Origin of the sequence: Shimia sp. R9_2 (assembly GCF_017743735.1) — a bacterium.
Taxonomy (GTDB): Bacteria; Pseudomonadota; Alphaproteobacteria; order Rhodobacterales; family Rhodobacteraceae; genus Shimia.
The window spans coordinates 1-55,922 of the sequence record NZ_JAGHRO010000004.1 but is presented as its reverse complement, the minus strand read 5'-3'; the positions used below and the strand labels follow the sequence as shown (position 1 = coordinate 55,922).

The following is a 55,922-nucleotide window of genomic DNA, read 5'->3' as shown; positions in this document are numbered from 1 at the left end:
GGTCGCGACTGCGGCGAGCTCTGGCGTGCGGTTGACAGAAATGCCGCTTTCAAACATGGCGATGTAGTGGCCGGGATACTTGCGGGCAAAGGCGAGATAGGCCCGTCCGGTGGCCTCAAAAGAGGCGAGGGCGGATGGCTGTCCCTTATCAAAGGCGAATTGCATGAGGTCGGCAAAGATCTCATAGCCTTGGCGGGCGGCCTCTGCGATCAGGTCTTCGCGGCCTTCAAAATGGCGATAGACCGCCGCTGGTGTGACGCCTGCAGTTTTGGCCGCCTCAGACAGGGTGAAGCCTGTGGGGCCTTTTGCCTCGATGAGACTCAGGGCTGCTTCAACCAGCGCCTGGCGCAGGTTGCCGTGGTGGTATCCGCGTTTAGGCATCCCAGATATCCGGTCCGCCGCACACAGATGTATCAACCTTCCCAATAGCTTGCGTGTCTTTCCTTTCGTAAGGTAAGGCGTGCAGAACCGTGCGGATGGCGCTGAGGCGCGCGCGGCGCTTGTCATCAGAGCGGATCACGGTCCACGGCGTGTGCAGGCCGTGGCAGCGGGTGAGCGTCTCCTCAATGGCGCTGGTATAGGCATCCCAGCGTTTGAGGCCTTCAACATCGATCCAGCTGAGTTTCCATTGCTTGAGCGGGTCTTTTTCGCGCTCCAGAAAGCGGCGGAGCTGCTCTGCGCGGCCGACGTTGAGCCAGAACTTGAAAAGATGCACACCGTCATCCACAAGCGCCTGCTCAAAGGCCGGGGTTTGCTGAAAGAACCGTTCACGATCTGCGTCTTCGGTAAAGCCAAAGACCTTCTCGACCACGCCACGGTTGTACCAGCTGCGGTCAAAGAATGTGATCTCGCCGCCGGAGGGTAGGTGATTGATATAGCGCTGAAAATACCACTGGGATTGCTCCGCTTCAGTGGGTTTGGAGAGCGCGACAACCCGCGCGCCGCGTGGGTTCAGGTTTTCGCGAAAGCGTTTGATGGTGCCGCCTTTGCCCGCAGCATCGCGCCCCTCAAAGACCATAGCGATGCGCGCGCCGCTCTCCTTGACCCAATGCTGCATCTTGACCAGTTCGATTTGCAGCGCTTCCAGCTCTGCCTCGTAGATTTTGCGGCTCAGGCGCTCTTTGTGGGGGTAGCTTTCGCTGAGAATGTCATTCTTGTCCGCCCCTTTGATGGCATCGCGTATGGGCTTGGGGGCCTCGTCTTTGAAATACGCGCTGATGGCACCGTCAAATGGCAAGTCCATGAAACATCTCCGTTTTCCCCAATATGGGGTGCATCGCGCCCTAGTGCAATCCGGCGCGGGTGGCGGCGCGGTCGATGGCGGCGACAATCTCGTCGGGGTTGGTGTGATGGGGCATATGCCCGACACCGTCCAGAGTGACAAGATGCGCGCCTGAAATGTCCTCGACCATGCGGGTGGAGTGCACTGTCAGGCCGACGATGGTGTCGGCGTCGCCATGCACGATCTCTACCGGCAGGCTAAGGTTCTTGTACTGTGGTGCCAGTTCGCGCAGCTCCTCGCGCAGGTCGGTGCGCTGCTGGGCATTGGCGATCAGGGAGTGCGGACGGAGGATCAGGGGCACGGCAATGGCCTCTGCATAGCCCTCTGGTGCGGCCTGTGGGGCAAAGATCTCGGCGATGCTTTTCGCAACGTATTCCTCGCTGGCCCATGCTGAGATGAGGCGGGAGATTGTTGGGCCAATCCAAGGGCTTGCGATGCGTTTATAGAGCGGGTTCAGAGGGCCTTGCCACGGGTAGGTTGCCCCCGCGATGGACACAGCGGCAGCGATGTGGTCGGGGTGATGCACGGCCCAGGCCATGGTGACGGCCCCGCCAAAGCTTTGGCCGACAACAATCGGATTGTCCGCCCCAAGCATCTTTGTGGCAGAAGACAGCAGCTTGGCCTGATCAATGAGCGTGACGCCTTTGCGCGCGAGCGGCGGGGTGTGGCCCATGCCGGGGCGATCAAAAACAAGGACGTGATAGCGGTCCGTGAGGCGGTCCACAAAATCAAAGGTGAAGTCATGGGTGTTTCCGGAGGCACCGTGGATCAGCACCACAGTTGGGTTTTCAGGGTTGCCACGCGCGACGTAATGCACGGGGTGACCACTGACCTCCACAAAGGCGCCTTCGGGTGGGAAATTCTCTCGTGCGGCTCTCAAGCGGGACTGGACCTTCCACCAAGTGGTTGCTGTCACGACCAAAATCGTGATCAAACAAAGTATGACAATCCACCGCAGCATGTTTTTCTCTCCCGTCAAAGAGGCTCAGATCGCTCTGAGCACCTGCCCACAGACTAGCCAAAGTTGTGGGCATGAGGGGATTCACAATTGCGCGGGTGACGCAACGGGAGGCTGCGCTGGGGTTAGCCGCGCAGGTCGGTGATCTCCTGGCCGATGCGGCTCATGTCAAACGGCGTGGTGTGATAAATCTCGGAAATCCAGTTGCCATAAAGCAGATGTGCGTGGCTGCGCCAGCGGTTCTGCGGCGGGTTGGCGGGATTGTCGTCCGGGTAGTAATTCATCGGCACGTTGATGGGTGTGCCCTCGGCTACGTCGCGGTCATACTCTTGTTTCAACGTGTCACTGTCGTATTCGAAGTGGTTGAAAATAAAGAGATCTCGGCTTTCAGGAGCTTCCACCAGACAAGGTCCGACATCGGCGCTGTAGAGCAGGGTGTTCAGCTCTGGCCGAGCGTCGATTTCATCCTGACGGATTTCGGTCCAGCGGCTGACCGGGATCACGCAATCGTCTGAAAAACCACGCAGATAGGGTGAAGCTTCGGCCAAATTCTGATGGCGGAAACAGCCAAAGGCCTTGTGGTCCAGCAGGTGTTTTTTGACGCCGTGGAAATAGTTGATCATCGCCATGCCACCCCAGCAGACGCCGAAGGTGGAGTGCACATGGGTGCGGGTCCAGTCAAAGACCTCGCAGAGCTCTTCCCAGTAGGTCACATCATCAAAGGGCATATGCTCGATGGGCGCGCCGGTGATGATTAGCCCGTCAAACTTCTCTCCGCTGGCTTTAACATCCTGAAAAGGCCGGTAAAACTCTGCCATATGCTCGGCGGCGGTGTTGCGGGTCTTGTGCTCGCTCATGCGGATGAGCGAGAGTTCGATCTGCAACGGCGTGGCACCAATCAGGCGGGCGAACTGGTTTTCGGTCTGAATCTTCTTGGGCATCAGGTTCAGAAGCCCGATGCGCATGGGGCGGATGTCCTGACGGGCCGCTTGATCTTCGGCCATGACCATAACGCCTTCGTGCTTGAGCACGTCAAAGGCGGGTAGGTCGGCGGGGATCTTGATAGGCATGTGGGTCTCTTAAACTCTGAATGTCAGGAAGGGCGATACTTAAGCGGCGCGGGCCTGGTCCTCAAGGGCGCTGGCGATCACATGATTGAAATCATCGGCTGTGGCAACGGTTGCAACGCTTTCAGGCGTGATGGTGATGCCCCATTTGGCCATAGCGGCATAGCGCGGCTGGCGATGCGCGAGCGCGCGGGCATAGGTCCAGCGCACGAAGGCGTCAGGATCAACGCTGCTTTCTATCTGGCCGGTTTCGCCGAGATAGTCGCTCCATGCGGACAGAAGGAATTCCGGCTGATAATACATGGGCTTAGGGTCGCGATCAAAGCGCTTCACCAGAGCCTCGGAATGGGCCTCAGAGCCTTTGAGCCAGACCATCAATGTGGTCTCAGAGAGGGCGGTCATCACAGGGTCTATGGGGTCCTCAGGATCAACCACCTCGCAGATCGAGCCGCCGGTGTCGCAGACAAAATGGTTGTAGCCATAGAGGTCGTGCGCGCGGTTGATAAAGAGTTTGGTATCCATCAATGCGGCAATCTCTGCCGTGCGATGTTGCTCCTGCCGCGCCATGTATTCGGCAAACGGCAGACCGCCCTGGTCCGGGTTGCCCGGTTTGCCAAGGTAGGTGGAGAGCGGCGCGAGGTTGTTGAAGGTGATGTTGGAGCCGATGTAGATCGAATCCGTCATCAGGAGCTCGCGCAGAAAGGGCACTTTCATTGCCTCGCGCTTGGCGTTGTCGGCAATGTGCTCGCCCATGTAGCGGGTGCCGATGCGATAATCGACCGAGTAGTGGAACCAGTCGCCGTTGTCCCGCAGGGCGTTGGAAATATGCGTTTTTCCCAAACCTGACATGCCAAAGAGCAGCACTTTTTTCTGTGCCGCATCAAGCCAGTCTTGCGCCGATTTGTAGATCATGGGCGGGTCCCTTTTGTCTTGCGCCCATGGTGGTACTGCGCGCGGGCAAAGGGGTCAAACGCAATCGCGCAACGGGGGGGCGTTAACCATGAAATCCCGTGTCGGTATTGCGTCGGTATCGCGGCTGTATCGCGGAGGTGCGAAAATCGCGCCCGAAAATTGGTTACGGCACCGCGCGTTGCGTGGATTTGCGCGTCGCACCAAAAGAAAAGGGCATGACCTGCGTCATGCCCTTGGTGTTGGTTTTGTCTGATGTTTGATCAGTGATCAGACCAGCCGCGAGTTGTCTTTGGCGGCGCGCACAAAGTCGCGGAAGAGGGGGTGCGGATCAAACGGCTTGGATTTCAGCTCCGGGTGGAACTGCACGCCGATAAACCATGGGTGGTCTTCCCATTCCACGATTTCCGGCAGGCGGCCATCAGGACTCATGCCGGAGAAGCGTAGGCCACAGGCCTCAAGCTGTTCGCGGTATTTGATGTCGACCTCATAGCGGTGACGGTGACGCTCTTCGATCGCGGTGCTGCCGTAGACCTCGGCCACCTTGGAGCCTTCGATGAGAGCCGCGTCATAGGCGCCAAGGCGCATGGTGCCGCCTTTGTTGTCAGAGGCCTTGCGGGTGACCTTGGCGTTGCCCTGCACCCACTCCTTGAGGTGGTAGACCACCGGCTCAAAACGCTTGCCACCGGCTTCGTGGTCGAACTCTTCGGAGCCCGCAGTGTCGATGCCAGCCTTGTTGCGGGCCGCTTCGATCACAGCCATCTGCATGCCGAGGCAGATGCCGAGGTAGGGGATCTTGTGCTCACGCGCATATTGCGCTGCTTTGATCTTACCTTCGGTGCCGCGCTCGCCAAAGCCGCCGGGCACCAGAATGGCATCATAGCCTTCCAGATGCGGGGCTGCGTCACCCTTGTCAAAGACCTCGGCGTCGACCCAGCTGACCTTCACTTTCACACGGTTGGCCATGCCGCCGTGGGTGAGCGCTTCTTTGATCGACTTATAGGCGTCTTCGAGCTGGGTGTATTTGCCAACGATGGCCACATTCACCTGACCGTCGGTGTTGTGCAGACGGTCGTTGACGTCTTCCCAGACAGAGAGGTCAGGGCGTGGGGCCGGAGCGATGCCAAAGGCATCCAGAACCGCCTGATCCAGACCTTCACGGTGATAGGCCAGCGGCGCTTCATAGATCGACTTCAGATCATAGGCTGGTACAACGGCCTCTTTGCGCACGTTACAGAACAGGGCGATTTTGCCGCGCTCTTTTTCCGGGATTGGCTGCTCGGAGCGGCAGACCAGAATGTCAGGCGCGATACCGATGGATTGCAGCTCTTTCACGGAGTGCTGGGTTGGCTTGGTCTTCAGCTCGCCGGAGGCTGCGAGATAGGGCAGCAGGGTGAGGTGCATGAAGATCGCATCGCCACGGGGTTTGTCATGGGCAAACTGGCGGATGGCTTCAAAGAAGGGCAGACCTTCGATGTCGCCCACAGTGCCGCCGATTTCACAGAGCATGAAGTCGACTTCGTCGTCGCCCACATGCAGGAAGTCTTTGATCTCGTTGGTGACGTGCGGCACGACTTGAATGGTTTTGCCCAGATAGTCGCCACGGCGCTCTTTCTCCAGCACGTTGGAGTAGATGCGGCCGGAGGAGACGGAATCGGTCATGCGGGCAGGCACGCCGGTGAAACGCTCGTAGTGGCCGAGGTCGAGATCGGTTTCCGCGCCATCGTCGGTCACAAAGACCTCGCCGTGTTCAAACGGAGACATGGTGCCCGGATCAACGTTCAGATAGGGATCCAGTTTGCGCAGACGCACTGTGTATCCCCGCGCTTGCAGAAGCGCGCCCAATGCGGCTGATGCCAGGCCTTTGCCCAGCGATGAAACAACCCCACCCGTAATGAAAATGTAGCGAGCCATGCCTCTGGCGTCCCCCGTGATTGTCGATTTAGCAGCGCCCAAGCCGAGGCGATTCACACCGCCAAATGACCCAGCATCACGGGACTTAATTTATATAGGATTCGCAGCAAGAAGGCAACCGGACCGCAAGATGCTGTTGCGGTCGGCTTTCGTGCCTCAAGCTATGGTGGTGCCCGCAGGGGGCAAAAATAGTTGTGGCCCCCAGAGGAGGGCCACGTCAGCCAGCCCTTTGGGCCAGAGATCAGTCGGCGCGCGGCACCAGCGGCGCGTTGTCGCCTTCAGACGGTGGCAGCAGCGAGTCGCCAGCGCCCGGCAGTGTTGGCGCGGTTTGCTCTGCCGCAGGGGCTTCGGTGCCCAGACGGTCAAACACAGAGCTGGATGCGGAATTTTTCGCTGCGATCACGGTCAGGGCGATCGAAGTACAGATGAACGCGCCCGCCAGGATCCAGGTCACACGTGTCAGCGCGGTTGCAGCTGCGCGGCCGGATACGGCACCGCCGCCGCCGCCCATGCCAAGGCCACCGCCCTCGGAACGCTGCATCAGAACGACGCCAATCAGCGCCAGAGCAAGAAGAAGGTGGATGATGAGGACAACGTTTTCCATTGGGACCTGTAAAAGCGAGCGTTCGGTTTTGTTAGCGGGGTATGTAGGCAAGTTTGGCGCGGGGGGCAAGGTGGTTTCGCGCGGCTCTTGCGCGAACACAGTGTTGACGGGGTGTTGCCGGGGCGTTGAGGGCTGTTGAAAGGGCAATAATCGCGTCCTGTCAATGAGGTGACTGGACAGGTTTAAGAGCGCGTGGCAGGCTCCGGCCCATGCCACATGATCACGCAGACCACCCGCATTCACATTTGCCTTCTGACCCTGCTTTGCGGGTGAAGGCGCTGGAAACATTGTTGACCGACAAAGGCTTGGTGGATCCGGCCGCTTTGGATGAGATCATTGATCTCTATCAGAACAAGATTGGTCCGCAGAACGGCGCCAAGGTTGTGGCGAAGATGTGGGCGGACCCTGACTTTCATGCGCAGATGATGGCCGATCCGATGCCAGTGCTGCGCGAGATGGGGCTGTATGGGCGGCAAGGCGAGCATATGGTGTTTGTCGAAAACACCGATGAGACCCACAATATGGTCGTTTGCACGCTGTGTAGCTGTTACCCGTGGCCGCTTTTGGGCATTCCGCCGGGGTGGTACAAATCAGATGCCTACCGCGCGCGTTCTGTGCGGCAGCCGCGCAAAGTGCTGGAAGAATTTGGCGTGACTTTGCCAGAGGGTCAGAAAGTGCGTGTCTGGGACAGTACGGCAGAGGTGCGCTATCTGGTGGTGCCGCAGCGGCCCGCAGGTACCGAGGGCATGAGCGAGGCGGCGCTGGCGGAGCTGATCACACGCGACAGCATGATTGGGACGGCGTTGGCGAAGGAGCCAGGCTTGCAGGAGGGGGGCGCATGAGCCGGATACATGACATGGGCGGGCGTCTTGGCACTGGGGCGGTGGACCCGACGGATGGCTATGAGTTTGCAGAGGCCAAAGATTGGCACAAACGGGCGCTGGCTCTGAACGTGGCTTGCGGCTTTCTGGGGCAGTGGAATATTGATGCCTCCCGCCATGCACGCGAGCTGCTGAGCCCTGAGGATTACACGCGGTTTTCTTATTATGAGAAATGGATGGGCGGCCTTGCGGACCTTATGGTGGCGCGCGGGGTTTTGACGGAAACGGAGCTTGCCAGCGGGCAGGCGGAAGGTGTCTCTCCCGTGGCGGAGCGGGCAGCGAAGCCCGGTGCGGTCACCGGCGCGCTGATGAATGGCAGCCCCTACACTCGGGAGGCCGCAGCACCGCAGTTTGCGGTGGGCGCAAAAGTGCAGACACGGCGGCCTGCGCGCAATGTGATGGTGCAGGGCGGGCACACACGTCTGCCAGCCTACGCCAGCGGGGCCAAAGGCGAAGTGGTTTTGCAGCATGGCGCACATGTGTTTCCTGACAGCAATGCGCATTTTCAGGGCGAGGCGGCTGAGCCGCTCTATGCGGTGCGGTTTTCGGCGCGGGAACTCTGGGGCGCGGAGGCTGATCCGCGTGATGAGGTCGTGCTGGACCTGTGGGAGAGCTATCTGGAGCCCGCAGAATGACATGGTGCGGTGGCAAGCCGGAACCTGCGTTTGATGCACCCTGGCATGCGCAGCTTTTCGCGCTGACGGTCGCGCTGAATGAGGCGGGGCACTTTGGCTGGCCGGATTGGGCGGAGCGCTTTGGCGCCACGTTAAAGGCGCATGGATTGGCCAAGGAGCTTGATGGCGGGGAAGATTACTTCAACGCCTGGCTCGAAACGCTGGAAGGGTTCTTGCAGGATCTGGGATTGGCGGAGGCTGCGGTTTTGCGTGATCTGAAAGAGGGCTGGACCCGGGCCTATCTGAACACGCCACATGGGGCGCCAGTCCACTTGGCGGCGGGAGAAGCCGCGGGCTGAGCCCATTTGCGCGTTCTGTCAGAGAAATTGCGGCACTTACGCGCTTTGGCGCAGTTTGCGGTTTCGCACCTGCATCAACATCGCTAAAAGGGCGCGGGTTTGAACTCTCTGCAAAGGACCGGATATGGCCAATGTTGTTGTTGTAGGCGCTCAGTGGGGCGACGAGGGAAAAGGCAAGATCGTCGACTGGCTCAGCGAGCGTGCCGATGTGATCGCACGTTTCCAAGGTGGACATAACGCTGGCCATACGTTGGTGATCGACGGGAAAGTCTACAAGCTGCACGCGCTGCCGTCCGGCGTTGTGCGCGGTGGCAAGCTGTCGGTGATCGGCAATGGTGTGGTGCTGGACCCGTGGCACCTGATCAAAGAGATTGCGACTGTGCGTGAGCAGGGCGTCGAGATTTCCCCTGAGACCCTGATGATTGCGGAAAACACCCCGCTGATCATGCCATTCCACGGTGAGCTGGACCGGGCACGCGAAGAGGCGGCCTCCAAAGGCACCAAGATTGGCACCACCGGTCGCGGCATTGGCCCGGCCTATGAAGACAAAGTGGGTCGCCGTGCGATCCGTGTGGCAGACCTTGCGGATGAGGCCACGCTGGAAGCCCGTGTGGACCGTGCGCTGCAGCACCATGATCCGCTGCGCAAAGGTCTTGGTGTGGAGCCGATTGACCGTGACGCGCTGATTGCACAGCTCAAAGAGATTGCAGCAGAGATCCTGCCTTATGCGGCGCCTGTCTGGAAAGTGCTGAACGAGAAGCGCAAGGCGGGCAAGCGGATCCTGTTTGAAGGGGCGCAGGGCGCGCTTCTGGACATTGATTTTGGCACATATCCCTTTGTGACCTCCTCCAATGTGATTGCAGGCCAAGCGGCCACCGGCGTGGGCATTGGCCCGGGCTCCATCGACTATGTGCTGGGCATTGTGAAAGCCTACACCACCCGCGTGGGCGAAGGCCCGTTCCCAACCGAGCTTCTGAAAGAAGACGGCACACCGGATGCGGATGGCGAGCGCCTTGGCACCCGTGGCCATGAGTTTGGCACCACCACCGGCCGTCAGCGCCGCTGTGGCTGGTTTGACGCCGCGCTGGTGCGTCAGACCTGTGCAACTTCCGGCATCAAAGGTATCTGTCTGACCAAGCTCGATGTTCTGGACGGCTTTGAGACGCTGAAAATCTGCGTAGGCTACGAGCTGAATGGCGAGACGCTGGATTACCTGCCCACAGCAGCAGATCAGCAGGCGCGCTGCAAGCCGATCTATGAAGAGATTGCAGGCTGGAGCGAAAGCACCGAAGGCGCGCGCAGCTGGAATGACCTGCCGGCCAATGCGATCAAATACGTCAAGCGCGTCGAGGAGCTGATCGAATGCCCTGTGGCATTGCTCTCCACCAGCCCGGAGCGCGAAGACACCATTCTGGTGACCGATCCGTTTGCGGATTGATCGCGTAGTTGATTTGAGGATCGCGGAAGGGAGAGAGTGAGATGGCACTGAGCTACAAGGCACGGCGGCGCGTTGCGCTTTTGGTTCTCGTGGTGGGGCTGCCGATCTACATCATCCTGGCGTCCGTTCTGGCCACGACGCTTTCGCCAAACTCCTTCATCGGGACGTTGGCGCTCTATGTCGGGCTGGGAATTGTGTGGATCCTTCCGTTCAAATCGGTTTTCAAGGGCATCGGCCAAGAAGACCCCAATGCCGCGCCGCATCGGTTTGACGATGATCCGCAATAAGCGCGACCTAAATTGATTGAGAGAGCGGCGACACCTTTGTGTCGCCGTTTTCGTTTTTGCTGCGGGGTTGCGGGGCAGGTCAGGGTTTGCGAGGCTGTCGGCAGACAGGAGAGGCAAGAGCCATGGCGCAGCTTCCAGAACGCACCGCGTTTTCATACCGCGACGATCCCGCGATCCCGGGTTTTGACGACAGCGGACCCATTGCCGTGATGGACGGGGACTGTGCGCTGTGCAGCTTTGGGGCGCGGATGATCGCGCGGTTTGATCGCGCCGAGCGGTTTCGAATTTGCCCCGGACAGACCGCGCTGGGCACCGCGCTTTTGGCACATTATGGCTTGCGGCCGGATGATCCGGAAAGCTGGCTTCTGATTGTCGATGGGCGCGCTTACAGCTCGCTTAACGCCATCATCCGGGTCGGGGCCGAGGTGGGTGGCGTGGGCCATCTGATGTGGCCGCTGAGGCTTCTGCCGCGTGCGGTTCAGGATTGGATTTACCGCCGCATTGCGCGCAACCGCTATGCGCTGTTTGGGCGCGGCGATATGTGCGCGATGCCTGATGCGCGGCTTAAGGCGAGGTTGTTGCTGGAGTGAATTCACCGCATTTTGAACGGGCCTTTAGGGAGGTTTGGTTGGAATTGCCTCGGGAAATCAGAGATTTGCACGAAGTTTCTGATGTCCGGAGGTTCGCAGGGATTGCGCGCGTCGAACGTGGGAGGCAATTCATTCCACGCCTGATTGCTTCTCTATTTGGATTTCCACCAGCGGCGGATGCATGTCCGGTTCAGGTGACCAAAACACGTGAAGCGAACGGAGAGCTCTGGGAGCGACAGTTCGATTTGAAGCGATTTCGGTCGCGGTGCGCAGCTGCGCCAGAGGCAGGGCGTTTTCGCGAACGATTTGGCGCGTTTCTATTTGAGGTTGATCTCGACGTCAGAAACGGCGTGGTTTCAATGCCGCTCAGGCGCGGCTGGTTTCTAGGTATTCCGTTGCCGCGTTGGACATTACCAGAAAGCGAAACACGTGAGTTTGTTGCAAACAAACGCTTCAACTTTGATGTGGCACTTCGAGCGCCTTTGAGTGGTGCATTGATTGTGCGGTATCAGGGGTATCTGGTGCCTGATGACCAAGTTTTAGAGTGAAAGCTCCACACAAGCAAAAACCCCGACCAACGGCCGGGGTTTTCTGGTCTGAATGCAGTAAAAATCAGCCCGCTTCGCGGTCGCGGGGCTGGAAATTGATCGCCTGGTTGGCGGTGAAACGGCCACCGGCGAGTTTGTCGATCTTTTGCTGGCGCAGGAGTTGGCCGAAGCTGCGCAGACCCTCTTCGCGGGAGAACTGCGGGATGTTCACTTCGCGGGCCATACGCATCAGCATGGGGCGGGTGAAGCGGTCCAGACCTTCCACATAGGTCAGATAGGCCGCTGCGGCCTCAACGCTTTCGGGCAGCTGGGTGGCGCCAACAGATTTGGCGTAGTCCAAAAATCCGCTCATCGCAGAGCTGCCCGAGCTGACCGGAGCCGCCGCGCGAGCCGCTTCTTCGCGGTCGACCTGATCAGCGGAAATGCGACGCGGGCGAACAGGGATGCGGCGCGGCGCTTTCTTAGGGGCAGTGCTCTCTGGTTGAGCGGATTTTTCTTCGGCCTCGGCGGGCGTGTCGACACGCTGGGCAGCCACCAGTTTGAGCGGGGCAGCTGCGGATTTGGCGCCACCTGTGGCGGCGCGCACAACGCTGGCGAGATCGCTGCGGTAGGCGGTTGTGCCGTCTTTGCTCTTGTTTGCAACTGCGTGTTTTTCGGCGCGGGTGGCGGCGACGGCGGCGCGCAGATGCGCGATTGCGCTGCGGCGGCCTTTGCCGGCTGGCTCCTGCATTTCGCTGTCCGCTTTGGCCATCAGGCGGCTGAGATCCGGCTCTGGCTGCTGCGGACGCTCTGGTGCGGGGGCGGCGGCTTCTTCTTCGGCCTCTGCGGCGGTGTCCTCAGAGAGGTCTTCGGCAAAGAGGTTTTCTTCTTTTTCCGGAGCTGCGTCGGCTTTGGCGTCTGCCTCTTTGAGTTCGGCTTGCACTTTGGCGAGCTCAGAAAGCAGATCCGCTTCGTCTTCGGGTGTCAGACTGGAGGTCGGGGCCGCCTCGGCGGTTTCCTCTTCGTCCCCATCCACAGGTTCCGCTTCCAGCAGACCGGCGGCCACCGCTTCTTCGAAGTCGGCCTTTTTCATGCGCACGACGCGGGCGCGCAGCGGCTGGGCTTCTGCTTCGGCATCAGCGGCGTGTTCGGCCTCTTCTGTGTCCTCAGCTGCGATTTCGTCCTCTGCTTCCGGTGCGTCGTCTTCGATCTGCGGGTCCGCTTCGGCAACCGCTTCGGTGACGGCGGCGAAGTCATCTTCTGACAGCATATCCTCAGAGGCTGGGACGTCTGCCACTTCCTCAGCCGCAGTCTGCTCTACAGGTGCGACGTCCTGATACAGCGCGGCGTCTTCTTCTTCAAAGATGTTGCTGTCTGCAGCGGTCTCGCCGGCTTCGTCGGCGTCCGCTTCCATCGGGATGGCGTCAGCTTTGGCGCTGTCGGCGCGGGAGACAACGGCGCGGATGCGCTCGAGCTTGGCCGCGATGGAGTTTTCCTCATAGGCGGCGCTGTCAGCCTCGTCTTCGTCCCAGTCAGACAGGTCGGCAACTTCAGGTTCGTCGTCGGCGTCCGCCTCTTCGCGCACCTCTGCGTCGGCAACGGCTTCAGGAGCCTCATCTGCCTCAGTGGCGAAAGGATCAACGGTGTCTTCCACCGCGTTCTCCAAAATCAGCGGGGCGTCTGCCGCTTCAGAAATGTCGAGAGCGTCAACTTCCTCAGCCACTTCTTCCGTCAGCGCTTCGCCCAGATCTTCGGCAGTGTCTTCGGCGGCGGTTTCAACGGTGTCTTCTTCTGCAAGCTCCGCGGCCTCTTCAACCACGTCTTCTGCGACAGACAGCTCTTCCGCCGCCTCTTCAACAGCCTCTTCCGCCAGATCGTCCTCTGCCACATCGGCATTCACAGCAGCGGCGATGGCGCCGAGGTTGATCGGGGTCTCTTCGGCGGCGTCTTCAGGCGTGTCTTCGATGAAGGCGTTTGCATCGTCGGTCGCAGGGGTGTCGAGCGTGTCGTCTGCGATGGCAGCAAGCACGCTGTCTGTCACGCTTGGGGCGGCCTCTGCCTCGATCACGTCCTTTTGGGGCGTGTCTTCAGCGACAGGTGCAGCAACAGGGGTGGCTTCGGCCTCTGCCACAACAGCGATCTCTTCGGCGGCCACGATGTCTTCGGGTTCAGGCTCAACAACATCAGGCTCAACCGGTGCGGGAGCTGGAGCGTCGGCAACAGGGGCAGGCGCTGGAGCTTCGACGGGCGCTTGCACCGGAGCCGCAGCGGCGGGGGCTGCGGGTGCAGGGGCTGCTACCGGAGCTTCGGCAACAGGTGCTGGAGCCGGTGCTTGAACAGGTGCAGGGGCTTCGGCGGCTTGCGGTGCATTGGTGCTCAGAACGATGGTGCCCTGATCCATACGTGCGCTCACGCGGCGGGCAATTTCTTTCTCCGCAATACGGGCAAGCATTTCAGCGTCCGGGGTGGGAGGCTCGGCACCAAAGTACCGATCATCCGCGGCCAGATCGCGGAAGTACTCAGCGATGGCTTTCATTGTGTCAAACGACTCCTCAAACCCTTCAAGGGTGCAGGAGAACGTCCCGTATGAAACCGTGAGTACTTTATTATTCGTAACCATCTTTGCGGGTCCTTTGCACTACTCAGCAACCAAACTATCACTCAAGGAACGTCGAAACGTGAACGAATCTGTGAAACTTAGAGTATGATTTTGGGGCGAAAATGTGTCCAACTACGCGGGGATAGGGGGGCGACCACAATATGTGCCAAATTCTTCAAAAATTTGCACCAATAACCTTGGCGGGCGCGGGCTCTTTGGATCCGTCCGACCTGTCTGTGGCCCTGGAATTGGGCCCAACCCTTGTGGCGGCGGATGGCGGGGCGGCCCATTGCCTGAGCGCCGGGCACATGCCGGAGGTGGTGATCGGGGATCTGGATTCGCTTCCAAAGAACATGCGAGAATCGATACCGCCAGAACAGTTAATTTTTGTTTCAGAACAAGATAGCACGGATTTTGACAAAGCTTTGCGGCATATTTCTGCACCACTGGTGCTGGCGGTGGGCTTTACCGGCGCGCGGGTGGATCATGAGCTGGCCTGCTATAATGCTCTAGTGCGGAATGCGGATCGGCGTTGTGTCATAATCGGGGAAAGCGATGTGGTCTGTCTGCTGCCGCCAAAGCTGTCGCTGCCTGTGGCTGCAGGTACGCGGGTGTCACTGTTTCCCATGCGCGCGGTGCAGGGGCGCTCTGAGGGGCTGAAGTGGCCGATCGACGGGATCGGCTTTGCGCCGGATGGCATGGTGGGCACCTCCAATGAGGCCACCGGAGCTGTGCAGCTGGAGGTTGAGGCGCCGGGGATGCTGTTGATCCTGTCCAAGGCGCATCTGGGGCTGTTGGTCAGCCAGCTTCTGGCGACGCCCGCAGACTGGCCCGCTCCCTGAAGATCACATAAAGCCCGGCGCCCATGGTCACACAGATGCCCAGCGAGGCGAGCGCATTGGGCCAGTCGCCAAAGATCAGCCAGCCCACCAGCGCGGCAAAGGGGATCTCCACATATTGGATGGAGGCGAGCGTGGTGGAGGGCGCATAGCGCAGGGACCACGACATGAAGAGATGGCCCACAGTGCCGAGCAGCCCGATGAGCAGCAAAAGCCCCCATGTGTTGCCGGTGGGCCGGATGAAAGACAGCTCCGCCAGGCCAAGCTGATGGCCGATCAGCAGGGCCGGGAGCAGGAGCGCTGTGGCAATCACCCCATTGGTGGCCTGCAGGGCGATGGGGTCAACCTCTTTGGCGATCTGGCGGGTGACCAGCATAAAGAGCGCAAAGATCACAGCCACGGCTAGCGGCAGCAGCGCTGGCGCGCCGACCTCCACAAAGCTCGGTTGGATCACCATCAGCGTGCCGGAAAACCCGACGATGCAGGCCATCAGACGGCGCAGGCCAACCTCTTCGCCCAGAATGTATTTTCCCAGCATCAGCATGATGAACGGCATGACAAAGGCGATGGCCACTGCGTCGGCCAGCGGCAGATAGCGCAGGGCTGTGAACATGCAGCCGATGCCCGCCATATGCAAAAGCGTGCGCCAGATCACGAGGCCCATGAGCTGTGGTCGCAGGCGCCACGGACGGCGGGTCGCGATGACAATCGGGATCAGGACTGCCGCCTGAATGGAGAAGCGCACAAGAATGAGCATGCCCAGCGGCAGGACGTTTGACAGCAGCTTTGCCGTGGCATCGCCCAGCGGGGCAAGCACACAGAAGCCAAGCATCAACAGGATGCCGAGAAGCGGGCGATCAGCATGAGACATTGGCGCAGGTTATGGAGGAGTGAACGGTTGTTCAACTGGTTTGGTTGGGGGGTGCTTTGGGGCGCGATTTTAGGGTAATTCCGGCAAATTGACTGTTTCACGCTCTTTCTTTAGCAAAAACACCCCGTTTCCTTCGGTATCCGGTGGATCGAGAAAATCCAGTAGTTCTACGAGAGTATTTAGCACAATGCACAGGCGTCGTCGGTGAAAGCTACCTGGGCGCTTGGAAACCGCGCCTGTTACCAGGTCAACAAGTGCACGGAAATCTTCCGTATTTCTGAGTTTCGTTTCATATAATTGTAAAAACGTTGGATAAGACATCCACTCAATACTATCGTTTTTGTGCTCCCATAGAGATTGCCCGACATAGGCTTGCTGCATTTGAAAAATAGGACGATCCTCAGTGACCTGGTCATCCTTGGTAGTCGCTTCTTGTTGCAATCTCGTATTTGCAAATGCACGTTCCACCTTTTTCAGACAAAGGCGAAGCTTACGGGTGATATCATCTTGTTTGTATGTGAGAAACCTCAACTCATGCTTCAACATCTCTACGAAAGCGAAATACCGTGCGCTTAGAAAAAGTGTGGATTGAAGGTAGTGCTGTTTTGACATGGGCCAACTTTTGTAGGCTGGCTTCAATTGGTCTTGATTCACTAGAACAGGAGCGTTGGATGTCGCTTGTTCTTGCGTGAGTTGCCAAAGTCGATCTTGAAGATCAGAAGCGGCAAGAAGTAGTAGACTTTGATAATGAGTGATTTGAGTATTTCGCAATATGTCGTCCGCTTGAATGCGTTTGGCTTCGAGTACCTTGAGTTCATTCCGAAGCCCGAAATAAGCTGTCAGCCAGCCAGCTATTGCTCCTGTCGCAATACCTGTGATCGCAGTGGGGAAATCTATCGGCAATCAACTTACTCACTCAAACAAACCAACTATCCGATGACCATAAATCTAATTCAAAAAAATGTAAAAAAACGGGCTGACGCGAGGGCCAGCCCGACAGGGAGTGATCCGGGCGCTGGAGTGTGCGCCCGGCTCGGGAAGGTCTATCGGTTCATGCGGTTTTCGATCAGGTCATCAACCACGGCGGGGTCTGCGAGGGTGGAGGTGTCCCCCAGCGCGCCGTAGTCGTTTTCTGCGATCTTGCGCAGGATGCGGCGCATGATTTTGCCGGAGCGGGTCTTGGGCAGGCCGGGCGCCCATTGAATCAGATCGGGGCTAGCAATCGGGCCGATTTCCGTGCGCACCCAGTTGCGCAGTTCGGTGCGCAGCTCATCTGAGGGCTCGCGGTCGTTCATCAGGGTCACGTAGCAGTAGATGCCTTGCCCCTTGATGTCGTGCGGGTAGCCCACCACGGCGGCCTCGGCCACGGCGGCGTGCGCCACCAGCGCGCTTTCGACCTCGGCTGTGCCCATGCGGTGGCCGGAGACATTGATCACATCATCCACACGGCCGGTGATCCAGTAGTCGCCATCCGCGTCGCGGCGGCAGCCGTCACCGGCGAAGTAATAACCTTTGTAATCGGAGAAATAGGTCTTCTCAAAGCGCTCGTGATCGCCCCAGACGGTGCGCATCTGTGAGGGCCAGCTGTCGGCAATCGCCAGCACGCCTTCCACATCATTGCCGCTGATCTCTTCACCGGACTGCGGATCAAGCACCACAGGGGCGACACCAAAGAACGGCTTCATGGCAGCACCCGGTTTGGTGGCGTGCGCGCCGGGCAGGGGGGTCATCATATGGCCGCCGGTTTCGGTCTGCCACCAGGTGTCCACGATCGGGCAGTTTCCTTTGCCAACCACGTCATTGTACCAGGTCCAGGCCTCCGGGTTGATCGGCTCGCCCACGGTGCCAAGGATGCGCAGGGAGGAGAGATCACATTTCTCCACAAACTCATTGCCTTGGCCCATCAGCGCCCGCAGGGCGGTTGGGGCGGTGTAGAACTGGTTCACACGGTGCTTTTCGCAGACCTGCCAGAAGCGCGACGCATCCGGATAGGTGGGCACGCCTTCAAACATCACTGTGGTCGCGCCGTTTGCAAGGGGCCCATAAACGATATAGCTGTGGCCCGTGACCCAGCCCACATCGGCGGTGCACCAGAAGATGTCGCCGTCTTTGTAGTCAAAGGTGTACTCATGGGTCATGGAGGCATAGACCAGATAGCCGCCGGTGGTGTGCACGACGCCCTTGGGCTGGCCGGTGGAGCCTGAGGTGTAGAGAATGAAGAGCGGATCTTCGGCGCTCATCTCTGCGGGTTTGCAGTAGTCATTCGCCTCCATCGCCATCTCGTTGTAGTCATAGTCACGCCCGTCGACCCAGGTGGTCTGATCGCCAGTGCGTTTTACAACGAGACATTTCACGGTGTCTTTGGTGTGCAGGAGGGCCGCGTCGGTGTTGGACTTGAGCGCGGTTTTGCGGCCGCCGCGGGGGGCGTGATCGGCGGTGATCACCACCTTGGCGTCACAGCCGTTGATCCGCGCGGCAAGCGCGTCAGGGGAAAAGCCTGCAAAGACAATCGAATGGATCGCGCCGATGCGGGCACAGGCCAGCATGGCATATGCGGCTTCCGGGATCATCGGCAGATAGATCACCACGCGGTCGCCTTTGCGCACGCCCATGGTCTCCAGCACATTGGCCATGCGGCAGACGCGGCGGTGCAGGTCGGCATAGGTGATTGACTGCGCCTGCTCGTTGGGATCATCCGGCTCCCAGATGATGGCGGCCTGATTGCCGCGGGTTTCCAGATGGCGGTCGATACAGTTGGCGGCCACGTTGAGCGTGCCATCCTCATACCATTTGATGTCGATATTGCCCGGCGCAAAGGAGGTGTTCTTCACCTTGGTGTAGGGCTTGATCCACTCCACACGCTGGCCGTGCTCGTTCCAGAACCCTTCAGGATCCGCCAGAGAGGCCGCGTACATCGCGTCGTATTTTGCTGCGGTGATGATGGCGTTCTCGGCCATTTCCGCAGACGGAGCATAGGTTTTGTCAGACATGGTTCCCCCCGAAAAGTCAAATTTGAGGCGAGGTTAGGGGGATGCGCCGTGAGGTCAAGTACGGCTTTCGGACACCCCCCTAAGAAGTTGGATCAGATCGCGAGGTATTCGGCGCGCAGCTCTTCATCTGCGAGGACTTCGGCGGCGGCGCCGTCAAACACCACGGAGCCGGTATCGAGGATTACGGCGCGGTCGGCGAGCTCCAGAGCGCGCACGGCGTTCTGTTCCACGATGATGGTGGTGATGCCCTGTTCTTTGATGATGCGGAGCGTTTTCTCGATTTCATCCACGATCACCGGCGCGAGGCCTTCATAAGGTTCATCGAGCAGAAGCACCTTGAGGTCGCGGGACAGGGCGCGGGCGATGGCGAGCATCTGCTGTTCGCCACCGGACAGGGTGACGCCTTCCTGCTTGCGGCGCTCGCCCAGACGGGGGAAGAGCTCATAAAGACGCTCAATTGACCAGCCGATGGGTGGAGCGATCTGTGCCAGTTGGATGTTCTCTTCCACGGTCAGGCCTGGAATGATGGAACGATCTTCTGGCACAAGACCGATGCCTGCGGCGGCGGCCTCGTAAGATTTCATCAGGTGCAGCGGCTGGTGGTCCAGCCAGATTTCGCCGTGCGTCACCTGCGGATCATTCATGCGGGCAATGGAGCGCAGGGTCGAGGTTTTGCCCGCGCCGTTGCGACCCAGAAGGGCGAGGATTTCGCCTTCGTGCACATTGAAGCTGATGTTTTGGACGATGTAGCTCTCGCCGTAGTAGCTCTCCATGTTCCAGACGGAGAGATAGGCGGGGGCGGTTTCGGCCAGATTGTGGCCCTTTGAGAAATCGGGTTTGACGTTCATTTTTTCTGTCCCCCTTAAGCGGTTTCACCAAGATACGCTTCGCGCACCTTCGGATGGCCTTTGATGTTTTCCGGATCGTCCTCCACCAGCGGTGTGCCCTGGGCCAGAACGGTGATGCGCTGTGCCAGCGAGAACACCACATGCATGTCGTGTTCAATGATGGCGATGGTGATGTCGCGCTCGTCCGAAATCTGTTTCAGAAGGTCGATGGTGTTGTTGGTGTCGGCCCGTGCCATACCGGCGGTGGGTTCATCCAGCAGCAGGAGGCGCGGCTCTTGTGCCAGACACATGCCGATCTCAAGGCGGCGTTTGTCCCCGCGTGACATGGAGGCTGCGTGCATGTGACGCTTGTCGGCCATGTTCATGTCCTCAAGCATGCTTTCGGCGCGTTCAACCACGTCTTTCTCGCTGAACATATTGGCGATGGCCTGCAGCGAGAACGCCCCGTCGCGTTTGGCAAAACAGGGGATCATCATGTTTTCCATCACCGTGAGCTCCCCAAAGATCTCGGGGGTCTGGAACACACGGGAAATGCCCATCTGGTTGATCTCGTGCGGGGTGCGGCCCAGCACGGACTGGCCGTCAAACATGACAGAGCCTGTGTCCGGGATGAGTTTGCCCACAAGGCAGTTCAAGAGGGTGGATTTCCCGGCCCCGTTGGGGCCGATGATGGCGTGCACGCTGTTTTCTTTGACCGAGAGGTTCACGTCTGAGAGTGCCTGAAGGCCACCGAACCGCTTTCCTACGTCTTTGACTTCGAGAATTCCCATCTTTCCGTCTCCTTATTCTGCGGGTTCCGTGGAGGCCTTGGGGCCGTCCTCATCAGAGGCTTTCTTGCCGCGCAGGGCGCGTGCAAGGCGTTGGCCGCCTTCGACCAGACCACCAGGCAGATAGATCACCACCAGCATGAAGAGAATGCCGAGGGTTAGGTGCCAGCCTTTGCCGATGAAGGGGTAGATCAGGGTGATCACGAAGTCCTCAAGACCATCAGGCAGGAAGGCGAACCACTGGTGCAAAACGTCCTTGTTGATCTTGGACAGGATGTTTTCCATGTATTTGATCGCACCTGCGCCCAGAACCGGACCGATCAGCGTGCCAACACCACCCAGGATGGTCATCAGCACCACCTCGCCCGACGCTGTCCAGAACATGCGCTCGGGGCCAACCTGTGTGTCCATCGCCACCAGCAGGCCGCCAGCGAGGCCAGCATACATGCCGGAGATCACGAAGGCTGCCAATGTGTGGGGGCGCGGGTTCAGACCGGTGTAGGACATGCGGGTCTGGTTGGATTTGATCGCGCGCAGCATCATGCCGAAAGGAGAGCGGAAGATGCGGATGGCGAGGTAGAAGCTGGCAAGCATCGCAATCGCCGCGATGTAGTAGCCTGCGTTGAAGGTGAAGAGCCAATCGCCCACGTTCAGCTCAAAGCTGGCGCGCATGTCCATGCCAAAGAGGTTGGCACGGCCGATTTCGCCTTCTTCCAGATTGGAAAGCAGCGGACGATCGGTGGATTTGATCTGCAGGCCGGTTTCACCGCCAGTGATCGGCGTCAGCACCGAATAGGCCAGCGCGTAAGACATCTGCGCGAAGGCGAGCGTCAGGATCGAGAAGTAGATGCCCGAGCGGCGCAGGGTGATGAACCCCACAGCCAGTGCAAAGATGCCAGCCACGACAATGCCCATGAAGATCGCAGGGATCACATTGAGCGAGATGAGCTTCATCATCCAGATCGCGCCGTAAGAGCCCACACCCAGGAAGGCGGCGTGACCAAAGCTGAGGTAGCCGGTGAGGCCAAAGAGGATGTTAAAGCCGATGGCAAAGATGCCGAAGATCACAAAGCGCTGCATCAGGTCGGGGTAGCCCGCGTTGAATTGCGCCATGCCGGAGCTTTCCGGGAAGGGGTTTAGGATGAAGGGTGCCAGCAATGTCAGCCCGGCAACCACCAGCAGAAGCTGGAAATCTTTCTTTTCGAGACCGAGCATTGGTTATTCCTCCATGACGCCCTTGCGGCCCATCAGGCCCCGTGGACGGGTCAGCAAAATGATGATGGCAACGAGGTAGATGATGATCTGGTTCAGGCCCGGAAGGACTGCCAGAACCTCGCGCATGGATGCAAAGCTCTCGAGAATGCCAAGCAGGAAGCCGGCGAGCACGGCGCCGGGCAGGCTGCCCATGCCGCCCACAACCACAACCACGAAGCTCAGGACCAGGAAGTCCATGCCCATGTGGTAGTTCGGTGAGTTGATCGGCGTGTACATGACCCCGGCGAGCCCTGCGACCGCAGCGGCCAGACCAAACATGATGGTGAAGCGGCGGTCGATGTTAATGCCCAGAAGGCCCACGGTTTCGCGGTCTGCCATGCCAGCGCGCACAACCATGCCAAAGGTGGTGAATTGCAGGAAGGCAAACACGGCACCGATGATGATGGCGGCAAAGACAAAGTAGATGATGCGCCAGTAGGGGTAGATAATCAGATTGGGGTCAAAGCCAAGCGCTGCGCCAAAATCAAAAGACCCGGTGAAGGCCTGAGGGGCCGGGGTCGGGATCGGGTTTGCGCCGTAGAAATACTTGATCACTTCTTGCAGCACGATTGCCAGACCAAAGGTCACAAGGATCTGGTCGGCGTGTGGACGGGTGTAGAAGTGTTTGATCAGGCCGCGCTCCATGACAAAGCCGATCACCATCATGACCGGAATGGCAAAGAGGATCGACAGGGGGACGGCCCAGTCAATGATCGCGTCGCCCGTTGCCTGGCCAAAGAGATCATAGACGTAGGGCACATCCACCTTGGCTGGGTTGCCCAAAAAGTCGGTCTTGGTCTCATCAACCACGGTGTAAGAAAGTGTCAGAATGCGGCTGAGGGTCACAGCGCAGAAGGCGCCGATCATGAACAGGGCACCATGCGCAAAGTTCACGACCCCAAGGGTGCCAAAGATCAAGGTCAGGCCGAGAGCGATCAGCGCATAAGCTGAGCCCTTATCAAGGCCATTCAGAATTTGAAGGATGATTGCTTCCATCGGTCCGTCCCTATGTTGTCCGGAGAGGCCGGTTAGGCGTGAGGGGCGGGCACAATAAAGGCCCGCCCGTAAAGCGCTTAGGCGCCGTTGTTACAGCTGCCCAGAGAGGCTTCTGCGCCACCCATCTGTGGGTGATCAGGCTGGTACATGACCTGCTCAACCGGGGTGACTTCAACGATTTCCAGAAGGTCGAACTCGGAGCTTGGGTTCTCTTTACCCTTCACAACCAGCACGTCTTTGAAGCACTGGTGGTCGGCGCCGCGATAGAGCGTCTTACCGTTGCCCAGACCGTCGAACTCATAGTCTTCCAGAGCTTCTGCCACGGCACATGGGGCAAAGGAGCCCGCACGCTCAACCGCATCCGCATAAAGCAGGGTCTGCACATAGGTGGTGTGCGCGGCCTGAGATGGCGGGAAGCCATATTTGGTGCCGAAGGATTTCACGAAAGCTTTGGAGCCCTCATCGGTCAGCGACCAGTGCCAGTTGGTGGAGCCGAAGATGCCCTTCACGTTGGCACCCGCACCCTTCGCCATCAGGCGGGAGTAGAGCGGAACGATGATCTGGAAGTCTTTGCCGTTCACCTGCTTGTCACGCAGACCGAATTGAACCGCGTTGGTCAGCGAGTTCACCATGTTGCCGCCGTAGTGGTTCAGAACCAGCGTGTCGGCACCAGATTGCAGAACCGGCGCAATATAGGAGGAGAAGTCGGTTTGCGTGAGTGGGGTTTTCACCGCGGCAACGGTTTCCCAGCCCATGGCTTCGGTGGAGGCTTTCACGGCCTCTTCTGTGGTGTAACCCCAGTTGTAGTCCGCTGTCAGGTGATAGGCTTTACGGTCTTTGCCGTATGCGCCTGCGAGCACAGGTGCCAGCGCTGCGCCGGACATGTAGGAGTTGAAGAAGTGACGGAAGCCGTTGGCTTTGCGGTCTTTACCGGTGGTGTCGTTGGAGTGGGTCAGACCCGCCATGAAGATCACGCCGGCCTCTTGGCAGAGCGCCTGCACAGCCACGGCCACACCGGAGGACGAGCCACCTGTGATCATGATTGCGCCGTCTTTTTCGATCATCGACTTGGCAGATGCGCGCGCCGCGTCAGATTTGGTCTGGGTGTCGCCGGTGACGAACTCGACTTTCTTGCCGAGGATACCGTTGCCTTGCAGCGCCTTGGAGCTGAAGGTGTTCATCATGCCGCCATCGCCGCCGCCGTTGAGGTGCTCAACTGCCAGCTGGTAAGCGCGCAGTTCGTCCGCCCCTTCGTCGGCGTATGGACCGGTCTGAGGCACGTTGAAGCCCAGAGTCACGGTGCCGCCGGTGGGTTCGTTGGTGAACGCGTGAGCAGACTGCGCCGTAAAGATGGTTGGCAGAGCCAGACCGGCGCCGGTAACAGCGCTCGTCTTAAGCAAGCCACGACGTGTAAAGTTGCTTTTGGACATATAATCCTCCCGTTATGTAAAGTGCGACAGGGGCTCCTCTTCCCCGGACGTCGCGCGCACAGATGTGCAGTTTCATTATCGAAGGCGGCTCGAAAATTTCGCAACAACTGCTTTTCTTGTAACAATTTTTTTGTAAAGTAATTCGCACTGCTGCGCAGCAATTTGTAAACAAATTATTCTGCGACGCAGAAGGTCATTGTTTTTGAAGCGAAACGTCGGGGAGGACGTGATGCCACAAAGCGGATTGGCGGGGAGCCGTATACGTGAGCGGCGCTTGGTTGCAAAGGTGCGGCAAGCGGAACTTGCTGAACGTGTGGGAATTTCTGCGAGCTACCTCAACCTAATCGAGCATAACCGGCGTCGCATCGGCGGGAAGTTGCTAAACGACATCGCCAAGGCGCTGGATGTGGAACCTTCTTTGCTGAGCGAGGGGGCGGAGGCGGCATTGCTGGCCACATTGCGGGAGGCGGCGGCGGATGCGGAGGGGGCCTCACCCGAGGTGGCGCGCAGCGATGAATTTGCTGGACGTTTTCCCGGATTTGCGGCGCTAATTGCGGAGCAGCACCAGAGGCTGCGCAGTCTGGAACATACGGCGGCGACGCTGACCGACCGGCTGACGCATGACCCGCATCTGGCGACCTCGGTGCATGAAATGCTGACCATGGTGACGGCAATCCGCTCTACGGCGGGTATTCTGGCGGAAACAAAGGAGATCGAGCCGGAATGGCGCAACCGGTTTCACCGCAACCTGAACGAAGACAGCCAACGGCTTGCCGAAGGCGCGGAGCAGTTGGTGTCTTATCTGGATGACGCAGGGGATGCGCGGGCGGGCATGACGCTGCCACTGGAGGAGGTGGAGGCCATGTTGCAGGCCCATGACTTTCAGTTTGATGCGCTGGGCGAAGCCTCGTTTGAAACCTTGCAGGCTTTTGTTGCCAATCAGCCGTTGCTGACCACAGAGGCGGCGCGGGACATGGCGCTGGGCGTGGTGCGGCAGCTGCGGGCGGATGCTCGGGATTTGCCGATGGAGATGCTCGCGCGTCATCTGAAAGACGGTATGGTGGAGCCGACCTGGCTTGTCAGTGAAACCGGTGCGTCGCTGAGCGCCGTGTTGCGGCGGCTGGCGGCGGTCTCTGATGCGCTGCTTGAGCGCCCGCTTGGGCTTGTGATGGCGGATGCCTCCGGCACACTTATGTTGCGCAAACCGGTGGAAGGCTTTGCGATCCCGAGATTTTCCGGCGCTTGCCCGAAGTGGCCGCTGTTTCAGGCGCTGTCACGTCCGATGCAGGCGCTGCGGCAACGGCTGACCATGGCAGGTCGGGAGGCGCGGGATTTTGACTGTTATGCGGTCTCTGAGCCTGTGGGCCAGATACAGGTGAATGTGGCACCGCTGTATCACGCATATATGTTGATTGTTCCGCTGGACGTGAAAGATGACACCGGGGCCCCGGTTGGCTCCTCCTGTCGGGTCTGTCCGCTGGAGCTCTGTGACGGCCGCCGGGAGCCCTCACTTTTGGCCGCGCGATCATGACGCAAGAAATCCTCTTGGCTTTTGCCAAGCGCACGCTAAAAATGGACCACCGTTTGTGGACTTTCGGGGAGGGGAGGCTGCATGGGCAAGAATGTTCTCGTCATTGAAGATGAGCCCAATATCATTGAAGCAATCAGCTTTATTCTGTCGCGGGACGGCTGGACTGTGGCGACCCATTCCAACGGGCATGATGCCGTTGGCGTGGTGACTGCGGCGTTGCCGGATGTTGTGATCCTGGATGTGATGCTGCCTGGCAAGAATGGCTATGACATTCTGCGGGAGCTGCGTGAGGCTGAGCTCACCAAAGGCATTCCGGTGCTGATGCTGACAGCCAAAGGGCAGGTCAAAGATCGTGAGATGGCCGCGCGCGCAGGCGCAAGCCGGTTCATGACCAAACCATTTTCCAATGCCGAAGTGCTGGATGCCGTGCGGGAGCTGGTGGTGGGTGAGCAGCAGGCTCAATGAGCGATCGGCCCAATATCCCGTTTCTGGAGCGGCAGAGCTATCGCCGTCGCAGGTTGATTGACACCGTTCGCATGGTGCCTGTTGTGGGCGCTGTGCTGTGGGCGGTGCCGTTGCTGTGGCCCACCCCTGAAGATGGTGCAGGCAGCGTCGCCAGCTCGGACGCCATCATCTATATCTTTCTGGTCTGGTTTGCGCTTGTGCTGCTTGGGGCTTGGTTTGCCTTTCTGATGAAACGCAGTGATGCGCAGGAGGAAGGTGGGGGGCGCTGATGGGGGCGTTAAACATCCTCGTAGGCGTTTGCCTGATCTATGTCGCCTTTCTGTTTGCGGTGGCTTTTGGTGCGGAGCGTGCGGCGCTCAACGGCAAAGGCGGCTGGCTGCGCAGTCCGCTGATCTACACGCTGTCGCTGTCCATCTATTGCACCGCCTGGACGTTTTATGGCGCGGTTGGCTATGCGGCGCGCTCCGGGTTGGAGTATCTGACGATCTATATCGGCCCGTCACTGGTGGTGATCGGCTGGTGGTGGTTGCTGCGCAAACTGGTGCGCATCGGGCGCAGTCAGCGCATCACCTCGATTGCGGATCTGATCTCCTCGCGTTACGGAAAATCCAATATGCTCGCGGTTGGGGTAACCATTCTCGCGGTGGTTGGCACCACGCCCTACATCGCGCTGCAGCTGCAATCTGTCACCGTGAGTTTTGGCGTTTTCTCAGATGCTTACGGAGCAGAGTTGACGGAGATTAATCACGGTAACAACGCTCTGCTGGTGGCCTGCGGATTGGCGCTCTTCACAATTGTCTTTGGCACGCGCAATCTTGATGCCAATGAGCGCCACCACGGTGTGGTCATGGCAATTGCGGTGGAGGCGATTGTCAAACTCTTCGCGCTTCTGGCGGTTGGGGCCTTTGTGGTCTGGGGCGTCGCGGGCGGTGTGAGCGATATTTTCGAGCGGATTGACGCCAGCAAGATCGGTCAGTGGGACATGCGCGGTGACCGCTGGGCGACGCTAATCTTTCTCTCGGCGGCCGCATTTTTGTGTCTGCCGCGGATGTTTCAGGTCATGGTGGTGGAGAATGAGGACGAAGATCACCTGCGCACGGCAAGCTGGGCCTTTCCGCTTTACCTGATGGTGATGAGCCTCTTTGTGGTGCCGATTGCGGTGGTTGGCCTTGATATGATGCCGCCCGGAGCCAACCCTGATTTCTTTGTGCTGACCGTGCCGCTGGCGACGGGGAATGACGGGCTGGCGATGCTGTCGTTTCTGGGCGGGTTTTCCAGCGCGACCTCTATGGTGATTGTCGCCGCGCTGGCGCTTTCGACCATGGTGTCCAACCATATTGTCATGCCGATCTGGCTGAGCGCGCAAAGCGGGGGCGCGACCGTGTCTGGCGATGTGCGCCATGTGGTGCTGTTGTCGCGCCGGATCTCGATCGCGGCTGTTGTCTTTCTGGGCTACCTCTATTTCCGCCTGTCCGGCGGAGGGGCGGCGCTGGCCTCCATCGGGTTGATCTCTTTTGCCGGTGTGGCGCAGTTCCTGCCGGTGCTGATTGGCGGGATTTTCTGGCGCGGGGCCACGCGCACCGGCGCCTTTGTGGGTCTAAGCGTGGGCTTTCTGATCTGGGCCTACACGCTGTTGCTGCCCAGCTTTGGGACCGGAACGCTGATCGGCACTGCGGTGCTGACAGAGGGGCCGTTTGGGCTTGGCTGGCTGCGGCCACAGGCGTTTTTTGGCATCACGGGGATGGACCCGCTGGTGCATGCGATCTTCTGGTCGATGCTGCTGAACACGCTGAGCTTCTTCATTGCTTCGCTGGTGGGCTTTCCCTCACCACTTGAACGGCTGCAGGGAGCGCAGTTTGTGAATGTGTTTGAGCACAGCCGCACGCCGCAGAGCTGGAGCGGGAGTCTTGCGCAGAGTGAAGACCTGATGGTGATGGCGCAGCGCATCATTGGCGCGCGGGAGGCGCAGCGGTTGTTTGAGCGCGAGGCGCGTCGGCAGGGCTTGAGCGGACTGGTGCCCGAGCCGTCACCGGATTTCCTTGCGGTGCTGGAGCGTGAGCTGGCGGGTTCTGTGGGCGCGGCGACGGCCCATGCGATGATCGGGCAGATTGTGGGCGGTGCCTCGGTGTCGGTGGAAGACCTGATGGCGGTGGCGGATGAAACCGCGCAGATGATGGAATATTCCTCGCGGCTTGAGGCGAAATCTGAAGAACAGGCGCGCACCGCACGGCAGTTGAGGCAGGCCAACGAGAAGCTCACGCAGATCTCGGAGCAGAAGGATGCCTTCCTCAGTCAGGTCAGCCATGAGTTGCGCACGCCGATGACCTCTATCCGTGCCTTTTCGGAGATTTTGCGCGACAGTGACCGGCTGAGTGCGAAGGAAAAGGTGCGCTACAGCTCGATCATCCACGATGAGGCGATCCGCCTGACACGGCTGCTGGACGATCTGTTGGACCTGAGTGTTCTGGAAAACGGACAGGTGAGCCTGAACGAGCAGACCGGCGTGCTGGGCGATGTGCTTGATCATGCGCTGTCAAGCGCGCTGACGGGCAATCAGACCGTCGAGCTTCGGGTGATGCGGGATCTTCTGTCGGAGAAAGTGACCCTGACCACCGATCTTGATCGCCTCAGTCAGGTCTTTATCAATCTTATTGGAAACGCTCAGAAATATTGTGATGCGCCAACGCCGAAGCTGCATATCTCGGTGCAATACGGGCAGGGGCAGCTGGTGATTGATTTTATCGACAATGGCAGCGGTATTTCCAAAGCGGATCAGGCGGTGATCTTTGAAAAATTCGCCCGGACCGGTGAGCAGAAAGTCAGCGGCGCGGGGCTTGGATTGGCGATTTGCCGAGAGATTATGACCCGTCTGGGCGGCTCTGTGGACTACCTGCCGGGACAGGGGGGCGCAGCCTTTCGGGTGATCCTGCCACAATCCGCAGCGCTCGCGGCACAATGACCGGTTTTTGAAGGCGTTTTAGCGGCTTCGTAGAGGGGCTGTTAACCTTATTGGGGCAAATCTGCCATGGAACGGATCCACAAATATGGCAGTGATGAACATGGGCGAGACCAAAGGCAGCTCCATTCTCAGACGTAAGGCAACGGACGGCAGCACCGAGCATCAGGCACGGGCGATGTCGCCGACCAAAGCCATGCGGCTTGGGTTGGCCAAGGCTGCTGAGAAGGGGCTCGATCTGGCGCTGGATGTGACCAAGGTGACCCACACCACGCTGCCGCACCGTGCGCTGCAGGAGATTCTGGATGAAGAATCGCTGCTGGCCATTCTGGAAGGGCAGAACGGTGAGCCCGGTGCCATGGCTGTGGATATGCAGGTGCTCGCCGGTCTGGTGGAATTCCAGACGCTGGGACAGGTGATCCCGAAGCCGGTTGTGGATCGTGTACCGACCCGTGTGGATGCCGCATTGATCACCCCGTTGATGGAAGATGCGCTGATGCGGTTTGTCCGCAATCTGGGCGAAGAGGGCGAGCCGCCAAAATGGTTGCAGCACTATAAGTTTGGCGCGATGGTGGCGGACCGGCGGACCTTGTCGCTGGGCATGATGGCGCAGGACTACCATATGTTCGTAATGGACATCACGCTGGAGCATGGCAAGAAAACCGGCACCATGGCGTGGATTTTCCCCGACATCGAAGTGCTGGTTGAAGGCAGTGACGAGGAAGAGAAATCCGGTGCTGAGAAATTCCAGAGCACGGTCAAACAGGCAACCACCACGCTGAATGCGGTGATCGGCAAGGTTTCCATGCCGATTGCGCAAATTCAGGGCTTGCAGGTTGGCGATGTGCTGAAACTTCCGGAAGATCCGATCAAATCCGCCAAGCTGGAGGCTCTGGGTGGTGAGGTGATCGCGGATGCCCGCATTGGTCAGCTCGACGGGATGCGTGCGGTCTGTGTGCCGGGGCTTGCTGGCGCGGCGCTGGCGAGCGGTCTGACGAATGGCCTTGCAGGCGCATCTGATATGGGCGGTCTTCCCGGAATGGATGAGCCTGCCATGCCTGCAATGGGCGGTATGCCAGATATGGGCGGCGATTTGCCTGCCATGGGTGGCATGCCTGATATGGACACTCCGGCCCTGCCAGACCTCAGCGGCGGCGGCCTTCCTGATCTCGACGGCGGCATGCCGGACATGGGTGGGGACCTACCTGATCTGGGTGGCGGATTGCCCGATCTTGATGGCGGTGGTCTGCCTGATCTTGGTGGCGACCTGCCGGATCTGGATTCTATGGGCGGCATCGGATTGGATGCGGACAGCGGGGAAGATTTTGGCGGGTTGGACGATCTGGATGATCTTATCAATCTGGGCTCAGATGATATCGGTGATCCGATGGCGCTGGCGGATCTGGATCTGCCCGGCACATAAGTCCGGCCGTATACCCAAAGAAAAAGCCCCGATCAATCGGGGCTTTTCTATTTTTAATCAAATTCTTATTTGTTGTTTTTGATCTGATCGAGATGCGGTTTTAGACCGGAGAGATCGTAGCCGCCCTGCGCGGCAGCGTTGACGATGTCTTCAGAGGCCATCTCGCCCGCATGTGCCAGCGCCCAGCAGATCGTGGAGCGCGTGCCGGAGCGGCAGTAGGCCAGAACTTTGCCTTCGCAATCCGCAAGACTGTCGCGCTGAAGCGCCTGACGGTCTTCGGTCATGGTTTCCATGGTCAGCGGGTTGACCACATATTTCAGACCAGCTGCCTCGGCGGCGGCGCGCATGGTTTCGCTGTGCTGGTCCGGGCCGACTTCGCCGTCGGGCCGGTTGTTGATGACAAGTCCAAAGCCAGCATCGGCAAGGGCGGCGAAGTCTGCTGCGTCAATCTGAGGCGCGGCAAAGAAGCGGTCGGTGATCTGACGAATATCCATGCGGATTGATTACTCGGCGGGAACCGCTCTGTCTAGCTGCGCGCGTGCAAATGGGGTGAGGATCATGCCGGCGAGCATCGCGGCAAAGAACACCCAATGCGGCCAGCCGCCATAGCTGAGAGAGGCTACCGCAGGGCCGGGGCAGAGGCCCGCCAATCCCCAGCCAACCCCAAAAAGCACAGATCCCACAACAAGATTGCGGCCAAGTTTCGGCTCTGGCGGTTTGGGGAAGGTGCCGCCAACCAGTGGCTTGCGCCCCTCAGCGATGCGCCAGGCGATCGCCATGGGGATGATGGCACCGCCCATCACAAATGCGAGTGTCGGGTCCCAAGCGCCAAAAACATCGAGCCAGCCCTGAACTTTGGCGGCGTCGGTCATGCCGGAGAGAAAGAGGCCCGTGCCAAAGAGGCCACCGGCGAGAAACGCGAGCAGGAAACGGGGCATCAGATCACTCCCAGAAGATGGCGAAAGAGCGCGACGGTCAGGCCGCCTGCGAGGATGTAGAACACAGTGGCCACAATCCCGCGCAGTGACAGGCGGGAGATGCCGCAGACGCCGTGGCCGGAGGTGCAGCCATTGGCCATACGTGTGCCGATGCCCACGCAGAGACCGGCGGCAACCAGCACCAGCAGGTTCTGGGTCACATGGGTGTCGACCGGACCCGCCACAGGCAGCAACAAAAGCGGCAGGGCAAAGACCCCCAGCAGAAAGATCGCCCGCTCTGCCCAGTTGCTGCGTCCGGAGCCGTCGACCAGCCCGCCAAGGATGCCGCTTGCGCCCATGATACGGCCGTTGCCGAGCAGAAAGACCGCACCACCGGTGCCGATCAACAGGCCGCCAGCCAGCCCCCAGAGCCAATCGGCGGGGATCGCGTTCAACATGTGTTTTCCTTTTCTTACAGTGCCTTGAGGGTCAAAGCTTATTTATGGGAACCTTGAGGTAGACATCGCCATCCTCATCCGGTTCCGGCATTTGGCCTGCGCGCATGTTCACTTGCAGCGAGGGGATGATGAGTTTGGGCATCGAGAGCGTTGCGTCGCGGGCATCGCGCATGGCGACAAAGCTTGCCTGATCCGCCTCGGCCCCCACATGCACGTTGTTGGCTTTCTGCGCGGCGACCGTGGTTTCCCAGGCAAATTCATCACGTCCGGGGGCTTTGTAGTCGTGGCCGACGAAGATGCGGGTGTCATCCGGCAGGGAGAGGATTTTCTGGATCGATTGAAAAAGATCCTCAGAGGAGCCGCCGGGGAAGTCACAGCGGGCGGTGCCGAAATCCGGCATGAACAGTGTGTCGCCTACAAAGGCCGCATCGCCAATCACATAGGTCATGCAGGCCGGTGTGTGGCCAGGCGTGTGCAGAACATCACAGCGCATCTGGCCGATCATGAAGCTGTCGCCCTCAGAGAAGAGCTGGTCAAACTGCGAGCCGTCGCGTTGAAATTCGGTGCCTTCGTTGAAGATTTTCCCGAAGGTGTCCTGAATGAGCGTGATGTTTTTGCCGATGCCGATTTTGCCGCCAAGCTGTTCCTGAAGGTAGGGGGCGGCGGAGAGGTGATCGGCGTGGACGTGGCTTTCCAAGATCCAGTCGACCTTCAGCGCGTTGGCTTTGATGTGCGCAATGATCGCATCTGCGGATTTTGTATCGGTCCGCCCGGCGGCGTGGTCAAAATCCAGCACGCTGTCGATGATGGCGCAGGCGCTGCCTTCCGGGTCTTTGACCACAAAGGAGACAGTGTTGGTCGCATCATCAAAGAAGGCGGTGACGTCTGGCTTCATTAGAATTCCTCCATAGGATGCACATATAATAAAAACCGCATATGTTTCAAGGGTGGTGTGCAGGTCTATTTGCTGTCAAAAAATGCGCGGCGGCGATCTCAGGCTTGCGTGAGAGGGGCAGGCCGCTAAACTCTGAAAACACAAAGACTTGCACCATAAGATTGTCAGGGTTGAGGCATGACGCAGTTGCTAGACTATCGGGTTGAGGGCGGGGTGGCGATCCTTTCCCTGTCAGAGCCGCCATCGGACGCGCGGGGCGCGCCTGTGCGCCAGGCGGTGCAGGAGGCTGTGGCGCGCGCGCTTGAGGATCAGATGGTTGGGGCCATTGCCCTGATCGGCGCGGCGGGCGATTTTGCCGGTGGCAGCGATTATGCGGAGATTGGCGCGCCCAAAAATCCTCTGCGGCTTGGCGATCTGTGCAACATGGTTGAGGCGGCGGGTAAACCGGTGGTGATCGGATTGAGCGGTGCTGTTGTGGGCAGCGGATTGGAGTTTGCGCTGGCATGTCACTATCGCGTCGCGCATCACACCGCGCAATTTGCCATGCCGGACGCGGCGCTTGGGGTGATCCCCGGCGCGGGGGCGACGCAGCGGTTGCCACGATTGATTGGCGCGGATGCCGCGCTGAAGCTGTTGTTGGCGGGGGCGGTGCTGCCTGCAAACGCACCAGAACTGGAAGGTGCGGTGGATGAAGTGGCTGAGGGCGATATCGAGGAAGCCACGGTTCTTTTTGCGCTGACCTGCATTGCCCAGTTCAAACCAGCGAGACCGACGCGGGAGGCGTTTGAGCAGATCAGCGACTTTGCCGGACATCAGAAATCCATTGAGAGCTGGCGCAAACGTCTTGCCGCGCAGGGGCAGGATGCGGGGCACGCGATTGTGGAATGCGTGCGGGTTGCGCCGTTGTTGCCGTTTGATGTCGGCTTGGATTTTGAGCGGGATCGTTTTGAAGAGCTGCTGAATGGCAAGCAGCGCGCGGCATTGCAGCATGTGGCACTGGCGGAGCGCCGAGAGGTGCGCTTGTCGGAGCTGCTGGAGGAGGCGCCTCGGGAGATCAAGACGCTTGGTGTGATTGTCGGGCGTGACCGGTTGGGCGCGGAGCTGGCGCTGGCGGGGCTGCGCTCCGGCTTTGAGGTGGTGATGGTGGCGCAGGTGCCTGCCGCACTCGATCTGGCGCAAAAACGCCTTGAGGCGGTGCTGCACCGGCAGACGGAACGCGGGCAGGTTTCAGGCGCGCAGGCAGATGCCATGCGGGCGGCCTTGTCGACGCCCCAAGATCTGGTGGCGCTGAGCGCGGCGGATATGGTGATCGAAGCGGTGGGGTTGGGTCAGGAAGTGTCCCGTCAGTTGGTGGCCCAGCTCGATGGTATTGTGGATGAAGGTGCGCTCATTGTGGTGCATGACCCCGCTGCACCGCTGGAGACATTGGCGAGCGCGACGGAGAATCCGGAAGATCTTTTAAGCCTTTACGTGCCGAACCTCTACCTGCGCACTGCCGGTGTGGAGATCGGGGCTGGGGCGCAAACCGGTGGTGCTGCGATGGCCACCTGTTTTGACGCGCTGAGCAAGATGGGCTTTTTTCCGGTGACGGCCAAGGCGCAGGCCGGGCTTGTCGGACAGACCCTGATGGGAGCCTGTATTCGCGCGGCAGAGGAGCTTTTGCGCCTTGGGGCCGACCCTTATGAGATCGACCGGGTGATGCTGAGCTGGGGCATGGCGCGTGGGCCGTTTCAGGTGGCGGATGCTTTGGGGCTGAATGCGCCGGGGTTGCGCATTGCCGGGGCCAGCCTGTCTGCGTCGCTTTATGGCAATGGGCGCGAAGGGCGCGATATGCGCAAAGGTTGGTATCTCTATTCGATGGAGCACCCGCTGGGAGAGGCCGATGAGGCCGCCCGCGATCTGTTGGCGGTGGCACTGGCCGAGGACGCGCGGCCCTTGCCCAAGACCAGCACCAAAGAGGCGGAGATCACACGCAGTTGCCTTGCGGCCATGGCCAATGCCGGCGCCAAGCTTTTGCGGCAGGGCGTTGTGAAAACGCCTGCGGAGATTGACGTGGCCATGATCCACGGCTTCGGTTTTCCGCGCTGGCGCGGTGGGCCAATGATGGCGAGCGATCAATTGGGGCTGATCCCGCTGCGCACGCAGCTGCGGGTTCTGGCAGAAGGCGACGCGGAATATTGGCAGCCCGAGCCACTATTTGATGAGTTGATCAAACAGGCGCAGGGATTTGACTCGCTAAATTGAGCGCGATGGCGCCGGGGGCGGCGGTCAGGAGAAGGAAATTCCGACCATCACCACCATGAGCCCGATCACGGAGAGAAACAGCGCGCCCATGTTGAGGGGGACAACCTTCTGAACTGCGGCGCGCAGCTCTTCGTCCGAGAGGCCCGCGCGTTTGGCCTTGGCGACTTTCACGATGGAGAGCATGAGGCCCAGCAGACCAATCAGCGACAAGAGGGCGCCGCCCCAGATCATCCATTGCATGTGGTGTTCCTTCAATTGCGAGGCCGGGCCGTTGGGGCCGCGTCAGCCGTGAAAAGCGCCTAGCGGATTGTGGGGCAGGGATCAAGCATGGGCGCGCCTTGTGCGACAAACCGGGGCAGAGGCCGCATGTTGCGAGAGAATTGGCCGATGCGCGCGGAGTGCCCCTTGCATGGCGGCGCGCTTTGCGGTCTATACGAGCCTTATTAATTGGCGTCTGAGCAGGCGTCGTGGGTGTTGCGGGAGGTCCCGAACACGCGCATCAGGCAAGACAAGAGGTCACTTATGAGCGAAGGCACATCGTCAGACTCCCAATACAGCGTCACCGGTCAGGAGCTGAAGCAATTCATCGAGCGCGTGGAGCGTTTGGAAGAAGAAAAGAAAGAAGTGTCTGAGCAGATCAAAGAGGTCTTTGCTGAGATGAAGGGCCGTGGATTTGATGTGAAGGCGATCCGCACTATACTGCGCGAGCGCAAGCAGGATCCAAACGACATTGCCGAGCAAGAGGCGGTGATCGACATGTACAAAGCGGCGCTTGGCATGGGGTAAACTGCGCAGTCGCAGAGTTTGCACGGATTGGAACGGCTCCTTTTTGGGGGCCGTTTTGTTTTTGAGCGCGTCGATTGGCTTACGGGTGGATCAGGGTCACGCCGGGGATGCGCTCGATGCGGAAGACATCTTCGTCATAGGCGTCTGACATGGCGTCCACCATCGCCTCGGTCCAACCGGGCAGGTCGAGCTCTTCTTCGATCTCATCTTCCAGCGCAAACTTATCCAGAAACGCCGCATAGACCCGGCGCTTCTGAATCTCGGTGAGGCCGGGGTGCTCCGCAAGGAAAGTGTTCAGACGCGCCATGCCCTCTTCGCTCATGATGTTTTGCAAAAGCGACGTGCCACCCTCAATTGGCGTGTTGGGATCAAGCCCGGCCATTTCGCGCAAAATCTCTTCCCAGATCAGCGGGGTGTCTTCGTTGCACCAGATGGTGACCGGCATATGCGGCACGGCCTCGCGCACATTGAGGATCAGATCTGACCAGCGCAGTTGAAGCGGGTCACAATTGTCGGTGACTTCCTCGATGCTGTGCTTGGGCGAAGCTTTGACCAGCGCGGGTACAAAGGTGGCCGGATTGCGAATGGAGATGAAGATCTCGATGTCCTCGCCATAAAAAAGCGAAGACATCGTGCGCAGCCGTTCCGGTGCGGCGGGAAACAGCATGTTGTTGCGGATGGCGCGGCGGGGCACGCCGAAGAAATTGTCGTTGGACAGGATCAGCCGGTCAGGCTTTGCGTCACCAATCATGCCGGACATGACTGCGCCTTTGAAATCCGTTGCCATCACGGATTTGCTCATCTCTCCCAGCGTGTCGCGGATCTGGCGGCGATAGGTGCTGGGCGGCGGCAAAGCGATGCCGTGATCGGCCAGCAGCGCCTTGTTCTGGTTCAAGCTGCCCAGGAGTTTGCCTTCGTCTGTGTAGTGCGCGCCCGCATGTAGGACAATCTGCATGTTCTTTTTCGTTTTTGGATTGTGCTTGGCACAAGTATAGCTTCGTTTCTGGACAGTGAAACCAGATTCAGGCAACAGAAGGGCGCGAAAAAGGAATACACCGTGAAAACTCCCGCTCCCTCGACCTCTTCCGGCGCTGATCCGGCCCTCGCAGCCACCGGTGGCAAGCCCAAGCGCCTGCCCATGGTGGACCCTTGGTCGGCAGGGGCATTTTTGATTGCCGCTGTTGTGCTGGCGCCGATCCTGGCGGTGGTGTGGATTGCCTTTCATCCGGTGGAAAACATCTGGCCGCATCTGCTGTCCACCACCTTGCCACGCTACATGCGCAACACGTTGGTGCTGATGGTGTCGGTTGGGGCGCTGGCCGCCACCATGGGGGCAACCACCGCCTGGCTGGTGACACGTTACCGCTTTGCCGGGGTGCGCTGGATCCAGTGGGCGCTGCTGTTGCCATTGTCGATCCCGGCCTATGTGGGCGCCTATGCGCTGGTGGATTTTCTTGAATATGCTGGCCCGGTGCAAACCGGCCTGCGCTCCTTGTTTGGGTGGCAGACCAGCCGGGACTACTGGTTCCCGGAAATCCGCTCCATGGGGGCGGCGATCCTGGTGCTTTCGGCGGCGCTGTTTCCCTATGTCTATATTCTGGCGCGCGCTGCGTTTCGCGAGCAATCCGGTGCGGGCGAAGAGGTGGCGAGATCGCTTGGGGCAGGGGCCTTTGCCCGGTTCTGGCGCATTGGTCTGCCGTTGGCGCGCCCTGCTATCGCTGCCGGCACCGCCATCGTAATGATGGAAACGGTGAATGATTTTGGCACGGTGGATTATTTTGCGGTGCAGACCCTCACCACAGGGATTTTCAGCGTCTGGCTGGAAAGCAACAACGCGGGTGGCGCGGCGCAGCTTTCGAGCGTGGTGCTGATGCTGGTGATTGTGCTGGTCACTATGGAGAAAATCAGCCGCCGCAAGGTGCAGTTCTTCAGCCTCAGCACCCGGCACCGCGCACCTGAGCGTGCCCAACTGACCGGAGCGGCCGGCGCCTTGGCCTGCGTGTTCTGTCTGTTGCCTTTTGCCATTGGTTTTGTGCTGCCTTTTGCGGTGATCACCCATCAGGCGATTGGCAATCTGGATCGCTGGCAGGATCCCGCACTTTTGACCGCGCTTTTTAACACGCTGCGTGTGGGCGGCATCGCAGCCTTTGTCACGGTGACCGCAGGGGTGTTCATGGTCTATGGCGTGCGCCTGTCTGGCCGCAGCCTGCCACGCCTGCTGCTGCCGATCACCACCATAGGCTATGCCGCCCCTGGCGCCGTGCTTGGCGTGGGGATCTTGATCCCACTGGCGACCATCGACCACTCTCTGGCCGATCTGATGGAAGCGGTCACAGGCGGCCCTTCAAGGCTGCTTTTGACCGGCACATCATTTGCTTTGATTCTGGCCTATTGCGTGCGCTTCTTTGCGATTGCGCAGGGGGCTGCAGATGGCGCGATGGGGCGAGTCGCCCCAAGCCTGCCCATGGCGGCGCGCTCCTTAGGCCGCAGCCGCGTTCAGGTGCTCTGGGAAGTGTATCTGCCGCTGGTGCGGGCCTCCATCGGCTCCGCGCTTCTGCTGGTGTTTGTGGACTGTGTGAAAGAGCTTCCGGCGACGATGCTGCTGCGGCCTTTCAACTTTGATACATTGGCCACAAGGGTGCATGAGCAGGCTAGTCTGGAGAACCTGGGCGACGCCAGCCCGGGGGCGATTTTGATCGTTTTGGTGGGGCTTGTGGCGGTTGGTTTGCTGGCCCGTGCAAATCGCTGAAAAAACCTCTTGCAGCTCCCGCGCCAAACCCTTAGAGGAAGCGTCAGTGCCCCTATAGCTCAGCTGGTAGAGCAACTGATTTGTAATCGTGTGCGGCACCTTCATTTTTTCTTTTAAAAACAAGGGCTTGCCTGAGTTTCCATTGTAAAATGACACTCTGGAAATCCCGAAGTTTTCAGTTATTTTGCGTTAACCCTGTGTTCCACTGTAAAATGACAAAGTGGCAACATTGTCTGTTTGGCACATTAGTTTCGGCGATAGAATGGTTTGGTGTTCAGACAGCATTAGGCAATGGTGCCTAGGGTCAGGACTCATAGCCAGTAGATAACAAGTGCCGCGAGGGCGATGGCTGACAGAAAGACTTTCGGGCATCTGTCGTATCGCGTTGCGACACGCCGCCAATCCTTAAGCCTGCCGAACATGATCTCGATCCGGTTGCGCCGTTTGTAGCGGCGCTTGTCGTATTTCACCGTCGTCTTGCGTTGCTTTCGACCAGGTATGCAGGGGCGTATCCCCTTGTCTTTCAACGCTTCTCTGAACCAGTCGGCGTCGTATCCACGATCCCCGAGCAGCCAGTCCACATCCGGCAGGCTGCTCAGCAGCGCCCGTGCACCGATGTAGTCGCTGACCGGCCCGGCGGTGACGAACAGGTTCAGCGGACGTCCCTGGCTGTCGCAGATGGCGTGCAGCTTCGTGTTCATGCCGCCCTTCGTACGACCGATCAGACGTCCACGCCCCCCTTTTTGACGCCCATGCTGGTCGCGGTACGGTGAGCCTTCAGGTAGGTGGCGTCGATCATCACAGTCTTCTCTTCTCCGTGTTCGGCGGCCAGACCGGCCATCATTCGGGCAAAGATGCCTTTGTCACTCCACCGTTTCCAACGGTTATAGAGCGTCTTGTGTGGGCCATAGGCCGAAGGGGCGTCGCGCCATCTCAACCCATTGCGATTGATGAAGATAATGCCACTCAGCACCCGACGATCATCAACGCGTGGTTTGCCGTGGGACTTGGGGAAGAAGGGCTCAAGACGCGCCATCTGCGCATCCGTCAGCCAGAATAGATCAGACATAAGCACCGCTCGTTTTTGAGCCGTGAATCATGCTGCCAAAGGGAAATCAATGGGTCCTGACCCTAGCCTATTCGTTCATTTTCAACCACTGTGAAAGCGTTGTTACTTCCCCATCTCCAGTTCGGACTTCGATTGGAGTGTGTGGTCGTATGATGATTGCGCCGTCGGGGCGCATTTCAATTTCAACGTCCATCTCTTTTGATATTTCGGCCGCGGCTTTAAGTTGTTTCCGCGAAATTTCGTGTTTTACCACCATTGTGGTTTTGACATGGGGCAAAAACTGCTAGCTCGAAGAAGCTGAATGATCATGCTAGAGCGCCTGCAACTGCAAAGGAAAGGGCCTCTCTTGATTGGTTCTCTGTGAAATCCCCGAGTTTTGATTTGTGTTCTTTGCAAAGCGCCATGCAGAGATCAAACAACGGATTGATTTCAAGGATGTCAAATTTTTCGCAGGTGGTTACCAGCATCGAAATCAGAGCCTTGAAATAGCTGTACGCATTCTCGGTCAAATATGGCGTGGAGATGTCCGATGTTGCCTTATGTACGATGTTGTTTCTCGTTCTATAAATTCTGTAGATTTGCCATGAAACGCGCTGTTCGTGCTTTTCAATCTTGCTCCTAAGCGCGGACGTAGAATTTGCAATACGATCTAATTCCCCGGCTCGTTCCAAGAGAAGTTCGCTATCTTCAAAGATCGAAGTGAATTCGGACTTTATTTCAGGCTCCGCGTGGAAGATGCTCAAGAATTTATCGAACTTCCCATCTCCTTCACCGTTCCTATCGATAAATGTGTAGAAGGTGGACATATAATTTCGTGAAAGGTCGTTATAGAAACTCTTATACGTCTCGTAAATGTATTGACTGGTCGCCAAGGGTGCCACGTATTTTGCGAAATGAGTGATGTGGACAGACTTTTCGCCGTCTTTCATCGGGCTTGGAAGAATTGCTTCAAGTGCAGACCAAACCGACAAAAGGCGAGCATCTACCTCTACTGTGTTTGAGGCAGCAGATGCCGCTTGTAGCGCGCCGAACAATTTGCTTTGGAGCCCTGGATCTTTTCTACGGCCACCTGCGAAAGTAAAATTCATCATCTTTTCCACCAGTTTCTGATGGTCGCTTCTGTTCCGAGTTGGGTGACCCTCGTTAACGAAGTCTTTCAAAGAAACACGATAGACACCGCCTGTCTCGGCGTCGTGAACGTGAACGAATTTGATTTGGCTTCTCTTGTTTCCATCAGGGAAAACGACCAAGAATGAGTTCAAAATATCATTGATTATTTTGGCTGATTTTGCCGCGCTGAATGGATCCAGTCCATATACCTTTGGGAGGATAATATAGCTCGACTTTGTGTTTTTTATCGAATCTGGCAAGCAGTACTGGAAGTAATTCGGCAACTCTGCAGCCTTTTCGAAACGTGGCGCCTCAAGAGTGTTTGACCAGTATTCGCTTGTTTTTTTGTTGCACCGGATCAAAATCTCAAAATTCCTCCGCCTGGGAGTCGCCTCAGCAAAGAAATTCGAAACGTGTTCGATGGGGGCAGTATCAATTTTTGCGATAGTAAATGCTCGAATGGCCGATAGATGCACGTGCTCTCTAGAACTGCCGTTGCCAAGAAGATGAGTAACGTAGAGGTTGGCGCAGTCTTTAATGGCAGATTTTTCGCGAGCCTCGCTACTGCACAGCTCCAAAATCATTCTTTCTGCGGTTTTTTGATATTTTGGCGTAATCAATCGCGAGAAAATTCCTAGCGCGGCTTGAATGCTTTCGAGTGTGTCGGTCTTCTTAACGTCGATGGCTGACGGAGGAATTTTTTGTTCGAAAATAATCCGCTTAACAACCCGATCCACGGAAACTGAAGAATTAAACTCATCAATCATCGGCTCTAATGCCGGTTTTGAAACGATCTTCTTGCTCACTTCTGAAAGGTTTGCGCCAAGTTCTCGTGCTTTCGCTGACAGAGAGAGCGACTTGTGCCGATAGCTTTCAAACGAGAGTTTGTCAGTGAGTTCCAGCACAGCCTCCGCAAAAGTTTTGACCATCGCGCACTGATTACTGTTGCCCCATGTGTTTTCAAGTTTTTTCAATGAGATGCCCTCACAACTATATGGTTTCTTTGGCTAAAACGGCGAATGTGGCCAATTTGTTAGAGTAGGATACTCTCCATAATTGCAAGCGCAAGCCTAGAACTCTGCCCATGGGGTGCGTGTATTTGTTCACATGGCAGGCAAAAATCTCTGAGGATTCCGCGTTTTGGGACGTTGCCAAATCGGCATAGAAAAAAATCCATTTTGTACAGAAACGGGGCTTGCAGAAATTTTGCATGAGTGTAAAAGGTGCCTGCGTCTGTAAAACGGTCAGTTCGGCTGAAGGCGTAAGTTGTTGAAAAATAACGATTGCCCCTATAGCTCAGCTGGTAGAGCAACTGATTTGTAATCAGTAGGTCCGCGGTTCGAGTCCGTGTGGGGGCACCATTTCACTTTTTTCGCTGCCGAAGCCTTCCAACACTTTGAAAGGTAAGGCCGTTTTTGGTGTTCGATACCCCTCTTTTTTGCAGTATTTGAGAGGCTCTGAAAATGCCAGTCGAAGAACCGCTCACTTCCAGATGAAATCTGAATTTTTCCATATTTTATAGGGACTTCCGAGGAATCTGATTGATGGTTCGAACACATCCTTAAAGGCTGGCTGAGATTCACCCAGGTTGGCAGATTTTTGAGCTAACACTTCCTTTGTGCGCAGCAGATCCTCAATCTTTTTTTCGTATAGACCAGCAGCCGTGGGATTGGTCGCGTTGGCAATCATCTCAATGAAGTCATCAATCTTCTTTTCAACCTGTTTAATCTGCCTTTGATAGGCGCTTTGGTCAGTCTTTACTGATTTTCGCTTAGCCTCCCAGATGTCGTTGAACATAGCTTCGGCCGCAGTCAATAGCTCCTTTGAGGGCTCGAGTTTTTTGAGGAGCGCAACGAATTGATCTTCTATTACCTGCTTAGGGATGGATTTGCCTTTGTTTTCGCAGCCGCGTTTCTGACAGAGGTAGTAGGGGTAACTCTTTTTCCGCCCCTGAGACCAGCAACCAGTTAGGGGTCGTCCGCAACTGTCGCACAGGACCGAGCCCCTCAATGGGAAGTCTTCGCTGGTGTCCCGACGAAGGGTAGCTTTGGGTTTCGCGGACAGGCGTGCTTGGTTTTTTTCGAAGGTTTCGAGGTCAATGATGGGTTCATGTTTTCCTTCGCGGAACGGCACGTTCCATACTCGCCCCTCTCTACTTTTCATGTAACTAATGTAGCCCGCATAAATGGGGCGCGTGAGAAGGTCTTTTACCTTTTGGATCCGCACAAAGTCTGCAGATAAGGCGGCCATGAAGACTGGTTTGCTTTCGAAGAAGCGGGCCAATTCAGCCTGGTTTGCAAACCTTCCCGAGGAAAAGCCCTCCAATCCTTCTTTGAGAATAGAAGCGATGGGCTCATCCCTTACCAGTAGCAAACCATGGCCCATGGTATCTTCGTATTTGTAACCGATCGGAGCTCGAAATACCCAATATCCGCCCAAAAGGCGGGCTCTCATCCGGTCGAAGGATGTTTCGCCATTTCTTTGGCTGTGGTGTTGTGAAACAGCCGCCATCATGTTCTCGATCAAACAAGGGCCAGAGCTTTCTCAAAATTCAAAGTTGGGGCTCTCAATGTTTGCGCCAACGGCCGCAATCTGGTCACGTATCTTCCAATGGGTCTGAACATTTCGAGCGAGGCGGGAGATATCATCAATAATCACAATATGGGTGTTGTTTGCTTTCTTCTTTAGAAAGCTCGTCATTGCTTTCATGCCAGGCCGCTTTTCAACGCGCCCTGTTATTTCATCGGTGAAAACCGCCGCAACATTGTAACCCTGCTGCTCTGCAAACTCGCGGCATCGTGTTATTTGACTTTCGAGACCATGCCCCTCTGCCACCTGCTTCACGTGGGAAACGCGAGCATAAATTGCGACGTTCTGAGAGTTGTTATGTCCTTGCTTCATTTGATTTCCTTTTCAATGTTGCGGCGGCGGATCGGGGTTGCTTTGCGCTTGTTTGCACTCTGGAGGGCCAAGACAATTTTCTTAGTTTGAAGGTCCATACAAGCTGGCTGCTCGCCTCCGCAGTCGTAGAAATGGACTGTCACACCAGCGTCTTTGATTTTTTTTCTGAGATTGCGGTAGTGCTCGCCATCTCGCGAAAAGCGCGAGGAGTCTTCGGTGACCAAATGCACCGTTTTGCCTTGCTCTGTCTGAATGTCGCTCAATAGCCGCCTCATCCCCGGATGGTCGTCAGAAAGGCCTGAACCCTTGTCGAGATAGACGTTCTTAACCAGCCATCTGTTTTGAAATGCGTATGCGAGGCCAGAGTTTATTTGACGATGAAGCGCGGTGTTTTCCGATAGGCCTTGGTAAAAGGCAGTTCGCGCGTAAATTAGCGCGTAGGTGTCTTGCGATGTGTTCATATGTGCTTGTTCCTTTTTCATTTCAGTTAGACTTTTGGTGGGGGCAGACTGTGAAGCCGAGTTCGACCAAGCAGAAGATCATTGACCAAAGCGTTTTGAGCAGCTCTTCCTTTTGCTGATCCGACAGTCCAGGAGCTTCGAGAAAATGCTGATAACGTTCGATATCGAGCGCTACTGTTGGGGCTTGGCTTGGATTGCTTACTGTGCCCGAAACGTGGAATTCTGCCGTATCTAAGAGCTTACTCATCGCCATCTCCTTTATTGATGGCCGTCAGCCATCAACCTTTGGGTGCCACCACTTGGCACCTGACAAGACAACGATGTTGGAGCGCGTTTCTGGCCTTCCTGAGCACCCTGTGAACAAAAGATTGGCCAGTTTTCCGGAAACCAAAGCCCGACCTCGAACTTCTTCGGGTGTTATGTGGCAACTGAACGGGGGGCAGTGAATTTTTGCTGGAGGCAATGGTATCTGCATTCATGGCACCTTCGTGAGAGCCGCTCCAAGCAAGTGCCGTAAGTTGGCCATCAGGGCCAAATACGCGAATTTGGATACGGTTCCGCCGAAAGCGCGCCTCGCGCTATTCTTTCACTCCAGTGCCCGGCTCTGCAGCTCTTCGTTCGAGGAGCTTCCCTGACTTGCAGTCGACGATGCCAATCGCATCGGGGTTAGCAGCTGAAGTTCGACGCCGGAATAATCAAGCTTTCCGGCTCAGAATTCAACTCCCAGATTTTCAGCCTGCACATGGTCCAGTTTTACTTGAGGTTGTGCTGACAATCGGTAGGTTGGAAAAAATTGTTCTTTTTTCCGAGGTAATTATGCCCACCCCCGAAGAAATCGCGCGGAAAAAAATAGACGAGGCTTTGAACCTTGCTGGATGGGAGATCCAGGATGGTCAGGACTTCAATCGCAACGCAGCCCTTGGCGTGGCTGTTCGGGAATTTCAATTGAAGTCAGGGCCTTGCGACTACTTACTGTTCATCGGTGGCAAGGCGGCTGGTGTGATCGAGGCGAAAAAAGCCGGCGTAACCTTGAGCGGAGTAGCGGAGCAGTCGGAAAAATACATGGCTGCGCTTCCCGAGCACTTGGCCAAATGGGACAGCATTCTTGTCTTCGATTACGAAAGCACGAGTGACGAGACTTTTTTCCGATTTTTGAGGGATCCCAAGCCCCGTTCGCGCCGCGTTTTTTCCTTCCACAAACCCGAGACGCTTCTCGAATGGGTGAAGGATGGTGGCACTTTGAGGGGCCGTTTGCAGACGCTGCCCCCGCTTGATTCGTCCGGTCTTCGAGACTGCCAGATTGACGCGATCCAAGGCTTGGAAAAATCCCTCGCAGAAGACCGCCCTCGGTCGCTGATTCAACTTGCCACCGGCGCTGGAAAGACCTTTACCGCATGTTCCTTCAGCTACCGTCTGATCAAGCACGCAAAAGCAAAGCGGATTCTGTTTCTGGTTGATCGAAACAATCTCGGCGACCAAACTCTCAAAGAGTTTCAAAATTATCAGCCACCAGGTGCAGCAAACAGGTTCACAGACACATACATTGTGCAGCACCTCCACTCTCATCGGATCGACCCCGATGCGAAGGTCGTCATCACTACCATCCAGCGCCTTTATTCGATGCTTCGGGGGGAGGAAGTCGAGGGCGAGCAGGAAGAAACATCCGCCTTCGAGACTTGGGAACAGGAAGAGGGGGAAATCCCCCCGATCGAATACAACCCTCAGATCCCGATTGAGATGTTCGACTTCATCGTCACTGATGAATGCCACCGCTCTATCTATGGCCTATGGCGGCAGGTGTTAGAGTATTTTGACGCTTCGATCATTGGCCTAACGGCAACACCATCAAAGCATACGCTTGGATTTTTCAATCAGAACCTTGTTGCGGAATATCCCTATGAGCGTTCCGTGGCGGACGGGGTGAACGTTGGTTACGAAATCTATTCGATCCGCACCAAGGTGACTGAAGAAGGCAGCAAGGTGGAGGTGCAGGACAGTGCCTTCCAAGTGCCCGTGCGTGACAAACGCACACGCGCAGTCAGGTATCGCGAGCTGGATGCCGATCTCGAATACACAGCCAAGGAACTCGACCGCTCTGTCGTAGCTCCAAACCAAATCCGCACTGTGCTACAGACCTACAAGGATCGTGTTTTCAACGAACTTTTCCCTGATCGCACTGGCGAATGGCTGCCAAAGACGCTGATCTTCGCCAAAGATGACAACCACGCAGAGGAGATCGTGCATATCGCGCGTGAGGTCTTTGGTGAGGGCAACGACTTTGCCAAGAAGATCACCTACCGCAATACGGGCGAAGACCCTAAAGCGATGATCAAAGCGTTCCGTGTGGATCCATTCCCGCGCATTGCGGTTACCGTCGACATGATCGCTACCGGCACGGATATCAAACCTGTCGAGGTTTTGATCTTCATGCGGGACGTGAAGTCAGAGGGTTACTACGAGCAGATGAAGGGTCGTGGTGTGCGCACCATCCCGGATGCTGACCTGAAACAGGTCACACCGGATGCCCAGACCAAAACCCGTTTTATCCTGATCGACGCCGTCGGCGTGACCGAGACCAAGAAGAATGCCAGCCAGCCGCTGGAGCGCAAGAAATCCGTCAGCTTTGACAAGCTGATCGACCAGATCGCTCAAGGTCGGCGGGACGAGGATGCTCTTTCTTCCCTGGCTGCGCGTCTTGCGGTCCTGGATCGCAAGCTGGAGGATGAGGATAGAAAACGTATCGCTGATATGACCGGTGGTAAGACACCACGAGACCTGTCCAACGCGCTGCTTGATGCCATCGACCCGGACAAGCAGGCAGAAGTCATCCAGACCAAGCACGGCCATGCACCTACCCCGGAACAGGAAGCTCAGGTGATCGAGGACCTCACCGATGCCGCCTGCGCCCCCTTTGATAATCCCAAGGTTCGTAATCTGATCAAGGATATCAAGCAGAAGACGGAAATGATCATCGACGAGGTCACAACCGACGAACTGCGCACGGCTAAATTTGACGTCAAACACGCTGAGGAGCGGATCAGCTCATTCAAAACGTTCCTGGATGAGAACAAGGATGAAATCACTGCGCTGCAGATCCTCTACAATCAGCCTGCGGGCAAGCGCCGCCTGACTTATGCGCAGATCAAAGAACTGACGCAGAAGATGAAGGATCCGCCACGCTATCTACAGACCGCTGATGTCTGGCAGGCCTACAAGCGGGTGAACGCAGCTGTGGTCAAAGGGGCTCCGGTGGATAAGCAGTTGACAGAGGTTGTGGCACTCGTCCGCTTTGCCCTGGGGTATGACAAGGAACTCACCCCATATGGCGACAGCGTCAAACAACGCTTCAATCTTTGGATCGGACGTGAGAAAAAGGCAGGGAGAGATTATACGGCGGAACAGATGGACTGGCTGCGGCTGATCGCAGAATTCATCGCCGCCAATGCAGAAATCACGCCACGCGATTTCATGGAAGTGCCGAGCCTGTCGGACAAGGGCGGTATTCTGAAGGCACGGGCGTTGTTCGGGGACGGGTTGAATAACATGCTGGATGAACTGCAAGGGGCGCTGGTCGCGTGACGGGAGACTTGCCTGAAGGATGGACCACCGTCAGCTTAGGTGATCTTCTTGAGAGGATCGAAGCAGGAAAGAACTTTCGCTGCGAAGAGCGCCCACCCAACGAGGGAGAAGTTGGGATCGTCAAAATTAGTGCCGTGACTTGGGGTAATTTCAAGGACGACGAGAGCAAAACGATCGGAAATCCCGAGCAGGTAAGTCCCGCTTTGCGGATCGAGACTGGGGATCTTCTGATGAGCAGGGCCAACACAATTGAGTTGGTAGGGGCGGCCGTCATCGTTGGATCGCTCACGCGGAATCTGCAGCTGAGCGATAAGGTTCTTCGCCTTCGTTTGGCGGTGCCGATCCAGAACTGGGTAAACCGGTATCTCAACTCTCGAAGCGGGCGCGACCAAATTGAAAGTTTTGCAACTGGCGCGCAGATGTCCATGCGGAATATTTCGCAAAAAAATATCGCTCGAATTGAACTACCGTTACCTCCCCTAAGGGAACAGCAGCAGATCGTTGAGAAGGTCGAGATGCTGTTTGCGCGCCTGGATAAGGGGGAAGAGGCGGTGCGCGAGGTGCAGAAGCTCCTGAAACGCTACCGCCAATCCATCCTCAAATCCGCCGTTACTGGCGAGCTCACTGCCGACTGGAGGGCTGAGCGCGAAGGAGAGCTTGAAAGCGGCACCGACCTTCTGGCGCGCATTCTCAAAACCCGCGAAGAAAACTGGCAAGGCCGCGGCAAATACAAAACCCCTGTCGAGCCTGACACTACTGACCTGCCGGACCTGCCCGAGGGGTGGGTGTGGGCAAGTCTTTCACAACTCAACGTCATCAAAGGTGGCGTGACAGTGGATAAGAAAAGAGAACCGAAAGATCCTGTCACTTTACCGTATCTTCGGGTGGCGAATGTCCAGAACGGTTTTTTGGACCTTGGTGAGATCAAGGAAATTACTGTCGATCGTGAGAAAGCAGAGCAGTGCCTTCTCGATGATGGAGACATTCTCCTGAACGAAGGTGGCGATCTCGACAAGCTTGGTCGAGGCTGGGTTTGGCGCTCCGAAATAGATCGCTGCATCCACCAAAACCATGTGTTCCGAGCACGCCCAGTTCTCAAGGAACTTTCGTCTGAATTCATATCTCTCTACGCGAATGGCTTTGGCCAGGGGTTCTTCATGGACAAGGGTAAGCAGTCTGTGAATTTGGCTTCGATCAGCTTGACAGCGATCAGTGGCTTGCCGATCCCTTTGCCAAGCACTGAAGAGCAGGCTGAGCTTGCAAGGTTGCTCGACGATGAGATCACGAATTTGAAGAAACTGGAGCAGCTTTGCGAAGCAGAACTGAAACGCTCTGCGGCTCTCCGCCAGTCGATCCTGAAGGATGCTTTCTCAGGCCATCTTGTCCCCCAGGATCCAGATGACGAACCCGCCTCAGCGCTGCTGGAGCGCATTCAACAATCTAAGAAGAAGAGAAAGTAACATGGGCGCTCGGGTATTCATCTCCTATTCCCACAAGGACGAAGATCTTCGGGATCAGCTCGAAGTGCAGCTTTCGATGCTGAAACGTCAGGGATTGATTGAAGTCTGGCATGACCGCAGGCTCCTGGCTGGCGATCATCTGGATTGGACCATCAGCAAAGAGCTGGATGAGGCCGACGTCATCCTGCTGCTTGTCAGCCCGGATTTCCTGGCCTCTGACTATTGCTACAAGATCGAAAAGGGACGTGCCCTGGAACGGCACCGCGAAGGCACTGCACGGCTTATCTCCGTTATCCTGCGCCCGTGTGATTGGCACCATACCGATCTGGCCCAATACCTGGTTACACCTACAGATGGCACCCCTGTCACACGGTGGGCCGATCGGGATGAGGCGTTCCTCGACGTCACGACATCTATTCGGCGCACCATCGAAGAGTTGGGCGTTGGCGCTGAGGCGAAGGAAAAGCACGACTTCATTGAAGCGGCGGAGCCCGCTGCCGAGGTAGAATTGCCACGGTCTTCGAATATGCGCCTTCGCAAGGAGTTCACCAAGGCAGATGAGGATGGCTTCCTGCTTGATGCCTTTGAGTTCATGGATCGGTTCTTCCAAGGCTCGCTGCAGGAGCTTGAGGCCCGCAATCGAGGCATCCAGGTGCGTCATCGGCGGATTGACGGAAACTGCTTTACCGCAACGATTTACCAGAATGGCGATAAGGCCGCGTCCTGCACTGTCCGTCTGAACGGGGCGGTCGGCACCGGGATTACCTATGCGGCTGGTGATGACGCTGGCGCGGGCACCTTCAACGAAAGTCTCGGTGTCGAAAAGGATGATCAAAAGCTATTTCTGCGCCCCATGGGCATGCCTTTCATGGCTCAAGGCAACGTTGACAAGGCAATGAGCCATGAAGGTGCCGCCGAGTATTTCTGGGCACTCCTGATCAACCCTCTGCAAGGGAACTGAGGGATGAGCACTAAAGCCAATAATTCAAGCACTGAATGCCCGAAGACGAGACTGTTCCATGAGTGATATCAAATTGTTCCGGCAATCAGGCGATACGCTTGAACAGCTTTCCACGCCCGAAATTCCGTTGGAGAAGGCTCTTCAGACCCTTTTCGAGCACAATCTGGAGACCTTGCTTGGCGTGCGTTTCCTGGCGTCGGAATACTCCACAACAAATGGCGGCCGGATGGACACGCTGGGCATTGATGAGAACGGCTATCCGGTCATCATCGAATATAAACGTGACCGCTCAGAGAACGTGATTAACCAGGGGCTTTTCTACCTTGATTGGCTCATGGACCATCGTGGGGACTTTGAAATCCTGGTGCGTGACAAATTTGGCAAGGATACCGCGCAGGCAATCGAATGGAGCGCCCCCCGCTTGATCTGCATCGCTTCCGATTTCACCAAATACGACACACACGCAGTCAAGCAGATGAGCCGAAATATCGAGCTGATCCGCTATCGGGCCTTCAGTCATGACCTTCTGCTGCTTGATCTGTTGACGTCGGTATCGACCGCGCCGACGACGGTCGTTTCGTCGTCAGGAAAGGCTAACAAATACAAGACGAACTCAGAAAGCTTGGCTGATGCCAGTGAAGACTTGGCAAACCTCTATGCCGACATTGAAGCGTTCATGATCTCGTTGGGCGACGACGTCGTTAAAAAGGCGTTGAGGTTTTACTTTGCCTTTAAGCGCATCAAGAATTTCGCGTGCGTTGAGATCAAGCCGTCGATCAATACCATCAAGCTGTATCTGAAAGTGAACCCCGATAGTGTCCAGTTGGAAGAAGGGTTCACGCGTGACGTTCGCAACGTTGGTCACTTCGGCACTGGAGATTTGGAAGTGACACTGAAGACCCACGAGAACTTTGAACGTGCAAAAGACCTTATCCTTAAATCCTACGAGGCATCCTGATGACCAATGAACAGCTTGTCTCCAAGGTTTGGAACTATGCTCATGTCTTGCGGGACCAGGGCGTGTCCTATGGCGACTACATCGAACAGATCACATATCTTTTGTTTCTGAAGATGGACCAGGAACGCGTGGACTTGCTTGGTGAACCCTCTGCAATTCCAACTGACTGGCAGTGGTCCCAGCTGTCCGGCAAGACCGGTGACGAGTTGGAGCTCCACTATCGCCATACGCTCGAAGCGTTGGCCAAAGAAGGTGGGTTGATTGGCACGATCTTCCGCAAGGCTCAGAACAAACTGTCAGACCCCGCGAAGCTCACCCGCGTCGTCAGCCTGATCGACAAGGAAGGTCCCTGGATCGGCATTGGCGTCGATGTGAAGGGGCAAATCTATGAGGGCTTGCTTGAAAAGAATGCCTCAGAAGTGCGTTCTGGAGCTGGTCAATACTTCACGCCGCGTCCAGTAATTGATGCAGTTGTCGAATGCGTCGCCCCGAAAATTGGCGAGACCGTCTGTGATCCAGCCTGCGGAACGGGTGGTTTTTTGCTCTCTGCCTACGATCACATGAAAGGCCAAACGCAAGATCGCGATAGATTGCGTGACCTGCGACATACGTCTTTCACCGGCGTCGACATCGTGGACGAAGTCGTTCGACTGTGTGCGATGAACCTGTATCTGCACGGGGTGGGCAACGGTGGGAGCCCTGTCTACCAGGGAGACGCGCTATCTGGTGACAACGGCAAACGCTTTGATGTGGTTTTGACCAACCCACCTTTTGGGAAGAAATCCAGCTACAAGGTGGTGGGCGAAGACGGACAGGTTTCGACTGAGCGCGAGAATTACGAGCGTGAAGATTTCAAGTTCACGACATCGAACAAGCAGTTCAACTTCCTTCAGCACATCATGACGGTGATGGAAGCCAACGGGCGTGCAGGAGTTGTGCTGCCCGACAACGTGCTTTTCGAAGCTGGCCGTGCTGGAGAAGGGATCCGGAAACGTCTGCTCGAAGGTTTCAACTTCCATACACTGCTGCGGCTTCCTACCGGCATTTGGTATAGTCCTGGCGTCAAGGCGAACGTCCTATTCTTTGACAAGCGACCTGCGTCGAAGGAGGCGCAAACAAAAGAGCTTTGGGTCTACGATTACAGGACAAATATCCATAAAACACTCAAAACCAAGCTACTGGTTCGCTCAGACTTGGATGACTTTGTTCGTTGCTACCAAGCGCGGAAGGAAACTGAGCGTTTTAAGCGATTTACTTATGATGAGCTTGTCGGAAGGGACAAGCTCAACTTGGATATCTTCTGGCTCAAAGATGACAGCCTCGAAGACATTGAAGCCCTTCCAACTCCCGATGTCTTGGCAGCAGAAATCGTGGAAAACTTGGAGGCTGCCTTGGGGCACTTCCGGTCAGTAGCTGAAGAGCTCGGCGTAGCGGAAGAGTGATATGTTAGTAATACCTCAATGTATGCCGTTCACCAGGAACTTACGCTGAAATTGGAATAGGTATCGACTTGGTCCTTTGGCTTTGAATTCTCCGCCGCTGGGAAACAGGACAAGTTTTGGGCCTCAACCCAAGCTCATGTTCTATGTCGTAGTCGCGCTCCCAGAGCATGAAGATGTGTTCAAGCTCCCCCTCGGCAAGGATCTCGGTTCCAGTCGTCCGTTCGAGGTGAAACAAGCCCAAGAGAATTTCTTCTCGTGCGGCTATTGAGAAAGGCCCTGGCCTCTCAACTCCATTGCGTCGAACTGGCCAGCGACGTTTTTCATCATTCCGGACTTCGGCAAGCCAGTTTCGGAACTCCAAAAAAGGTTGTAACTCAGAGTGGCCCGCATCTACCATTTTCGTTGCTGAATGGTCTTTGCGCACCACTGTGCATGTCCAGCATCCAAATCGCCCGCTGCCGCAGGGGGGAGAGTTGGGGGACTTTAGCACAGGGCATTCTCCCGAGGCATCTCTATAGATGTCTTCGATTTCACGGGCGTCTATCGAAGTCGGCATTCCCAGGCAAAATACGGCATCCCAAACGTCCGAAATTGAGAAGTCCAGTATTGGCAAATAGATCGTTGCTGAAGATCCACCTTGCTTCTGCCAATAATCGTCGCCATTCTTTTGGATTGACCGTTTCCGTTGCTGGCTCTCGTCGCGCCGACTGCCAAGGACCACGATGGTGTCATCGGAACCGAAGGATCGCATATATTTAGTAACGGGATTTATTCGTAGAGCTTTCGTGCACCAGCGAAAACTGTTGGTAGGCGTCGGGTAGCCACGACCTACGACCTTGGCAAAGAACCGATCCTGAACGGGCGCGCTTAGAATATCCACACTAAGTGGAACCTTCGCGTCTTCAGCCTCTCGGCGGATATTTTTCAGAGTGCGCTTTACATATGAGTCTATGACTGGGTTTTCTACGCCGGTATCGCAATAAATTAGGGAAATTCCTGATGGCTTTCTGTCTGCTTTCTTAAGCGCCGCCAGGAACACCTTCAGGGTAGCCGTGGAATCCTTGCCTCCCGAGTATGCAATGACCCAGTTCTTGTCTGGGTTTTCTTCTATTGCTCGCTTAGTGCGCTGAATCGCAGGCAGTATTTCCTCATTCATCTTCGAAGTATTCTCTTAGCTCTTTTGAGTGAAACTTTCGAATGATGTCTAACTGCTTATCTCCAATTTCTTTATGCTGTTTCGTCAGTGACCTTGAGATTGGAATGGTTGCGACTGCAATGAATACTGAAAGCGCTAAACCTATCAGCGCCCCCTGGGAGCCAAATGCGAAGTGGTAGATAGTTGATACTATTGCGTATCCGATCGAAATCACTTTTAGATCCGCCACCGATGTCCAAAGGAGGCCATTGAACATTGCTCTTTTGGACTGAGTCATTAGGCTTTGGTCTGAATTTACGATGCGGTAGAAGATTGGTCTGATATTCTTCCAATCCGCCTTCACTGAACCCGCATCACCGCCACCAATGTCAATCAGACCTTCAGTGATGTTTGCTTTTACTTCATCATGGTTTCGACGATTTGCCCATTGGCGAAAACTTGGAAAGGCATAATACAAAACAGCGACAATGATTGCTGGAGCAGTTTTTCCAAGTGTTTCTGGGATCAGGGGGGTGTCAACTTTCCAATCCCCCGTGAAATTTCCCAACAGCGCCCACCCCGCTACGACGAGGAAGCCTGGAACGAGGAACCTTAGCAGTTTGAGTAAATCCAAAGACATAGGTGAGCTTTCAAGCGCTATTTGCATAAGGGTGATTTTCCCCGCACACCTACATGCTTGAGTTGATTTGCGCCATGGGTGATGAGAATATTTCTATATTTCGCTTTGGTTTCGAGGAAATGGCCAATCTATTCTACGGAAGCCACACAATGACGCTCCAAGGAGCCCATTGGCATCGAGTTTCTCTTGAAGCTGCCCAACTTCTGGGAAGCATGGCACAGGAGATCAACCATGTGCATTTTTTCACTGAACCCGCTTCGTGAAGTCCAGGACTTTGCCTACCAGCACGATCAGGCACTGCAGAGCGCATCGCTCGTCCTGGCAGGACAATTTGCGTTGAAACGCACCCAATCCCTGCTGGATGAAATTCGCAGTGCGAATGCGATGACGCGCCGTCTTCAGAGAGGCATCGTCGAACTACACAAACTGCTTTCGCTCTACTACGTGCACGACGAAAACAGCATCGAAGCGGCATACTTCGCGGATCTGGATCCAAGTGCCCCATACGTCGAAGAGATTTGCCTCCTGACAGAGGCTCTGACCGATCTTCTGACTCTTATCGACTGTGCCCCCGGACAGCCGCTCTCTGACTACCTCCTTGCTGCCTGAGGCAGCGTTTCCGGTCGGTGCAGCAAATGCCGACCGCTTGAGAACTCAGCCTCCTGCTGCGTTCACCAATACGGGCAGTAAAAGGAGACCACCTATGTCCCGCGATAGAATCGAAGAAATGGCATATCACTGCCTCGTGACAGGCCATGATTTCGCCAAGGCCATCGAACTGCTGGAACTTCCGATCAAGCCGTCATTCGATCTCTCTTACCGAAGTCTTCTGGGGAAGCTGAAGAACGGCGATATCCTGGGGAAATCAGATCTGTTCACAGTTGATCAGATTGGCGACATTCTTCGGGCTGAGATGAATGCGACGAGAACCGGCTATGGTGACCGAGCGTTCGAATGCTACACCGACGAAGACGTCATCTTCGACCGTGATTTGGAGCTGATGCGGCGTGCGGCTGTTTGCTATCGGTGTCTTATGTCAGCCAGTCGAGCTTTACGCGATCTGTCGAACGCCCGCCGGTGGGTTTGCTCGCTGGAAGCAAGAGAATAAGGCGGTCAATCGCAAAATGCACTGGGTAGAATTTTCAAAATTCGGGTCGCGAAATTTCGCGGTCCGCATTCTCAGTTTGGGCTTATGAGCAAAAGTTGTCGGAATGGTGGGTGCCTTGTCATAAGGCACTTTTTTTGCCGGCCGAAAGGGAAAACGGTGAAGGGCGCTCGGAGTTTCTATTGACCTCTGCTCGTGTCGCTCGACGCCTCTTGAGAACATCTGAGACATTAAAGGGTAATGATGAGGACGCCCCGAAACACTGCAAACCCGACGCCCAACGGAAGCTTTCCGCCCATCCTGGCAATTTTCCACGTTGGGGCAGCGCCTCACGGAGAATGTGAGGCGCTGGACGATACCATTCTACAAGGGCCAGTTTAGGCCGTTTAGTTGGTCCTCCCAGTCAAGAAGAACTTCAAAGAGAGTGTTCGAACTTTCTCTCGTGGGGGGCACCATCACCTTCAGGATAATCGTTCGCATCCCCTTTAAAACAAGGGCTTAATCCATCTTATGACGTGTTGTGCATTGATCCTCCCCCACTGAAGTGGTCCGCCGCTATGTTTAGGAAAACGGAGGATTCACGATGGGAAACAAGCGACACAAGCCCGAGGAAATTGTCACGAAGTTACGACAGGTTGAGGTGCTTGCCGGGC

Annotated in this window: 54 protein-coding genes and 1 tRNA gene (1 of these 55 running past the window's edge); 25 read left to right on the top strand and 30 right to left on the bottom strand. The window is 57.0% G+C overall.

The annotated features are described in order from the left end of the window. The 7 genes from J7400_RS11180 to secG all read right to left on the bottom strand — a co-directional run. Nucleotides 1-381, bottom strand: partial view of a TetR/AcrR family transcriptional regulator gene (locus tag J7400_RS11180; RefSeq protein WP_209063167.1) — the 5' portion only. Its footprint begins 237 nt before the window's first position; the window shows 381 of its 618 coding nt (coding positions 1-381); its start codon is at nt 379-381; its stop codon lies off the left edge, out of view. After that, nucleotides 374-1,243, bottom strand: a complete 870-nt coding sequence (ppk2, locus tag J7400_RS11175; RefSeq protein WP_209063165.1) for a polyphosphate kinase 2 — start codon at nt 1,241-1,243, stop codon at nt 374-376. The genes J7400_RS11180 and ppk2 overlap by 8 nt, the downstream gene beginning before the upstream one ends. Before the next feature lie 40 nt (nt 1,244-1,283). Next, nucleotides 1,284-2,243, bottom strand: coding sequence for an alpha/beta hydrolase (locus J7400_RS11170; protein ID WP_209063163.1), 960 nt, complete (start codon nt 2,241-2,243; stop codon nt 1,284-1,286). Nucleotides 2,244-2,365: 122 nt separating this feature from the next. Next, nucleotides 2,366-3,310 carry a homoserine O-succinyltransferase gene (metA, locus tag J7400_RS11165; RefSeq protein ID WP_209063161.1) on the bottom strand — a complete coding sequence of 315 codons (945 nt, stop codon included), beginning with the start codon at nt 3,308-3,310 and terminating at the stop codon, nt 2,366-2,368. A gap of 39 nt (nt 3,311-3,349) precedes the next feature. After that, entirely contained in the window at nt 3,350-4,219 is an 870-nt protein-coding gene (locus J7400_RS11160; RefSeq protein WP_209063158.1) for an ATPase, read from the bottom strand. 267 nt (nt 4,220-4,486) lie between these two features. After that, nucleotides 4,487-6,130: a CTP synthase gene (locus J7400_RS11155; RefSeq protein WP_209063156.1), complete on the bottom strand. Its 1,644-nt coding sequence runs from the start codon at nt 6,128-6,130 to the stop codon at nt 4,487-4,489. Nucleotides 6,131-6,371: 241 nt separating this feature from the next. After that, nucleotides 6,372-6,734 carry a preprotein translocase subunit SecG gene (gene secG / locus J7400_RS11150; RefSeq protein WP_209063154.1) on the bottom strand — a complete coding sequence of 121 codons (363 nt, stop codon included), beginning with the start codon at nt 6,732-6,734 and terminating at the stop codon, nt 6,372-6,374. A gap of 209 nt (nt 6,735-6,943) precedes the next feature. Here secG and nthA point away from each other — a divergent pair, with 209 nt between their 5' ends. The 7 genes from nthA to J7400_RS11115 all read left to right on the top strand — a co-directional run bounded on the left by nthA (nt 6,944) and on the right by J7400_RS11115 (nt 11,451). Further along, nucleotides 6,944-7,576 carry a nitrile hydratase subunit alpha gene (gene nthA, locus J7400_RS11145; protein ID WP_209063152.1) on the top strand — a complete coding sequence of 211 codons (633 nt, stop codon included), beginning with the start codon at nt 6,944-6,946 and terminating at the stop codon, nt 7,574-7,576. After that, a complete protein-coding gene (nthB, locus tag J7400_RS11140; protein ID WP_209063151.1) occupies nt 7,573-8,250 on the top strand; it encodes a nitrile hydratase subunit beta in 678 nt (225 codons plus the stop codon). Before nthA ends, nthB begins: the two co-directional genes overlap by 4 nt. Then, nucleotides 8,247-8,588 carry a nitrile hydratase accessory protein gene (locus J7400_RS11135; RefSeq protein ID WP_209063149.1) on the top strand — a complete coding sequence of 114 codons (342 nt, stop codon included), beginning with the start codon at nt 8,247-8,249 and terminating at the stop codon, nt 8,586-8,588. Before nthB ends, J7400_RS11135 begins: the two co-directional genes overlap by 4 nt. Before the next feature lie 124 nt (nt 8,589-8,712). Further along, the gene (locus J7400_RS11130; RefSeq protein ID WP_209063147.1) at nt 8,713-10,026 is read left to right on the top strand and encodes an adenylosuccinate synthase; all 1,314 of its coding nucleotides are present in this window, start codon (nt 8,713-8,715) and stop codon (nt 10,024-10,026) included. 41 nt (nt 10,027-10,067) lie between these two features. After that, nucleotides 10,068-10,313, top strand: coding sequence for a DUF2842 domain-containing protein (locus J7400_RS11125; protein WP_209063145.1), 246 nt, complete (start codon nt 10,068-10,070; stop codon nt 10,311-10,313). A 122-nt stretch (nt 10,314-10,435) separates the two neighbouring features. Beyond that, complete coding sequence (locus J7400_RS11120; RefSeq protein ID WP_209063144.1) at nt 10,436-10,903, top strand: DUF393 domain-containing protein; 468 nt, start codon at nt 10,436-10,438, stop codon at nt 10,901-10,903. Nucleotides 10,904-10,941: 38 nt separating this feature from the next. Continuing rightward, complete coding sequence (locus tag J7400_RS11115) at nt 10,942-11,451, top strand: DUF4166 domain-containing protein (protein ID WP_209063142.1); 510 nt, start codon at nt 10,942-10,944, stop codon at nt 11,449-11,451. A gap of 64 nt (nt 11,452-11,515) precedes the next feature. On the opposite strand, the gene J7400_RS11110 is transcribed toward J7400_RS11115, so the two are convergent. Next, nucleotides 11,516-14,050 carry a hypothetical protein gene (locus J7400_RS11110; protein ID WP_209063140.1) on the bottom strand — a complete coding sequence of 845 codons (2,535 nt, stop codon included), beginning with the start codon at nt 14,048-14,050 and terminating at the stop codon, nt 11,516-11,518. Nucleotides 14,051-14,244: 194 nt separating this feature from the next. Here J7400_RS11110 and J7400_RS11105 point away from each other — a divergent pair, with 194 nt between their 5' ends. Then, the gene (locus tag J7400_RS11105) at nt 14,245-14,871 is read left to right on the top strand and encodes a thiamine diphosphokinase (RefSeq protein WP_247738762.1); all 627 of its coding nucleotides are present in this window, start codon (nt 14,245-14,247) and stop codon (nt 14,869-14,871) included. On the opposite strand, the gene J7400_RS11100 is transcribed toward J7400_RS11105, so the two are convergent. From J7400_RS11100 to J7400_RS11065, 8 genes are all read right to left on the bottom strand, one after another. After that, entirely contained in the window at nt 14,828-15,739 is a 912-nt protein-coding gene (locus J7400_RS11100; RefSeq protein ID WP_209063135.1) for a DMT family transporter, read from the bottom strand. The genes J7400_RS11105 and J7400_RS11100 overlap by 44 nt on opposite strands. Before the next feature lie 69 nt (nt 15,740-15,808). Next, nucleotides 15,809-16,642, bottom strand: a complete 834-nt coding sequence (locus tag J7400_RS11095; protein ID WP_209063133.1) for a hypothetical protein — start codon at nt 16,640-16,642, stop codon at nt 15,809-15,811. A gap of 140 nt (nt 16,643-16,782) precedes the next feature. Then, nucleotides 16,783-18,729, bottom strand: coding sequence for an acetate--CoA ligase (acs, locus tag J7400_RS11090; protein ID WP_209063131.1), 1,947 nt, complete (start codon nt 18,727-18,729; stop codon nt 16,783-16,785). A gap of 92 nt (nt 18,730-18,821) precedes the next feature. After that, nucleotides 18,822-19,577 carry an ABC transporter ATP-binding protein gene (locus J7400_RS11085; protein ID WP_209063129.1) on the bottom strand — a complete coding sequence of 252 codons (756 nt, stop codon included), beginning with the start codon at nt 19,575-19,577 and terminating at the stop codon, nt 18,822-18,824. A 14-nt stretch (nt 19,578-19,591) separates the two neighbouring features. Continuing rightward, nucleotides 19,592-20,347 (bottom strand): ABC transporter ATP-binding protein, encoded by a 756-nt coding sequence (locus J7400_RS11080; protein ID WP_209063127.1) that lies wholly within the window; start codon nt 20,345-20,347, stop codon nt 19,592-19,594. Between the two features lie 12 nt (nt 20,348-20,359). Next, entirely contained in the window at nt 20,360-21,559 is a 1,200-nt protein-coding gene (locus J7400_RS11075) for a branched-chain amino acid ABC transporter permease (RefSeq protein WP_209063126.1), read from the bottom strand. 3 nt (nt 21,560-21,562) lie between these two features. Continuing rightward, the gene (locus tag J7400_RS11070; protein ID WP_209063124.1) at nt 21,563-22,594 is read right to left on the bottom strand and encodes a branched-chain amino acid ABC transporter permease; all 1,032 of its coding nucleotides are present in this window, start codon (nt 22,592-22,594) and stop codon (nt 21,563-21,565) included. Nucleotides 22,595-22,671: 77 nt separating this feature from the next. After that, nucleotides 22,672-24,024: a substrate-binding protein gene (locus tag J7400_RS11065; protein WP_209063122.1), complete on the bottom strand. Its 1,353-nt coding sequence runs from the start codon at nt 24,022-24,024 to the stop codon at nt 22,672-22,674. Between the two features lie 229 nt (nt 24,025-24,253). Here J7400_RS11065 and J7400_RS11060 point away from each other — a divergent pair, with 229 nt between their 5' ends. From J7400_RS11060 to J7400_RS11040, 5 genes are all read left to right on the top strand, one after another. After that, nucleotides 24,254-25,555, top strand: a complete 1,302-nt coding sequence (locus tag J7400_RS11060) for a helix-turn-helix transcriptional regulator (protein WP_209063120.1) — start codon at nt 24,254-24,256, stop codon at nt 25,553-25,555. An 81-nt stretch (nt 25,556-25,636) separates the two neighbouring features. Next, entirely contained in the window at nt 25,637-26,020 is a 384-nt protein-coding gene (locus tag J7400_RS11055) for a response regulator (RefSeq protein WP_209063118.1), read from the top strand. Next, complete coding sequence (locus J7400_RS11050; protein ID WP_209063116.1) at nt 26,017-26,289, top strand: hypothetical protein; 273 nt, start codon at nt 26,017-26,019, stop codon at nt 26,287-26,289. Before J7400_RS11055 ends, J7400_RS11050 begins: the two co-directional genes overlap by 4 nt. Further along, nucleotides 26,289-28,979 (top strand): ATP-binding protein, encoded by a 2,691-nt coding sequence (locus J7400_RS11045; RefSeq protein ID WP_209063114.1) that lies wholly within the window; start codon nt 26,289-26,291, stop codon nt 28,977-28,979. The genes J7400_RS11050 and J7400_RS11045 overlap by 1 nt, the downstream gene beginning before the upstream one ends. A gap of 85 nt (nt 28,980-29,064) precedes the next feature. After that, nucleotides 29,065-30,399, top strand: a complete 1,335-nt coding sequence (locus J7400_RS11040) for a flagellar motor switch protein FliM (RefSeq protein WP_209063112.1) — start codon at nt 29,065-29,067, stop codon at nt 30,397-30,399. A gap of 65 nt (nt 30,400-30,464) precedes the next feature. On the opposite strand, the gene J7400_RS11035 is transcribed toward J7400_RS11040, so the two are convergent. From J7400_RS11035 to J7400_RS11020, 4 genes are read right to left on the bottom strand one after another with little or no spacing between them, the layout of a single operon-like run. Then, the gene (locus J7400_RS11035) at nt 30,465-30,893 is read right to left on the bottom strand and encodes a TIGR01244 family sulfur transferase (protein WP_209063109.1); all 429 of its coding nucleotides are present in this window, start codon (nt 30,891-30,893) and stop codon (nt 30,465-30,467) included. Between the two features lie 9 nt (nt 30,894-30,902). Further along, the gene (locus tag J7400_RS11030; RefSeq protein WP_209063107.1) at nt 30,903-31,337 is read right to left on the bottom strand and encodes a DUF6691 family protein; all 435 of its coding nucleotides are present in this window, start codon (nt 31,335-31,337) and stop codon (nt 30,903-30,905) included. After that, nucleotides 31,337-31,762, bottom strand: a complete 426-nt coding sequence (locus tag J7400_RS11025; protein ID WP_209063913.1) for a YeeE/YedE thiosulfate transporter family protein — start codon at nt 31,760-31,762, stop codon at nt 31,337-31,339. The genes J7400_RS11030 and J7400_RS11025 overlap by 1 nt, the downstream gene beginning before the upstream one ends. Nucleotides 31,763-31,805: 43 nt before the next feature. Continuing rightward, complete coding sequence (locus J7400_RS11020; protein WP_209063105.1) at nt 31,806-32,669, bottom strand: MBL fold metallo-hydrolase; 864 nt, start codon at nt 32,667-32,669, stop codon at nt 31,806-31,808. 177 nt (nt 32,670-32,846) lie between these two features. On the opposite strand from J7400_RS11020, the gene J7400_RS11015 reads away from it, so the two are divergent. Beyond that, complete coding sequence (locus J7400_RS11015) at nt 32,847-34,913, top strand: enoyl-CoA hydratase-related protein (protein WP_209063103.1); 2,067 nt, start codon at nt 32,847-32,849, stop codon at nt 34,911-34,913. A 24-nt stretch (nt 34,914-34,937) separates the two neighbouring features. On the opposite strand, the gene J7400_RS11010 is transcribed toward J7400_RS11015, so the two are convergent. Next, a complete protein-coding gene (locus J7400_RS11010) occupies nt 34,938-35,153 on the bottom strand; it encodes a hypothetical protein (RefSeq protein WP_209063101.1) in 216 nt (71 codons plus the stop codon). A gap of 282 nt (nt 35,154-35,435) precedes the next feature. On the opposite strand from J7400_RS11010, the gene J7400_RS11005 reads away from it, so the two are divergent. Beyond that, complete coding sequence (locus J7400_RS11005) at nt 35,436-35,699, top strand: DUF2312 domain-containing protein (protein ID WP_209063099.1); 264 nt, start codon at nt 35,436-35,438, stop codon at nt 35,697-35,699. Nucleotides 35,700-35,778: 79 nt separating this feature from the next. Here the strand turns inward: J7400_RS11005 and J7400_RS11000 are convergent, their stop codons facing one another. Next, entirely contained in the window at nt 35,779-36,654 is an 876-nt protein-coding gene (locus tag J7400_RS11000; protein ID WP_209063097.1) for a hypothetical protein, read from the bottom strand. 183 nt (nt 36,655-36,837) lie between these two features. Between J7400_RS11000 and J7400_RS10995 the strand changes: the two genes are divergently transcribed. After that, a complete protein-coding gene (locus tag J7400_RS10995; RefSeq protein WP_209063911.1) occupies nt 36,838-38,448 on the top strand; it encodes an iron ABC transporter permease in 1,611 nt (536 codons plus the stop codon). A gap of 311 nt (nt 38,449-38,759) precedes the next feature. On the opposite strand, the gene J7400_RS10990 is transcribed toward J7400_RS10995, so the two are convergent. Then, nucleotides 38,760-39,517 (bottom strand): IS5 family transposase gene (locus tag J7400_RS10990; RefSeq protein WP_209063095.1). Its coding sequence is split into 2 segments (ribosomal slippage): nt 38,760-39,196 and nt 39,196-39,517, totalling 759 coding nucleotides; the frame shifts between segments, so codons are not numbered across the junction. Between the two features lie 305 nt (nt 39,518-39,822). Beyond that, the gene (locus tag J7400_RS10985; protein WP_209063093.1) at nt 39,823-41,601 is read right to left on the bottom strand and encodes a hypothetical protein; all 1,779 of its coding nucleotides are present in this window, start codon (nt 41,599-41,601) and stop codon (nt 39,823-39,825) included. 311 nt (nt 41,602-41,912) lie between these two features. On the opposite strand from J7400_RS10985, the gene J7400_RS10980 reads away from it, so the two are divergent. Further along, nucleotides 41,913-41,988 (top strand) — tRNA-Thr (locus tag J7400_RS10980). 121 nt (nt 41,989-42,109) lie between these two features. Here the strand turns inward: J7400_RS10980 and J7400_RS10975 are convergent. Genes J7400_RS10975 through J7400_RS10960 form a run of 4 tightly spaced genes read right to left on the bottom strand, consistent with a single transcriptional unit; the run spans nt 42,110 to nt 44,236 of the window. After that, entirely contained in the window at nt 42,110-43,141 is a 1,032-nt protein-coding gene (locus tag J7400_RS10975; RefSeq protein WP_209063092.1) for a recombinase zinc beta ribbon domain-containing protein, read from the bottom strand. Between the two features lie 30 nt (nt 43,142-43,171). After that, nucleotides 43,172-43,528 (bottom strand): recombinase family protein, encoded by a 357-nt coding sequence (locus J7400_RS10970; protein ID WP_209063090.1) that lies wholly within the window; start codon nt 43,526-43,528, stop codon nt 43,172-43,174. Next, the gene (locus tag J7400_RS10965; RefSeq protein ID WP_209063088.1) at nt 43,525-44,010 is read right to left on the bottom strand and encodes a recombinase family protein; all 486 of its coding nucleotides are present in this window, start codon (nt 44,008-44,010) and stop codon (nt 43,525-43,527) included. Before J7400_RS10965 ends, J7400_RS10970 begins: the two co-directional genes overlap by 4 nt. A 1-nt stretch (nt 44,011) precedes the next feature. Continuing rightward, complete coding sequence (locus J7400_RS10960; protein WP_209063086.1) at nt 44,012-44,236, bottom strand: hypothetical protein; 225 nt, start codon at nt 44,234-44,236, stop codon at nt 44,012-44,014. A gap of 389 nt (nt 44,237-44,625) precedes the next feature. On the opposite strand from J7400_RS10960, the gene J7400_RS10955 reads away from it, so the two are divergent. From J7400_RS10955 to J7400_RS10935, 5 genes are read left to right on the top strand one after another with little or no spacing between them, the layout of a single operon-like run. After that, nucleotides 44,626-47,568: a DEAD/DEAH box helicase family protein gene (locus J7400_RS10955; RefSeq protein ID WP_209063083.1), complete on the top strand. Its 2,943-nt coding sequence runs from the start codon at nt 44,626-44,628 to the stop codon at nt 47,566-47,568. Further along, the gene (locus J7400_RS10950) at nt 47,565-49,028 is read left to right on the top strand and encodes a restriction endonuclease subunit S (protein WP_209063081.1); all 1,464 of its coding nucleotides are present in this window, start codon (nt 47,565-47,567) and stop codon (nt 49,026-49,028) included. Before J7400_RS10955 ends, J7400_RS10950 begins: the two co-directional genes overlap by 4 nt. Before the next feature lies 1 nt (nt 49,029). Next, nucleotides 49,030-49,989 (top strand): toll/interleukin-1 receptor domain-containing protein, encoded by a 960-nt coding sequence (locus tag J7400_RS10945; RefSeq protein WP_209063079.1) that lies wholly within the window; start codon nt 49,030-49,032, stop codon nt 49,987-49,989. Nucleotides 49,990-50,047: 58 nt separating this feature from the next. Further along, nucleotides 50,048-50,947 carry a DUF5655 domain-containing protein gene (locus J7400_RS10940; RefSeq protein WP_209063077.1) on the top strand — a complete coding sequence of 300 codons (900 nt, stop codon included), beginning with the start codon at nt 50,048-50,050 and terminating at the stop codon, nt 50,945-50,947. Next, nucleotides 50,947-52,389, top strand: coding sequence for a class I SAM-dependent DNA methyltransferase (locus J7400_RS10935; protein ID WP_209063075.1), 1,443 nt, complete (start codon nt 50,947-50,949; stop codon nt 52,387-52,389). Before J7400_RS10940 ends, J7400_RS10935 begins: the two co-directional genes overlap by 1 nt. A gap of 40 nt (nt 52,390-52,429) precedes the next feature. Here J7400_RS10935 and J7400_RS10930 read toward each other — a convergent pair whose 3' ends face one another. Together J7400_RS10930 and J7400_RS10925 are read right to left on the bottom strand one after the other, a co-directional pair. Next, entirely contained in the window at nt 52,430-53,545 is a 1,116-nt protein-coding gene (locus J7400_RS10930; protein WP_209063074.1) for a phosphoadenosine phosphosulfate reductase family protein, read from the bottom strand. Next, nucleotides 53,538-54,191, bottom strand: a complete 654-nt coding sequence (locus J7400_RS10925) for a hypothetical protein (protein WP_209063072.1) — start codon at nt 54,189-54,191, stop codon at nt 53,538-53,540. The genes J7400_RS10930 and J7400_RS10925 overlap by 8 nt, the downstream gene beginning before the upstream one ends. Nucleotides 54,192-54,217: 26 nt before the next feature. Here J7400_RS10925 and J7400_RS10920 point away from each other — a divergent pair, with 26 nt between their 5' ends. The 3 genes from J7400_RS10920 (at nt 54,218) to J7400_RS10910 (ending at nt 55,272) form a co-directional block, all read left to right on the top strand. After that, nucleotides 54,218-54,427 carry a hypothetical protein gene (locus J7400_RS10920; protein ID WP_209063070.1) on the top strand — a complete coding sequence of 70 codons (210 nt, stop codon included), beginning with the start codon at nt 54,218-54,220 and terminating at the stop codon, nt 54,425-54,427. Then, nucleotides 54,396-54,773, top strand: a complete 378-nt coding sequence (locus J7400_RS10915; RefSeq protein WP_209063067.1) for a hypothetical protein — start codon at nt 54,396-54,398, stop codon at nt 54,771-54,773. The genes J7400_RS10920 and J7400_RS10915 overlap by 32 nt, the downstream gene beginning before the upstream one ends. 94 nt (nt 54,774-54,867) lie before the next feature. Further along, nucleotides 54,868-55,272 carry a hypothetical protein gene (locus J7400_RS10910; protein ID WP_209063065.1) on the top strand — a complete coding sequence of 135 codons (405 nt, stop codon included), beginning with the start codon at nt 54,868-54,870 and terminating at the stop codon, nt 55,270-55,272. Nucleotides 55,273-55,922: the final 650 nt, after the last annotated feature.

Excerpts from the sequence above, each read along its gene's own strand:
- J7400_RS11010 (WP_209063101.1), bottom strand. The coding sequence starts at position 35,153 with ATGCAATGGATGATCTGGGGCGGCGCCCTCTTGTCGCTGATTGGTCTG.
- J7400_RS11125 (WP_209063145.1), top strand. The coding sequence starts at position 10,068 with ATGGCACTGAGCTACAAGGCACGGCGGCGCGTTGCGCTTTTGGTTCTC.
- J7400_RS11170 (WP_209063163.1), bottom strand. The coding sequence starts at position 2,243 with ATGCTGCGGTGGATTGTCATACTTTGTTTGATCACGATTTTGGTCGTG.
- ppk2 (WP_209063165.1), bottom strand. The coding sequence starts at position 1,243 with ATGGACTTGCCATTTGACGGTGCCATCAGCGCGTATTTCAAAGACGAG.
- metA (WP_209063161.1), bottom strand. The coding sequence starts at position 3,310 with ATGCCTATCAAGATCCCCGCCGACCTACCCGCCTTTGACGTGCTCAAG.
- J7400_RS10965 (WP_209063088.1), bottom strand. The coding sequence starts at position 44,010 with ATGAAAAAGGAACAAGCACATATGAACACATCGCAAGACACCTACGCG.
- J7400_RS11155 (WP_209063156.1), bottom strand. The coding sequence starts at position 6,130 with ATGGCTCGCTACATTTTCATTACGGGTGGGGTTGTTTCATCGCTGGGC.
- J7400_RS10940 (WP_209063077.1), top strand. The coding sequence starts at position 50,048 with ATGAGTGATATCAAATTGTTCCGGCAATCAGGCGATACGCTTGAACAG.
- nthA (WP_209063152.1), top strand. The coding sequence starts at position 6,944 with ATGCCACATGATCACGCAGACCACCCGCATTCACATTTGCCTTCTGAC.
- J7400_RS11005 (WP_209063099.1), top strand. The coding sequence starts at position 35,436 with ATGAGCGAAGGCACATCGTCAGACTCCCAATACAGCGTCACCGGTCAG.
- J7400_RS11100 (WP_209063135.1), bottom strand. The coding sequence starts at position 15,739 with ATGTCTCATGCTGATCGCCCGCTTCTCGGCATCCTGTTGATGCTTGGC.
- J7400_RS11080 (WP_209063127.1), bottom strand. The coding sequence starts at position 20,347 with ATGGGAATTCTCGAAGTCAAAGACGTAGGAAAGCGGTTCGGTGGCCTT.
- J7400_RS10945 (WP_209063079.1), top strand. The coding sequence starts at position 49,030 with ATGGGCGCTCGGGTATTCATCTCCTATTCCCACAAGGACGAAGATCTT.
- J7400_RS11070 (WP_209063124.1), bottom strand. The coding sequence starts at position 22,594 with ATGGAAGCAATCATCCTTCAAATTCTGAATGGCCTTGATAAGGGCTCA.
- J7400_RS11120 (WP_209063144.1), top strand. The coding sequence starts at position 10,436 with ATGGCGCAGCTTCCAGAACGCACCGCGTTTTCATACCGCGACGATCCC.
- J7400_RS11130 (WP_209063147.1), top strand. The coding sequence starts at position 8,713 with ATGGCCAATGTTGTTGTTGTAGGCGCTCAGTGGGGCGACGAGGGAAAA.
- J7400_RS11045 (WP_209063114.1), top strand. The coding sequence starts at position 26,289 with ATGGGGGCGTTAAACATCCTCGTAGGCGTTTGCCTGATCTATGTCGCC.
- secG (WP_209063154.1), bottom strand. The coding sequence starts at position 6,734 with ATGGAAAACGTTGTCCTCATCATCCACCTTCTTCTTGCTCTGGCGCTG.
- J7400_RS11135 (WP_209063149.1), top strand. The coding sequence starts at position 8,247 with ATGACATGGTGCGGTGGCAAGCCGGAACCTGCGTTTGATGCACCCTGG.
- J7400_RS10915 (WP_209063067.1), top strand. The coding sequence starts at position 54,396 with ATGTGCATTTTTTCACTGAACCCGCTTCGTGAAGTCCAGGACTTTGCC.
- nthB (WP_209063151.1), top strand. The coding sequence starts at position 7,573 with ATGAGCCGGATACATGACATGGGCGGGCGTCTTGGCACTGGGGCGGTG.
- J7400_RS11160 (WP_209063158.1), bottom strand. The coding sequence starts at position 4,219 with ATGATCTACAAATCGGCGCAAGACTGGCTTGATGCGGCACAGAAAAAA.
- J7400_RS10975 (WP_209063092.1), bottom strand. The coding sequence starts at position 43,141 with ATGATGGCGGCTGTTTCACAACACCACAGCCAAAGAAATGGCGAAACA.
- J7400_RS11000 (WP_209063097.1), bottom strand. The coding sequence starts at position 36,654 with ATGCAGATTGTCCTACATGCGGGCGCGCACTACACAGACGAAGGCAAA.
- acs (WP_209063131.1), bottom strand. The coding sequence starts at position 18,729 with ATGTCTGACAAAACCTATGCTCCGTCTGCGGAAATGGCCGAGAACGCC.
- J7400_RS10930 (WP_209063074.1), bottom strand. The coding sequence starts at position 53,545 with ATGAATGAGGAAATACTGCCTGCGATTCAGCGCACTAAGCGAGCAATA.
- J7400_RS10960 (WP_209063086.1), bottom strand. The coding sequence starts at position 44,236 with ATGAGTAAGCTCTTAGATACGGCAGAATTCCACGTTTCGGGCACAGTA.
- J7400_RS11110 (WP_209063140.1), bottom strand. The coding sequence starts at position 14,050 with ATGGTTACGAATAATAAAGTACTCACGGTTTCATACGGGACGTTCTCC.
- J7400_RS11015 (WP_209063103.1), top strand. The coding sequence starts at position 32,847 with ATGACGCAGTTGCTAGACTATCGGGTTGAGGGCGGGGTGGCGATCCTT.
- J7400_RS11030 (WP_209063107.1), bottom strand. The coding sequence starts at position 31,337 with ATGCCCCGTTTCCTGCTCGCGTTTCTCGCCGGTGGCCTCTTTGGCACG.
- J7400_RS11075 (WP_209063126.1), bottom strand. The coding sequence starts at position 21,559 with ATGCTCGGTCTCGAAAAGAAAGATTTCCAGCTTCTGCTGGTGGTTGCC.
- J7400_RS10910 (WP_209063065.1), top strand. The coding sequence starts at position 54,868 with ATGTCCCGCGATAGAATCGAAGAAATGGCATATCACTGCCTCGTGACA.
- J7400_RS10995 (WP_209063911.1), top strand. The coding sequence starts at position 36,838 with ATGGTGGACCCTTGGTCGGCAGGGGCATTTTTGATTGCCGCTGTTGTG.
- J7400_RS11065 (WP_209063122.1), bottom strand. The coding sequence starts at position 24,024 with ATGTCCAAAAGCAACTTTACACGTCGTGGCTTGCTTAAGACGAGCGCT.
- J7400_RS10920 (WP_209063070.1), top strand. The coding sequence starts at position 54,218 with ATGCTTGAGTTGATTTGCGCCATGGGTGATGAGAATATTTCTATATTT.
- J7400_RS10970 (WP_209063090.1), bottom strand. The coding sequence starts at position 43,528 with ATGAAGCAAGGACATAACAACTCTCAGAACGTCGCAATTTATGCTCGC.
- J7400_RS11040 (WP_209063112.1), top strand. The coding sequence starts at position 29,065 with ATGGCAGTGATGAACATGGGCGAGACCAAAGGCAGCTCCATTCTCAGA.
- J7400_RS11020 (WP_209063105.1), bottom strand. The coding sequence starts at position 32,669 with ATGAAGCCAGACGTCACCGCCTTCTTTGATGATGCGACCAACACTGTC.
- J7400_RS11050 (WP_209063116.1), top strand. The coding sequence starts at position 26,017 with ATGAGCGATCGGCCCAATATCCCGTTTCTGGAGCGGCAGAGCTATCGC.
- J7400_RS11035 (WP_209063109.1), bottom strand. The coding sequence starts at position 30,893 with ATGGATATTCGTCAGATCACCGACCGCTTCTTTGCCGCGCCTCAGATT.
- J7400_RS11060 (WP_209063120.1), top strand. The coding sequence starts at position 24,254 with ATGCCACAAAGCGGATTGGCGGGGAGCCGTATACGTGAGCGGCGCTTG.
- J7400_RS11055 (WP_209063118.1), top strand. The coding sequence starts at position 25,637 with ATGGGCAAGAATGTTCTCGTCATTGAAGATGAGCCCAATATCATTGAA.
- J7400_RS10935 (WP_209063075.1), top strand. The coding sequence starts at position 50,947 with ATGACCAATGAACAGCTTGTCTCCAAGGTTTGGAACTATGCTCATGTC.
- J7400_RS11085 (WP_209063129.1), bottom strand. The coding sequence starts at position 19,577 with ATGAACGTCAAACCCGATTTCTCAAAGGGCCACAATCTGGCCGAAACC.
- J7400_RS10925 (WP_209063072.1), bottom strand. The coding sequence starts at position 54,191 with ATGCAAATAGCGCTTGAAAGCTCACCTATGTCTTTGGATTTACTCAAA.